Genomic DNA, 56713 nt, shown 5'->3' on the forward strand with positions numbered 1-56713 from the left:
CGGCATATCGAAACGCCGTTCGAGCTAAGTGCTGAAGAATGGTCGGAAATTGGGGACGCGCTTGCCTTTGTCAAAGACCGTTTAGACAAAAAATGTGCCAAAGGTTATGCCATCGGCTCGAATGTTGGGGCGGTTGCGGGTCAAGATGTGTTTCACGCTCATTTGCATGTGATAGGTCGTTTCAAAGGAGAAAGATCTGAGGGCTTGGGTATCCACACGTTGTTTAGATCAACAAGTTGACGAACGGCAGCATTGTCCCACACAGTGTGAGTTCGCTATGGTTGGAGAATTGCAGTTGCAGCGAATGTCTCCTCTGACGGGCCGCACCGCAGCGGTGTAAGGCCATGGCCAATGTCCGCAAAGGGCCAATACCAGACATTCGCTTCGACGTCCCAACGGCTAGCGAGGCGTAGACCGTGGGCACGGCAATTGTGGGCCTTGCTTCTAGGTGCGCATGTGGCTCAGGCCGCTGTGTCGGCTTTTCCCATGCGCAGGCGCACACGGGCTTCCGGCCCCCGTGGGTCCAGGACGTAAAGCTCTGGGCGCGCCGCCAGATAGGCTCGCCAGGTGCGTTCCGGAAAGGTGCTAATGCGCGTGCCATGCCGTGCATGCATCATCGGGCCAAGTGCCGCAATCCGCATACCTTCGCTCAGGCAACCTTGCTCGGTCATCAACGCCCGGATTTTTTTGTCCAATACGCCGTGGGGATCTGAGGCAGGCAGCTTTGGAACCGAAGCAAGATGCGGCGCCCCGATCTCCACGAAATCCGCGCAAGCTGCGCGGAAGGTCTGCGGTGTCTTGCCCTCACCCACGCCTGTGACCAAAGCCCCGTATTCCCGCAACCGAAGCGCCAGATGCGAAAAATCGCCATCAGAGCTCGCAATCACGAATTGATCTACCTCGTCGCGCAGCGCGAGTTCAACCGCGTCGAGCGCCAGCAGCAAATCCGAGGCATTTTTTCCCATCCCCGCGTGCATCAGGCGAAAGCCATGCACTGCGTGCCAATCGCTGGGACGTTGCGCATCGACATAGGCCCGTAACACTGTCGGTCGACCAAGCGCCGCCGCGACCTGCATAATTCGCGCCGCATGCTTGCCAGACAGATTGTCCCCGTCGATCAATACCGCAATAGCCCTCATCGCGCCCTCGTCTCTTAGATTTGCGCTAACCTGAGAGCGAAATGCGCCGAAAATCGGGCGAATCCGCGCCAGAGGTTGGGAAAGGGCATATCGTTGCCTTCTGAAGCAACGGGGAGCGGACTGTGCGGCTTCGGCACCACATTTACCGACTACCGACCTTGGCCGCCGGCATATGCTGCACCAAGACATGGACGACTGCTTCGGGGTATCGTCCCAACCAAGGTATGTTCGGGGCAGGAAGCCTTAACGGCGGGCGGTTATGACGTAGCGGTGCTCGCTTCGACGCATCAGCGATTTCCGCCAGCCGAACTGGCGCGCCTGAGCGCGGTGGATCGCGGTCAGGCGGGAGTCGATCCGCACCTCGGTGAATCCCGCTCGTCGCAGCAGATCAGCCACCGCTTCGGCGCGTGCGCCATTTGCGAAATGGACTTGGGACAGGATATCTTCGTGCCAGTTCCGCGCATGGGGATGGTGCGTTGAGGATGAACCAAACAGCTTTGTCAGCGCGCGGCTTAGCAGGCTTTTTTTCACGAAATCCCCGTCAACGATCAGCAGCATCCCGTCGGGCGCCAGAATGCGGCGCCATTCCTGGAACGCGGCCAGTGGATCGACCAGCGTCCAGACTAGATGGCGGGTGACGATCACATCCTGCGACCCCGAGGGGGCAGGGATTATCTCGGCATCGGCCTCGAGAAACGTGATGTCTGCGCCTGCGGTTTTTGCCTTGGCCCTTGCGCGGGCCAGCATAGGTTCGGCCCAATCCAGCCCTGTGACGCGGAATCCCATGTCGTGGCACAGCATCGCGATCTCGCCTGTGCCCGAGGCGAGGTCAAGCAAACGCCGCCCACGCGCGTCGCCCAAGTGCCTGAGAAATAGAGCAGTCCATGCTCGGCACTCATCCCCCTCCGCGATTTTATGACCCGGGTCATTGTCAAAGGTTTCCGCACGCGCCGACCAGTAGTCGCGGATTTCATCGCGGATATTGCGGTTACTGACCTGGTTCATAGCAAGCTCCAATTCTTGGTGGTGGCCCTAGTTGCAAATTTCTGACTAAAAAAGTCAAGAATAATTCTTGACTCTTTTTGTATGGTTTGATGAAAACACACGACATCAACCAACGAGGACAAAATGCAGACCTTCTTGAAACCGCTTTACCTTGGTGCAATGAGCTTGATCGCCCTGCCCGCCTTTGCCGAAACCGTCACCATCACCGACGTTGCAGGCCGCGAAGTGCAAATCGAAACGCCGGTCCAGCGTGTGATCCTTGGCGAGGGCCGCCAGTCCTTCTTTACCGCCGTTCTGGAACCGGAAAACCCGTTCCAGCGTGTCGTTGGCTGGCGCGACGATTTCGGCAAAGCGGATCCGGACAGCTTTGCCGCCTATACGGAAAAGTTTCCGCAAATCAATGAACTGCCCGCTTTTGGAGGATTTAAGGAAGGCACTTTCGACATCGAGCAGGCCGTGTCGCTGAACCCCGACGTGATGATCCTTAACCTTGAATCCAAAGCCGCCACCGACGAAGCCGGTTACGAGGAGAAACTTGCCGCCGTCGGCATTCCGATCGTTTACGTCGACTTCCGTGAAGATCCCTTTGCCCACACAACCCAGTCTATGGAAATCATCGGTGCACTATACGGCGAAGAAGACCGAGCGGCTGAGTTCAACGCCTTTTTCAACGAACAGGTCGCCAAGGTCACTGACGTGATCGCAGTTCAGCCAGATCTGGCTCGTCCGCTGGTTTTCGTCGAACGCGCTGGCGGTTATGCCGAGGATTGTTGCATGTCCTTTGGCGCCGCGAATTTTGGCGAGATGGTCGAGATCGCAGGTGGCACCAACATGGCGACTCCATTCATTCCCGGCACTTTCGGCACCGTGAACGCGGAACAGATCATCGCCTCGAACCCGGATATCGTCGTCGTGACCGGCGGCAACTGGGAAGCCTATGTTCCGGGCGGTGCATGGGTTGGCGTCGCGCCGGGTGCCGATATGGACGCGGCACGCGCCAAGCTGGCCGCGCTGACCGAACGCCCGGCCTTTACGGGTATCAAGGCCCTCGAAACGGGCAACGTCCACGCGATCTGGCACCAGTTCTATAACAATCCATACAGCTTTGTTGCGGTGCAGCAGCTGGCCAAGTGGATCCACCCCGAACTGTTCGCCGAATTAGACCCCGAAGCCACCCTTCGCGAATTGCACGATCGCTTCCTTCCGGTGCCATACCGCGAAGGCTACTGGGTTTCTCTGAACTAAAATGGTGCGGGGCGCTTTAGCGCCCTGCCTTGCCCAAGGGGGTGTCATGACCGATCTGACCGCAACACTGCCCGCCACGGGCTTTTCCTATCGCAAACTGGTGGCACGGCGGATTGTCGTTCTGTCTATGCTGTGCGCAGCGCTGCTCTTGTCTGTGGCAATCGACGTATCGCTTGGACCAGCGCGCTATCCGCTGGCTGACGTCATCCGAACGCTCCTGTTCCCGACAGAGGCCGAAATCCAGATCCGCGTCGTTGTCTGGGACATCCGTATGCCGATGGCCCTGCTCGCCGTCACAGTCGGTGCATGTTTGTCGCTGGCGGGCGCGCAGATGCAGACCATCCTGGCAAACCCCCTTGCCAGCCCATTCACATTGGGACTATCCGCCGCTGCCAGCTTTGGCGCAGCATTGGCAATGGTGCTGGGCGTAGCACTGGTTCCGGCGGCGCTCTCCATTATGGTTCCGATCAATGCCTTCGCGATGGCGATGCTCGCAGCGCTGTTGATCTTTGCCCTGTCCAGTATGCGCGGCGTGACGGTCGAAACCATCGTCCTTCTGGGGATCGCGCTGGTATTCACCTTCAATGCGGCGCTGGCATTATTGCAGTATTTCGCGTCCGAGCAGGCGCTGGCGGCCGTCGTGTTCTGGACCATGGGTAGCCTGACCAAAGCGACATGGAGCAAGGTCGCTGTCACCGCGATCATTCTGGTGGTCTGCGCCCCACTCTTCGCCCGACGCGCATGGTCGCTCACCGCGATCCGGCTGGGCGAAACACGCGCCGCCGCAATGGGCGTGCCTGTTCGCCGTATTCGGCTGGAAACACTCTTATTGGTGTCGCTGCTGGCCGCGGTCCCCGTGTCCTTTGTCGGCACGATCGGCTTTATCGGCATCGTCGGCCCGCATATCGCGCGGCTATTGCTGGGCGAGGATCAACGGTTCTTTCTGCCGGGTTCCATTCTCTCGGGCGCCCTGATGCTGTCGGCCACATCGGTGCTGTCCAAAGCCCTCCTTCCCGGAGCCGTGCTGCCCATCGGCATCATAACCGCATTGGTCGGCGTGCCGTTCTTTGCAACACTCATCCTCACCCGCGGTCGCAAATCATGATAACGCTTGCCCTTCAAAACGTCGAAGCCCGCTACGGGTCCAAAGTGATCTATGCGCAGGCCAATATGCCCTTGATTGAGGGCGGGGTTCTTACGGCCCTTGTCGGACCAAATGCTGCAGGGAAATCGACCCTGTTTCGCCGGATTGCGGGCCAATTACGCGGCAAAGGCACCGTCCGGATCACCGGTGCCGAACAGCAGGACCTGCGATATATGCCGCAAGACACCGGAATGGACGCCGCGCTCACAGTTTATGAAAGTGTCATCCTCGCGCTGAAACAGGGCTCGGGAGGTTGGAGCCTGTCCCCGATCGAATTACGAGCCGTCGACGATGTGTTAACCCGTTTGCGGATTGCCGATCTGGCCTGCGTAAACCTGACCGAACTGTCTGGCGGGCAAAGACAACTGGTGTCGATCGCGCAAACGCTAGTGACACAGCCAAAGGTGCTCTTGATGGATGAACCGACCTCGGCTCTCGATCTGTTCCGCCAGCACGAAGTTCTCGCCATTTTGCGTGATTACGTGTCCGAGACAGGCGCTGTTGCGATACTAGCGCTGCACGATCTGAACCAGGTAATGCGCCGCTGCACGCAGACCGTCGCGGTGGCAGGCGGTAAAATCATTGCGACAGGGCAAACGCTCGAGGTGTTGACACCAGACCTGATCCGCCGACTTTACGGCGTGACCGCACGGGTCGAATCCTGTTCTCGTGGCTGCCCCATGATGATCGTGGACGGAACTGCTATTGGCCACTAACCAACCATTGGCAGTCCTAGGAAGCTCCAACTTGGCGAAGCCGCGCTTCGACACGGTTTGACTTATTAACGCGGTTTGTGGCGGCCCAGAACGGTCTATGGCCGAGGCACTCCATAAATGAACGCTCTTGAAAAGGGCTGCACAGTTTTCAACTCTGCAGCCCGTTTCAAATCAGTTCACTTTTGCCGCTAGCCAATTTTTCATAAGTTCAATTTCGCCGACCTGTGCTTTCATGATTTCCTCGGCAAGTTTGATCATTTCGGGGTCATCGCCATGGTCGAGCAGAACCTGCGCCATGTCGATGGCACCTTGATGATGCGCAAGCATGCCGCAAGCGAATGCGACATCTGGATCTTCATTCATCATACCTTGCTCCATGGCAGGCATGGTGATCATCATCTTTCGCATATTCTCCTGAACATGTTCAGGAGAGTTGCTGAGGTCTGCGCTGTCAGGCGCCAACATTTCATCACTATGGCCCATGGCTGAATGGTCCAATTCACCCATCGTGGAAGACGTGATGCACTGTTCGGGAAGCTGGAATTCAGTATCTTGAGCGAAAGCCGGCAGCGAGAATGCTGCCGCTGCGAGCGCTGATGCGACGGATAATTTCACAAAATTCATTTTGCGTTTTTCCTTGGAGATTGAGCGCTGAGGGTGCTTGAGCACACCCAACCAAGTCATAGATAATCCTTCCAGCAACCGGAGGGTCAAATACTAATGGATCACAGCCTCGAGAGCATCCAGACCGCCAGACTAATTACCTACGCTAGCCATTCATCACATCATTCAGTATTTGTTTTCCCAAATCTCCGCGTCGCGAACAACTGACGCAAGCGGCCGCATTTTAGAGCATTTAGGGCGGAAAGTGGACATTCGCGGCGTGGCACGCGAAGGTCAGCTTTCGTCTATCACTACCGAAGCAATTCCAATCCCGAACCCCAAGACGATTTAGCATGCCACCGAGGTCCAAGCGCGTTTCGGTGCGCTCTCGGAGTGAAAGCATTTCATTCCTTTTCATGGGTCCTGCTGGCTTGGAAAGCTCTTGCATCTTTGGACCATGAGGATCGGATATAGGCCAGTATCTCTAAAATCTGCCTTTCGGTCAGGACTTTTACGAATGCAGGCATGCCGCTATTGAAGTCAGGAATGCCGCGTGCGGCCAAGGCGCCCCGGCCGCCTAGGCGGGTGTATTCTACAAGAAGACCGGTGTCATGATGCCAAGTGTGACCACTTTCGTTATGTGGTGGCGCTGGCAGGATGCCGTCAGGGCCTGCACTCTTCCAATGCGGCTGCCCTTCCAGCGAAAGACCGTGACAGGCAGCGCAATTGTCCGCGTACAACTGCTTTCCAGCATCAAGGTCGGCATCTGCAAATTCGTGGTCAGCGAAAGCAGGGCCTGCCAAGGTGGCCCCGCAAATTCCGGCAATGAACACTAGTCGACCTGCACCCATGTTTTCATGCCTCCGACAGAATGGCTGAGCATATGACAATGGAGCATCCATCGCCCCCGGTTATCAAAAACGCAGAGGATGTCGCGCTTGGCGCCTGCTTGAACCAGCGTTGTGTCCCGCAAGTCGCCTAAGGAATCATCCTCGGCCAACTCGTAGAAATGGTGCCCGTGCAGATGGATGCCGTGGGCAAAGGCGGTGTCATTCACCAACGTGATCCTGACAGTTTCTCCGCGAGAAAGGGTGCCGAACGGAGCAGACTGCAAATCCGAGTTGTCGTTAAATGCCCAGATGTTATCGCCGCCGTGCCCGCGGGCCATCGCGCCGCCTTGCATTTTCAAGGTCAGATGTTGGCTGACCTTGTCCGGAACAGCAAACATGTTCGGTGGAAGAGGCGCAACAGGTGACGAGCGTTTTGGCACCTGGCCATCAATCATTAACGCGCCTAGAGCGAAGGTGTCTGAGTTAGACACCAGCAGAATCTCGACGGTGTCGCTGACATCTGCAATCACATCCGCCCGTTGCGCGGGGGCAAGGACCAATCCTGTCATGTCTCGCGGTGTGGCGAGAGGCATGCCGTCCAGAGCGACCACTTTGCCATCAATGCCCCGCAGTTCAAGCGGCATCACACGATCGACCGAGGCATTGATCAGCCGCAGCCTGATGCGCTGACCTTTTTGCAAAGCAACGTCCGGCAGGAATGCCTTGGCATAATTCCCAAGTCGCCCCGCGTGGGCAACGTCGTGCATATTGCCATAGTCATCGGCCAAAGCTCCTGTCTGATCGAACCGCCAGTCTGCAAGCATCGCAACGATGTCGTGATCGACATCCGGCTTTTCGTTTTCTTCGACGATGAACGGTCCCATCAATCCGCGCGCGACCTGTTCGTGTGACAGGTAATGCGAATGATACCAAAAGGTTCCCGCATCCGGAGCGCTGAACCGGTAGTCGAACGTCGCACCCGGATCGACGATGTCTTGCGTCAGCATCGGAACACCATCCATGTCGTTGCGCAGCCGGACACCATGCCAATGGACAGCAGTTCCTTCTGTAAGGTCGTTGCGCAGCCGGATGGAAAAGGTCTCGGCTTGCTTGACCCCGAGTGTGGGCCCGGGAACCGATCCGTTAAAACCAAGCAATTCGCTGGGCGGATAAGAACCCTCGGGTAGGATCTGCGTCGTTACAGTCTGGGCGACCAGATCGGGTGTGCCAGTCGCGAGCGAAACGCGCGGCGCCAATGTTGCCGCGATCGTGGACCAAAGGAAATCACGTCTTTTCATGTACTTTCTCACTCTGGCAGGGTGACAACACTGGTCAGCGTTGCAGTTGCCGCAAGCGTTGCAAGGATAAGCAGCGCTTCGATCCGGATGGATTTCGCAAGATGGCCTGCGGCTTGCGCGTTGCCAGCCATCATCGCAGGTACAAAGCGCAATTTGTTCGCTGCGGCGAGCAAAAGTACCAGCCCGACCAAGCCGATTTTGACCAGAATCGTCCGACCGTAAGCGCTCTGGAGTAGCGTTCCGAAGTCGCCGACCAACAGCCACGCCAAAATCCCGCCAGCGACAAGAAGCAGGGGGACAATCACGCTCGCCGCCACGCCGAACCGGTCCCCGAGGCGGGCAGCATCGGCAAGGCGTCCGTTTGATGTCGCTAAGTCATGCAGGGGCAGCAGGACACCGATCCAGAATGCGACGCCAAGTAAGTGAAGCAAGTGCAGCGTGCGTACCCATGTTTGATCCAGCGTCTGAACATGACCGATCTGGGCAAAGGACCAGAGCGCGACAATGCCGGCGCACAGGGAAACCCAATGGCCGATCATGGGAATTGCCAATCCTAGCAACATGATGGCTGCGGCCGAGCTTCGATAGTCCAGTACATCCGCGACAGGTGTTTGCCAAAGCAATCCCAGCATTTCAGGATCGACCATGCCGTCGACGCCACCGGTCAGCGCAGCGGCACGCAACAGATAACTGAACGCGGACGCAACAATCAGAAGTAGCGAAGAAATGGCAATCCCCCACCGCAACCGGTTGCGCACCGAGGTAACCTCTTGGGGGTAACAGACGCTGACCATTATCAGGCCTGTCCCGCATAGCACCCCGCCATAAAGCGCCAGTTTTGTGATGATCGCCGCAAATTCCCAAACGTCGATCATGGTCATTCTACAGTAAACGAAAACGAGCCCTGCAATGCATGACCGTCTTTGCCCAAAGCACGCCATTCGATCAGATATTCACCTGATCCGGCTTCTGGAAGCGGGAGGATAAAGTCACTACGGAATGTCTTTTGATCGCCTAGATCCAGCTTCACCGTGGTGCCGCCGTCATGGGTCATGTTGACCCGTGTCATTCTGATCTCTGACGCGAAATCGAACGTGATCTGAGCGGGTGCAGCGGCCAGAACTTCTTGGTTGGCCGGAGTGGTGCTGTCGACACTCGAATGAGCGGACGCGATGGTTGCCATAGTGGCGAATGCAAATGGAGCGATGATCTTTTTCATGATGTCCTCCTAGTTGATGCGGTTCGCGCGTTGGATCTGGCGGATGTATTCGACGACCATGGCGACATCGCCGCGGCTCAGACCCTGGACTGCGGGCATATTGCCGAACTGCCAGTGGTGCGAATTGACCCCCATCGTGACAGCGCGGTGGAAGCTCTCGTCGCCGTGGTGATTGGGTTCGTAGATCTTGTGGATCAACGGCGGTCCGGCCTCGGCATTCCCGACGCCGTTCTGGCCGTGACACTTGGCGCAAGCATTCTCGAAGATCGTACGTCCGATAGGCCCGTTGCCCGAAAGCTCTGGCATCTGGATTTCGACAAGGCCGCTCGGGTTGCCTGCTGCGGCAACCTGCGCCTCGGGCGTTTTGTTCGACTGGGTAAGCATAGGGATCGCAACGCCGATAGCGACAACGGCCCCGATCAGGAGATAGGTGTATTTCATTGTTTTACCTGACAAATCAAATCTGTCCGCATCATGCGCGGATTTTGAACCAGAGGTCTCCCTCTGGGCCGACGATTTGATCAGGCGCTGGGTGGTCGGTCGATCATGTCAGGCCGGTCAAGATCATGCCGGTGTTCGACAAACCCAACAAAAGCAAATGCGGTGACGTTCGCCAGAACAGCCGTATCCAGCTTTGGAAGAGCGAATGCATGACAACTGATCTGATCGCAGCAGGACGCGTCACCTGCAACGTCTCCATGGGCATTAATGTCAGGATTGCCTGCGTCATCAGCGACCACCTCGTGGCAATGCCCGTCGTGACAATCGGCGGTCATCGCAAATGCTTCGCTTCCCGTAACGATCGTCGTCCAAAGCATGATGGCCGAAACGGCCATGGCTATGAGGCGGTGCATAGTCACGCGGAAAACGTATGTCAGAACATGGCAATTGGCAACGCAGGCGGGATTGCGGGACTGCAACGCCTTATTGTTCATCACAAAAACCGGCTGCGTAAATGTGAACCGCATACGCCTTTCGGCCTATTGCGCGTTACGCTGCTGTCGAAATAGCGTCGCGACATGTCACTGATGATTCGCTGGATTTTCTGCATCGTTTTGTCGACCGCGACTATGTTCGGCGGTCAGGCGGCGCATGCAATGATGTCCGGTGCCCAGACTGCCGATGTGCATGTCGATACGCACGCGGATCATGCACATGATGCCAGTGACAAAACCCATCACAGTGGCTCTGCCGATGGTAGTAGTTGCTGTAATTCTGTTGCCTGCGGCGCATCATTTATCAGTGTCGAATGTGCTCTGGTCCAGATCGATACGGTCAGCGACACGCACTACTTTCTGATGGCGAATACCGTTCCCGAAGGTTTGGATGTAATCGCTCCCGAACGGCCACCCCGCGCCTGATTGCCGTTTCGCAGGGCCCGCCGATGGGCGGGTTGTGATCTAGCAATCTTTGGGATTATCCATGTCTTTTAAACTACTGGCGGCTTTGCCGTTGGTTCTTGCCGGTTGTGCGGAACCAATGCCATTGGCCGCGCCGGCCTCGATGGGACTCGAGGCGGCGAACCTGTATGGCCCAAGCGGTCAATCATCTGCTGTCGCGCTCTTTTCCGGCTACGAGTCGCGTAGTGTCGTCACCCCTGGCACATGGGGGGATGCAGAATGAAGCGTCCGCTCCTTACCTTGACTGTCAGTGCGTTCGCGCTGGCCGGATGCGCCGATGCATCCTTTATCGCCGATCTATCGAACCGCGAAAGCGGGATGGGGCAGATCAATGCTACCACGCGCGTTGCCACGGGGGCCGAAACCGTGTTCTTGCAGGATGCGGCAACCATTGCGGCCACGCAGGCCCGTGTCAGCCAGATGATACAGGGCAAGACCATCCACGCGGACACCGCCGTGCAGGTCGCGCTTCTGAACAATCGCGGGCTTCAGGCGCATTATGCGGATCTGGGACTGACGACCGCCGAAATCTGGCAGGGCACATTGGACACCAATCCGTCCGCCACCGTGGAATTCACGGGGATCGGTGTGAACGGCCTTGCGGTCAATGCGATCGAAGGGCTGATTGTTGGCAATCTGCTATCACTCGCCACCCGTGGCCAGCGTGACGCGATTGCGGAAAAACGGCTACAGCAGGCACGGTTGGAGGCGGCATCCGAAACGCTAGCCGTCGCTGCCGAAGCACGCGCCGCGTGGGTCGATGCTGTCGCCGCGTTCGAGGCTGCTGCGGTCCTGCGCCAAGCCGAAGGGACGGCAGAAGCGCAAGCCGATCTGGCCGTCGAACTGGGTCAGACCGGTTATCTGAATGCTGCCGCTCAAGCGCAGGATCAGGCGCTACATGCGGAGCTGGCGGGTGAACGGGCACGGGCAAAGCTGGACGCTCAGATCGCGAAAGAGCATCTGACGCAGGTTCTGGGGCTTTGGGGAACGAACACGCAGTACTACGTCCCCGATGCCTTGCCTGCTTTGCCCGAGCGCCCCGCGCGTGTCGCTGACCCCGAGACACAAGCCCTGACTGGCCGTGTCGATCTGGCGATTGCGCGGCTCGAACTTGAAGCGGTCGCGGCGGAACACAACCTGACCAGCGCCACCCGCTATGTTAGCGATCTGGACCTTGCTGCTGGCCTCAAGACCAGTTTCGATGGCAGTAGCGGGTCGGTGACCTCCGAGACCGTACCGCGCCTGAATGCAGAGATTGCGATTCCGATCTTTGACAGCGGGCAGGCGCGCCATCGCGCCGGTGAAATGGCCTATCTACGCGCCGCGCATGAACTAGCGGCGACAGCCGTCCAGATCAGGTCCGAAGCGCGTGCTGCCGACGCGGAACTGGCCGGAACGCACCAACTGGCGCGTCATTACCGCGATACCCTCGTTCCCCTGCGCCAGCAGTACGAGGCGCAAACCCTGCGCGCTTACAACGGCATGATCGAGTCGCCTGCCGAATTGCTGGACGCCATCCGCGAACGTCTGGACGCCCAATTGGCCGAAGCAGAGGCACGGGCCGACTACTGGCGCGCGGACGCCAACATGAAAGCCGTCCTTTATGGCGGCGTGCCATCGGCCCGATAGGAGAAAACCATGAACAGAAGACAGCTATTAGGCGCTGGTGCCCTGCTGGTGGGGTCCTCCGCACTGGCGCAGACGTCGAACGTCAATATCCCCGAGGCGCCTGTGGCGGGCGATGGAAGCACCCAAGTGCCGCCACGCCCGTCAAACGGTCGCGACTATAATCCCGTTGTCACCCTGAACGGATGGTCGCTGCCTTGGCGCATGAACGGGAACGTCAAAGAGTTCCATCTTGTTGCCGAACCGGTCGAACGCGAACTGGCCGAGGGCACGGTCGCGCGGCTATGGGGCTATAACGGCAGCTCGATCGGGCCGACCATCGAAGCGGTCGAAGGCGACCGTGTGCGCATCTTTGTCACCAACCGCTTGCCGGAACACACGACGGTGCATTGGCACGGGTTGATCCTGCCCTCGGGCATGGACGGGGTTGGTGGGCTAAGCCATGCGGGTATTCCGCCGGGCAAGACGTTTATGTACGAGTTCGACCTCATCAAGTCCGGCACCTTTATGTACCACCCGCATGCGGACGAAATGGTGCAGATGGCCATGGGCATGATGGGCCTCTTCATCGTACATCCGCGTGATCCGTCCTTCATGCCGGTAGACCGCGATTTCGCCTTCTTGCTGAATGCGTTCGACATCACACCGGGATCGTCGGTGCCGCGCATCATGACGATGACGGACTTCAATCTGTGGTGCTGGAACAGCAAGATGTTCCCCGATATCGATCCGCTGGTGGTCCGTCAGAACGACCGCGTGCGCGTCCGCGTGGGCAACCTGACGATGACCAACCATCCGGTCCACATGCACGGTTATGACTTTGAAGTCACCTGCACCGACGGCGGCTGGGTCCGCCCCGAGGCGCGCTGGCCCGAAGTGACCGTAGATATTCCCGTCGGCGGGATGCGCGCCTACGAATTCGACGCGATCCATGCCGGAGACTGGGCGATCCACTGTCACAAGTCGCACCACACGATGAACGCCATGGGCCACGATGTGCCGACGATGATCGGCGCGAACCAGACGCGCTCGGTCGAGATCATCCGCCAGCACCAGCCGTCCTATATGGCGATGGGGTCCGAAGGCATGGCCGAGATGGGCGAGATGGAGATGCCCTTGCCCGCCAACACCGTCCCGATGATGACCGGCTGGGGACCGCATGGCCCGATCGAGATGGGCGGCATGTTCTCGGTCGTCAAAGTCCGTCCGGACATCGCGGCCGATGATTACAGCGATCCGGGTTGGTACGAAAATCCCCCCGGAACCGAGGCGCAGGAATGGACCGGCGACCTGCCGGAACCGACCCGCAATGACAGCCCTCGCACGACATTCACCAAATAACGACCAAACGGAAAACCAATGAAAACTCTCGCTTTGACTGCTGCACTGCTTGTCACCGCTTCGGCCGCTATGGCCGACGGCGGTCATGCCCATGCCGACGACTGGGAAATCGGTCGGCCCGGTAATCCCGCCGATGTCACTCGCACGATCGAGGTCGACATGTTCGAACCCGAAAGCGGTGGCATGGCGTTTTCCATGTCACAAATCGATGTGACGACCGGTGAAACCATCCGCTTTGTCGTAACCAACAAGGGCTATCTGGACCACGAGATGGTCATCGACACCATGGACGGCAACGCTGAACACGCGCAGGTGATGATGATGAAACCCGACATGGTGCATCACGATCCGAACGCGGTCCGCCTTGCTCCCGGTGAAACCGGCGAGATTGTCTGGACCTTCAGCCAGACCGGCAATTTCGAATTCGCCTGTCTGATCCCCGGACATATGGAGTCCGGCATGCATGGTCCCCTGAACGTTAACTGAAAGCAGTAAAACATGAACAAAATCGTCAAACTCGCCTTGATCCCGCTTCTGTCGCTGGCAGCACTTCCCGCGCTTGCGCAGGAGATGATCCATGGCGTTATCGAAGAAATCACGCTTGAACCCCTGCGGATCACGATTGCCCATGACGCTATCCCGAACCTTGAAATGGAGGCCATGACGATGGTGTTCCGGCTGGCCGATGCGGCCATGATCGAAGGTCTTGGCGTTGGCGATGCCATCACATTTGAGGCCGACCGCATCAACGGTCGACTGACGGTTACGTCGCTCGTCGCCGAATGATCCCAATAGCGTCGGGGCGTGCCCATGCCCTGACGCATCCTTGCAGCTTCAACGACCATAAGTCAGGCAGGCCAGGAAAGGCCGAGACCTGCAAAGCTGTCGCGAAAGAAGTATGGAAGCAATGTCAGCAAGAGGGCCGTCTATTACGACGGCCCAGGCCTTTAGATTTCCACTGCCTCCGCGATGGTCAGTGCATCTTCGAGCTCAACGCCGAGATAGCGCACCGTGCTATCCATTTTTGTATGGCCGAGCAAAAGCTGAACCGCGCGTAGGTTGCCGGTCTTGCGGTATATCTGTGCCACCTTGGTCCGGCGCATGGAGTGGGTGCCATAAGCGCTCGGTTCTAGGCCGATTGAGGTCACCCATTCACGCACCAAACGAGCGTATTGCCTTGTGGAAATATGAAGGCGCTCGTGGAAACGGCCCGGCCACAAATGTTCCGATCCGATCATTAAAGGCTCTTCAAGCCATGCCGCGACGGCCTTCCGCGTCCCCTCGGTGATCTCGAAGCTGACAGGCTTACGGGTTTTGCTCTGGACGATCGAAGCGCGATACTTGACCTGTCCGGCCGCGTAGACATCAGCGACCTTAAGTTTCACCAAGTCGCAGCCCCGCAATTTGCTGTCGATGGCGAGATTGAAAAGCGCCAGCTCTCGGATTTTCTGTGCGATCTCGAGGCGGACTCGGATCGCCCATACGTGTTTCGGTGCAAGGGGGCGCTTCTGGCCCACGATGCGCCCTTTGTTCCATGCAGGGCGGCAAGCACGAATGGCAGGCAGGTTTGTAGTTGGCATAATGGTTCCTCCTATCCACCACGCCCACCACACCATCGGCAGTCTGCCGATACCCGATCATACCACACTCGCCGCCCACAAAGGCGAACAAGTCGGACAAAACACTCCGCAGTGCCGCATGACCGCTCCGAGCCCAAGATGACCTTTTTCCGCTATGCAGCGAATGGCTGATTGCTAAAGGTCCGAAAGAATATCGAAGAACGCCTTATTGTCGGATACCACTCGCAACAAGGTCAGCAATTGTTTCAACTCTGAGCAGAGGAAGTTCATGCCCGACGCCATCCAGTATGATCAACTTTGACCCTGAGATACCAGCAGCCAGGGCTTCTCCGTTTTCAACCGGTAAGATTGGGTCATCCGCACCGTGGAGGATCAGAACCGGAACGGCAATGTCGCGAAAGCGGCCGGTCCAGTCCTCTCTTGTGCCAAGCGTCGCATGATTGAACATGCTGGCAGGACTGGAAGTGCGCGCAAGAATCTGTCCGATCCGTCTGCGCATGTAGGTTTCGTCAAAGTCCTGACCAGAACCTGCGCTCAGTCGCTCGCTGGTCCGCACTGCCGACCTTCATCTTCATAAAATGCAGCGCGATGGATGAATGGCCGGTCTGGTGAAGTTGCACCGCGGCGGTCGGCCAGGGACTGAACGGCAGGTTAGGGCCGAAAACGCCTCAAACTCCTAGGACAAACGCGCACCATCCATTAGTGACCCAGCTTTCCATCCTTGGACCGAGATACACACGAACGCAGCCGCTACGTTCTCTCAACAGCCTTCGCGGGCACAGACAACAAGATTTCAGGCGCCGTATCGAGCGCAGTCGCGAGCTTCCAGAGATTGTCGATCGAGATGTTCTGCTCGCTGCGTTCAACGGCGCTGAGATAGGTCCTATTCAATCCGGCTTCATGGGCCAGTCTTTCTTGTGACCAACCCAGCTCGGCCCGTTTGAGCCGAAGGTTCGTTGCCAGCCTTTCACGAAGGGGAGATTTGGGAACGCGCTTCATAGTGGCACCTTGCGCGTTGTCGGTTTTAACTCTACCTGTTTTAAGAGACATTCAGCGCAGAACCTGCGAGACTTCATTCAAAGCGAGCTTTATGATGCGAAACCAAAGAAGCCCTCAGCCATCCCCATTCGTGCGCGATCGCGTGGCGATCGTCGGCGACATTCACATCGATCACGACCACGGGCTTGGCAGCACTCTGTTTGACGAAATCGACGTCTCGGAGATCGACCTTTTGATTGTCGCAGGTGATTTGACAGATGGTCGGTTTGTGCCGATCTGCAAAGCACTCGCGCTCTTGCAAGAGTACGTCGAACTTTCAAAGGTCCATGTCATCCCCGGCGACAAGGATTACTGGAATGGAATTCTTTCCGACAATTATCTGTCCATCCCTGTGATCGAAGCCGGTGCGAAGTTTGCCCAAAAATCTGTGATCTACCACAGGGGCAAGCGCTATCTTTGCTGCACATTGTGGACGGATTTCGAGCCGCCGGGGATCACGCTCGACGAGTCACTCTACGCCGCGCGGCTCCTCTATCCCGAGTTAAAGACGATGATAACCGTCGGCGACGGCCCAGAGCGTTGGACCATGCCGGAAGACCTTGTTGCCCTTCACCTGAACCATCTCAGATGGCTGAAGTCTGAACTGGCCAAGCCTTTCAAGGGCGAGACGATTGTGGTCACGCATCACGCCCCAACCCTTCGGGCGCTCCCACGTTATGCGCCGCTCCCGTTTCTTGATACCAGCGATCTGAATGAATTTGCGCGACAGTTTGCCCCCTTCAAATGGGTCTATGCGCATACGGGTGTCAGACAGGAATTCACTCAGGATGGAGTAGGTTATCGCAACGTTTCATGGCAGACCGAGGACGACAAAGACAAAGAGTTCGAATAGCGATTTGGAGAGCCCATTTTCGTGCGCTGCTTGGCGTGCCGCTTCGCGCAACAGCGACCCGCCGAAATCACGAGTGGCGGAGCGGCATTGAGCCCCACCCTAATTATTCCCTGCTTGGAGGTCTCTCGAGGCGGGGAGGAAGACCTCGGACCTGCGGAGTTGGGGGGCTGGGCCGTAGCGGTGGTCGAAGAGAGGGCTCATAAATCCAAGGGGGCCTGAGGGGTTGAGGCTCTCCTTGCTCAATGCACTCGCGTCCTCCGTTTCCAGCATAGCCGCGAGGATGACCCGCACCGCTTCCATGGCATCCTCGGGCGTGAGACCCGCCAAATCGGCTGTAATCCCCGCAAGATATCGATTGAGGTCTCTGGCCCGTTTCGCGTGGAGGCCCATGCGCCTTTCGAACTCCGGCACCAGAGGGCTGCCCAAGCACTCAGCCAAGCGTTTCTGGTCTGCGGGGTCCTTGGACTTTGGGTCATAGTCGCGGATGCGGACAATCGGTTCATAAAAGAAAGACCCGCCCAAAAGCCCGACGCTTAGGCCGCATTTCACATTGCGCTTTGGTTTGCGGGGCGGCGGGGCCGTTTCGGGTTCGGGGTCCCCTCCCCCTTCGCTTTCGGCCTCTTCTTCGTCCTCCAGGACCTCTCCCTCGCAATCCTCCTTTGTGTCCTCAACGGGGACCTCCTTCTCCTCAGTCTTCTGAACCAGCAAGGCCATCGGTCCACCCTGCATCCTGACCAGCATCGGCACCGAGGATGTGCCGACCTCGCTCGCCCGCCATGTTCGGAACGCTCCGCAGGGGCGCTGCAGCTTGCAGGTCTCGATCAGGGCGGCACAGTGCGGGATGACAGAGTGCTCACATTCGGAGAGCGCAAGCATATCGCCCGAGCGAAAGACGAGGCCTTCGATCTCGGCCAATGTCGGCGCCTCGATCAGGGTCAGATCACGGCCGAGCTTCTGGGTCATCGCCGTGCCGAGGGCGGCGGCATCGACGGCACCATTCCGCTTCACGATCAGATGCGAACGGAGGGCAAAGGCCTGCCCGCTCTCCTCCGGCAGCACTTCAAGCCCGACAAAAACAACCTCGGCTGCAGAAGAGGTCAGAGACGTGATGCGGCGGCGCAGATTTTCAAGCGCATCGGTCAGACGGTCGACATCTTCCTTGAAGCTGGCAAGCGTGACCCTTTGCCCGTCCCCATCGTGCCAGACGTCAAAGACGGCATCCCCCGCGCAACCAAAGCGTTTGAACGCGGCGAGCGACGCAAACATCTTCTGCTGCTCAGCAAAGCGGTCCGAGGGATAGACCCTCTTTCGCAGCCTCATCGACCGATTTTGTCGTAGGATCCGGCTGATCATGCCGACCCAAACCGAAGGATCGGGATCCCCCGTCCGCATCAGAGGCACCCCCGCCGCACGCAGCGCAGCAAAGACCACCTCATCTCGCAGCGCACGATGCCCCGCCGCGAGATCATCGATCACCTTTTGCGCGGGATCGACAAAGACCGCAGACAGCAGGGCGATGGCCTCGGCTCGAGGGATCGGGGCTTCGAGATCAAGGAGCGCGGTGGCAAGGGCCTCGTTTGTGGCCTGCCAAGTGGTGATGATAGCCGCGGCAATGGGCGCTTTGCTCACGCGCTCATGTAGGTCCTCGATGACCTCAAGGACCTCTTCGGGTTCCGGTTCAATCCACTCGTCCGTTGGCCTGAAATCGCCTTTAACCCGAAGGCGGGCACGATAGGTTTCGCCCGCACTGCTGTATTCACTTATGTTCATCTCTCCTCCCTTTTGATCGAGCTCGATCAGGAGGTGGGTCGAGACCTTTGCGAATGTGTTAAAGCTTTCTCGACGGGCAATTGGTCGATCGCGGAAAGTTCAAATCCTTGCGGCTTTATCTTCAGAGAGCTGAAAAGCATCTGCGCAGGTCCGCTCATGAAGATGCAAAAGCTGACTTGAAACGAGGATTTTGGGGGCGACCTCAACGTTACTTCTACATTTTTGGTGCGATCCCATCAGGGCAATCCGGGCGGCTCGTTGGGGCGAAACTCATGGGAGGCAGGCCCCCTTGCCCACTGGCTTCGCTGGGTAGGAAGCCAAACGACTTTAGCGTAACCGGCACGCACGCCAAAAGCTCCTGTGAAGGGCCTCAATGAAAGAAACCTAAATTTGACAGGGACGCCGCAAGCACCCCGCCCCACATACGGTCACTTGCAAGAAAAAACGCATCTCACCTCCACACCCGAACGGAGGACATGATGAGCACGACTTTCCCGCCGCAAACACGGACACCCGAAACAGAAGCGGACTATCGCAAACGCATCGCGCAGATGGTGGAAAAGGTCCGCAAGCGCCATGGTCTCGGGCCCGGGACCCGACCTACCGAGCGGCAGATGAGCGACCACTTCACCGCCCTGAAACCGACCGTGAAAAAGGCCACATGGCGTCAGTATGAAGCCGCCATTATCTATTGGATCGAAACCACGGGCGAGTGGCAGGACGAGGTCCTTTACGATCTCCTCTCGGACCGCGCAAAGGCCAAGCTTCAAGCCGCAAGCGCCCTGCCCCGCGGGACCAACCGCACCTCTGCAGCCAAGGAGAAAAAGATCAGCAAGGAGGACTTCGACGCGCTCCTGGGGGCGCTGCGCCGCCCCTCGAATGTGGCCAACAGGGGCGTCCTCGCCAACCTCATGATCGCACAGATCAGCCTCGGGCTACGCCCGATCGAATGGTTCGGGGTCACTTTCCCGAAAGGTGAACATTCGCCCCTTCTTCAGGTCCGAAGCGCCAAAACCACAAACGGACGCGGCAACGGCGAAACGCGCGATATCCACCTTGATCATTTGAGTGCAGAGGCCAACTCCGCAATCCTTGAGACTGCAAAATGGGCAAACACCTTTGCGACGAAAGAGGCCTTCCAGAAGGCGATCAAGTCCCTGAGCAAACTTCTGACCGACACCTGCAAACGTGTCTTTGAAGGCCGAAACTTCAAAATCTGCTTCTACACGCTCCGCCACCAATTCATCGCAAACGCCAAGAAAACACTCGCCGAAGACGAAGGCAGCACCGCCCTCCAAACCCTCGCCGCCCTTTGCGGCCACGCGACAACACGCACAGCAGCAAAGCACTACGCCAAAGCACAAGGCGCATGGGCGCACCGAGACAGAACTCGGACGGCAAACCCAGCCCCACACCAAGTCGCAACGGTCAGGATCACACCAAACGAAGAGCGAAACTTGGTGCGACTTGCCCGCTGGCGGGTCTAGACACGACCGCCCGTCAGGCCAACTCCGCAGTCGCAGCGATGCGTTAAAGTTCCCAATGTAGGAAAGGACACCTCACCATCAGGTCACTATTCTGCGGGATTGGGGAGTGCGCCCGATCGAGAGCGACGCGACAGAAGAGCAACAACGATCGTAAGCGCCCAACCCGAACACAAGGCAACCAGCCAAGGCGTCGATCCTGATGGGGCAATGACGGCGATCAACCCTGCAAATCCGATCGGAAGCCTTGTCGACCAACCGAGCGGCCTTCCTGCCCATCCCCCAAAGGCCACGGCCCAAAGCGCTGTCGAGACCAGCAGAGACAATGCGCTGAACATGATCCGAGCAAGGGAGCCTTGCGCAAGCACCCCTGTGTCGAACACGAAAGCGAAGGGGACGAAGAAGGCGACCAGCGAGAGGCCAAAAGCAGAGAGTGAGGTCCTGACTGTTGAGGCTTGGCCCACAGCAGCTGCTGCAAAGGAGGCAAGAGCCACCGGCGGCGTCACCATCGACAGAACACAGTAATAAAAGATGAAGAAATGGGCGGCCAAAGGCTCGATCCCGAGATCCTGGATGGCGGGAACAAAGAGAACGGCACCGATGATATACGCGGCAACCGTCGGCAGCCCCATACCCATGATGATACAGCCGACCATGGCAAGCATAAGCGACAAATAGATCGAGCCTTCGGAAAGTGTCAAAAGCGATCCCGCGAATTTGAGGGCGAGGTTCGACTGCACCGCCACGGCGATAATGATCCCGATGGCCGCAATCGGAACGGCCACTTCTGCCGCTTGACGCGGAGCCTCTCGCAGCGCCTCGACGATCTCTTTGCGACCAATCCATGTGGAGCGGCGCAAAAAGGGAACAACGAGGCAAGACAAGGACGCAAGCACCGCAGAATAGGACGCCGAATAGCCGCTCACCAACAAACCGATCAGCAAAAGCGGCGGGACGATCAGATGCAAGCGCGGCAGAAGTGCGGGAATATCGGCGATTTCAGCGGCGCTCATGGCGCGCACTCCATCACGGCGAGCCGTCAGATCGACAACCAACAGAAGCGCAAGATAGAAGGCAACCGCAGGGATGAGACCGGCAAGAGCAATTTGTGCATAGGGCATCCCCAAGAGTTCGGCCATGATAAAGGCCGCCACGCCCATAATCGGGGGCATCAACTGCCCACCCGTCGAGGCAATGGCTTCGATCCCTGCAGCGCGATGATCGGGCACTCCTGTTTTCTTCATCAACGGGATTGTAAAAACACCCGTAGAAACCACGTTGGCCACTGCGGACCCCGAAATCGACCCCATAAGGGAAGAGCCGATGATCGCGGCCTTTGCCGTGCCGCCTGTCGCACGGCCCGCCGCGCGGATCGCCAGATCGATGAAGAGCTGACCACCCCCGACAGCCGCATAGAATGCGCCGAAAAGGATGAAGTAGAAGATAAAGCTGACCGAAGTCGACGTGGTGATGCCAAGCACACCCGCCGTTGTCATCGTTGTGATCTCGGTTGCCGCTTCGATGCCGAAACCCCTGAATTGCAGCCAACCGGGAAGAATATCGCCCCAGAAAGCATAGGCGATAAAGACGAGCAGCACCCAAACAAGGATCATACCCACAGCGCGGCGAGACCCTTCCAGAAGCAAAAGGACCATAAGGCCGCCGAAAACCATATCCGTGACAAAGATCGGAGAGACGTTCTCCATCCGTGTCGTCAGTCTTTCGAAGCCCGTGATGTAGTATCCCAAGACCGCAATAGCACACAGGATCAGCGCGCCGTCGATGACAGCGCAGAACCAGCGCGGAAATGCTTCGATCTTCAATGGCTTATAAAGAAACAAAAGGATCAATGCCGCCGTCAGGTGAACCGGACGTTCCAGCAAAGGTTGCTGGGCATCAAACAAAAGCCAAACCTGAAAGGCGATAAACGCAGCGCCAATCACAAAAGCAAGGGCGTGAGCGGGATTGCGGGACAGAACGGCGCGCATGGTCTCCTCCATTTCGCAGGTCGCATCGGGAAGGCTTGGCCACACGAAAGCGGCCAAGCCAGAGGATCACATCAGACCGGCTTCGCGGTAATAACGAACGGCACCAGGATGCAATTCGATCCCGACGTTCTCGGGAAGCATCGCGGTGGTCGGATCAAACTGCGACCATGCACCATGCGAAGACTTGAGCGCCTCTGCATTCTCGATGATCGACTTGGTGATCTGATACGCCGTCTCTTCATCAAGCGACGCGTTTGCAATCAGCACCGTTCCAAGGTTGGCGCCCGTTGTTGCAGCTGTCTGACCTTTATACCACTCGGGACCATAGCTTCCGGGGGTAAGGCCGTTTTCTTCGAGAAGGGACATCGCCTTTTCTGGGATATCGAGGAAAACAACATCGGTGGTGAGCGCCACTTCGGTGATCGTCGGATGCCCTTTGATCATCGTATCGATATAGATATCGGCGTTTCCGTTGCGCATCTGGTCAGCGATCTGGCCCGTATCGACCTGAATGATGTCGCCCCCGTTTGCCTTGATTTGATCCATAGAAGAGCCGAGCCCTTCAAAGATCATCTCGGCAACTGGCACTGCAGAGGACCCGACCGGTTTCATGAGCACATTGACGGGCTTACCCGAAGCGAGGATTTCGCCCAGATCGTTCGTTCCCATCTCGTCGACAAAGCTCTTGGTCGCCATCACACCGACGTAAACATTGTTCAAACCGCCGACGAGCGCGCGAATATCAGGGGCGCTCATCCCCTCATAAACGTCATCCCCGTTCACAGCCCAGACTGCAGAGGCCACGTTCGAAAGTGCGATTTCAGCCTTGCCGCCTTGCACGACCATCGGGTTGGCGACACCGCCACCACGCGCGATCACTTCGACCGAGTTGTCGCCAAGGATCGGCTCGATGATCTGTTCGAGCGTCGCGGCAAAGACATACCATGACGACCCCTCCCTCATCGCACCGATCCGAACATCCTGAGCCGTCGCAGCGGTTGCACAAAAAGCGCCAGCAATCGTCGCGATTGCCGACAGACGCAGTCCGTTCAAATTCAAATTAAGCATGTTTTCCTCCCTATGTTTCAATCTGCCCCCGCCCAACGGGCGGAGGCAAATGATTTTGGTTTTTTATTCGGCGGCGACAGCAAGATCGACGCGGCCGATCCCTGCTGCGTCAAAGGCTGCCTCGATTTCGCGCTCTGCAGCTTCTCCCAAATCCTTGAGCGGCTCACGAATGGTCGCGTGATCAAGAAGCCCGCGATACCGCAGACCGATCTTGAGAGCGACGGTGCCCTCCATATGCGAACCACGGTGATACACAGCGCGGGTCACCGGCAGAAGCTGTTCGAAAATGGCGCGCGCAGCCGGATAATCCTGAGCCTTGCCTGCTGCGATCAACTGGATAAGGAGTTCGGGCGCGATATTGCCGTAACCGACCAAGAGACCGTCCACATCGAACATCGTCGAAAGAAGCCATTCGTCATGGCACGACAGCACCTGAAGGTCAGGTTGCGCTTTCTTCAACTCGGGGATTTCGACATACCAGCGCTTCATGTTGCGCACACCGTTCTTGGTGGCGACGCAGCCGGGCTGGGCGGCAATTTCAAGCTGGGTGTCGAGATCATACGACGCCTTGGTGGCATCGGGATATTGGAACAGAATGGTCTGAAGGCCGCCCTCTTCGTAGATCGCCTTGTAACGATCCTGCGGCGCGCCCTTCTGGAAGCCGAAACGCAGCCAGCCATGGTTCGGATAAACAAGGGCGCCCGTCGCACCCGCATCATAAGAGCGCTTTGCTTCCTCCGCGGCGACTTTCGTGCCCTCGCCCGTGATCCCTGCAATGATGGGAATATCCACAGCATCTTTGTAAGCGCGGATCAGCTCGAGACGCTCGTCAGTGGTGAGAAATGTGCCTTCGCCGGCATGACCGAGAATAACCAGAGATTTCACTTCTTCAAAGCTGGCGAGCCATTTCGCAATGCGCACATTGGCTTCGATATCGAGCGATCCATCGCGGTTAAAGGCGGTAACGGGTGCCGGGTTCAGGCCGCGCAGGTCCATAGGTTGCATGTCGGGGACTCCTCCAAATGCGTTTTGTTCATATCTTCGATCCTCCGCACGACCCCGTTACAAAGATTTGGGAACGATTGCGGGAACGTTCCCAAAAGTGCATTGCCAGCGACCGCTGTCAAGTGTAATAATAAAACAATAACGCGAGATGCATCGCGGGAGGGGCCATGGATAGCGACGAAAATACAATGAAATCAAAGTCTCGCGTGACTTTGCACGATGTCGCACGAGAAGCTGGCGTCTCTAAGTCTACGGTTTCAAGAATGCTGGACGAGCGGTTGCCGAACTCCGACTCACCCAAAGCGCGTCACGTAAGACAGGTCGCTCTTAGGCTTGGATATGTGCGTGATCTCTCCGCAGCGAACCTACGCCGTGGATCGACGGGAACCATCGGCGTGATTGTGCCCCGCCTGACCGATACAGTCATGGCCATGTTCTACGAAGCAGTGAGTGCAGCTGCCGCCCAACAAGGACGCTTTGCAATCGTCGCCACCACAGACGACAATCCCGAAGCAAGCCGCAAAGCCGCAGAAGCCTTGATCAGACGCGGCGTGGACGGCCTGATCCTGACGACCGCACGCGAAGGTGACAACTTCGGCGAAGAATTGCGCGCACGCGGGGTCCCCTTCGTGTATGCGCTTCGCCATAACGGAGAGAGTGCGGCCTCTGTCGGCGACGATCAGCTTGGCGGTTATCTGGCCACGCGCCACCTGATCGATCTCGGCCACCGCAGGATCGGTATCATCGCCGGACCAGATTATGCGACAAGCTCGCGCGGCCGCCTCGCGGGCTATCATCTCGCGCTCAGTGAAGCCGAGATCGCACCTGCTCCCGAACTGATCGTGCCGTCGACCTTCAGCATTGAATCGGGTGAAACCGCAGCCAATACGCTTTTGTCCTTGGCAAAGCCGCCGACTGCAATCTTTGCGATCAATGACAACACGGCCATAGGCAGCATGTCCGCAATTGCGCGCGCAGGACTGTCCGTGCCCAACGATATTTCACTTGTCGGCTATAATGACATTCCGATCGTGAGCCGTTTGCCCGTGCCACTGACAACTGTGCGCGTGCCCTTTGATCGTGTTGCAGAGGTCGCATTGGCGCTCCTCTTCGACGACTCGTCAGAGCGCGGCGTGCGGAAAATCACGCCGAGCCTGATCCCGAGAAAATCGACAAGCCCGTTAAACTAATCTTTGCGACTGTCATCGAACTCTTGAAAAAAGGACCGACGTTTTGCGTCGGTCCTTTCTTTATTTACGCAGACTCGAGTGTGTCCTCTGGAACCGCCGCGCCCGTCATATAGGCCACGGCATCCGACATCGTGTGGTTCTTCGGACTGATCTCGCACAGACGCGAACCGAGGCGGTGCACGTGGATACGGTCAGCCACTTCAAAGACATGCGGCATGTTGTGACTGATCAGGATGATCGGAATACCGCGCGAACGAACATCAAGGATCAACTCCAACACACGGCGGCTTTCCTTGACACCCAAAGCGGCTGTCGGCTCGTCAAGGATGATCACCTTGGACCCAAAGGCCGCAGCACGCGCAACAGCCACACCCTGACGCTGACCACCCGAGAGGGTTTCGACCGCCTGATTGATGTTCTGGATCGTCATGAGCCCAAGCTCGGAGAGCTTTTCCCGGGCGAAGTCCTGCATCCGTTTGTGGTCCATCTTGCGGAACAGCGTTCCCGCGATCCCCGGCTTGCGCCACTCGCGACCCAGAAACATATTTTCGGCAATCGAGAGCGCAGGCGAGAGCGCAAGGTTCTGGTAAACCGTCTCGATGCCTGCATTGCGGGCTTCTTGGGGGCGGCGGAAATCGACCTTTTTACCTTCAAGGTAAATCTCGCCGTGATCCGGCACCACAGCACCCGAGAGTGCTTTGATCAGGGTCGATTTGCCTGCACCGTTATCACCGATAACGGCAGTGATCTCACCTGGATAAAGGTCGAAGTCTGCGCCATTCATCGCAACGACCTGACCATAGCGCTTCATCAAGCCACGAGCGGAAAGAACGGGTTGAACTTTGGTCATTTCGTGGCCCTCCGCAGCCATTGGTCAAGAGCAACAGCGGTCACAACAAGGCACCCTGCCGCAAATTGTTGCCAGTAATCGTCCACACCTGCGAGGCTGAGGCCGGTGGTGAACACCCCAACGATGATGGCGCCCAGAACCGAACCCACGACCGACCCGCGACCACCGAAGAGAGAGGTGCCGCCGATCACAACGGCGGTGATGGACTGAAGGTTGACGTCGTCAAACCCGATAGGAGAGATCGAACCGACACGTCCCGCGGCAACCCAGCCGCCGAAGGCGCAGATCACACCGGCAAAGGCATAGACTTGAATAAGGGTGCGGTTGATGCGGATACCAGACAGCATCGCAGCATCAGGGTCATCGCCGATCGCATGCACATGGCGGCCCCAAGCGGTATGGTTCAGGATATACCAGACCAGAAGCGCCAGAAGCAAAAGAGCCACAACACCATAGGTGATCTGGAAGCCGCCGAAACGGATCGAGTTTCCGAACCAGAGGATCGACGGAGCTACTTCGCGGATATCGGACCCACGGATCGACTGGGACGCGGAATACCACAGCTTGAGCGCGGTAAAGATCGACAAGGTTCCGAGCGTCACAATGAAAGGCGGCAGCTTGACATAGGTAACGAGTATACCGTTGAACCACCCCATCAAACCGCCGAAGAAGAGGCCGATGGACACCGCCATAAAGGGCGGGAGGCCGACACCGACGGCCAGTTTACCCATGATGATCGACGACAGCACAAGGATTGCACCGACCGAAAGGTCGATCCCCGCCGTCAAGATGATCAGCGTCTGCGCAACCGCGACGATCCCTGTCACAGTCACCTGTTTGAGAACGAGCGAAAGCGTTCCGGGAGTCATGAAATTGGTTGCGATCGCTCCAAAGAACAAAACGCTGAGCAACAACACCAACGCAGGAATGGATGTCGGATAGTTGCGAAGAAATTTGCGAAGCACATGTGTAAACGAACGGTCGTCTTGGGCAAATGCGGCTACGGCTTTATCCGCTTTTTCCAATCCGGCTTCAAATTCATTGATTGGTTTTTTGGGTGTCGACTGATCACTCATGATGTCCTGTTCCCTCGGAAGTTTTGCAAAGGTCGCCTGAGGTGGACCCTTTATGGACAAGGGGCAGCACAAAGCCACCCCTTGCCGAAGTTCAAGCTATGAGCGAGGTCTTAGCCCCAGCAGAGCTCGAGGCCTTTTGCGCTGTCGATCGACTCTACGCCGTCAACAGGAGCATCGGTGACAAGGTTCACACCGGTGTTGAAGAACGTCAGACCTTCGGAAGCCGAGGGCTTGGAGCCGTCCTTGATGTAGGCAGCAACGGCTTCAACGCCTTTGGATGCCATCAGGAGCGGATACTGCTGCGACGTCGCACCGATCACGCCTGCTTTGACGTTTTCAACGCCAGGGCAGCCGCCATCGACGGAGACGATAAGAACGCCTTCGGTCTTGCCAGCGTTCTGGAGCGCTTGATACGCGCCTTCGGCGGCGGGCTCGTTGATGGTGTATACAACGTTGATGTCAGGGTCTTTTGCGAGGAGGTTTTCCATCGCGGTGACGCCGCCTTCAACAGAAGCGTTCGAGGTTTCGTGACCGATCACGCGCGGATCGGTTTCGGAACCCATAACCGAGAGATCCGGAACTTCGATACCGAAGCCGACAAGGAAGCCGGTGTCGCGAGCAACGTCGACCGAGATGTTGTCCTTGTTGATGTCGAGCATTGCGATCTTGGCGTTCGCAGCTTCGTCACCAAGGGTAGCAGCAGCCCACTTACCGATCAGAAGACCTGCTTCGAAGTTGTCGGTCGCAAAGGTCATGTCCTGAGCTTCAGGATCAGCAAGCGGCGTATCGAGTGCAATAACAAGAACGCCTGCATTGCGTGCATCGATCAGAGCCGGGGTCACCGAGTCGTTCGAGGCGGTGATCAGGATACCCTTGGCACCAGCGGCAACACAGTTCTCGATTGCGGTGATCTGGGGTGCAGCGTCGCCATCGGTCACACCGGCAAACGCCTTGAGTTCCATGCCAAGCTCGTTCGCACGTGCTTCAGCGCCTTCGCGCATTTTGACGAAGAACGGGTTGGTGTTGTTTTTGGTGATGAGGCAAAGCGAACCTGCCGAATGGCTTTCTGCAGCAGCAGCACCGGCAAAAGCGATCAGAGCCAGAGCGGACCCAGCGAGTAGTTTTTTCATGTGTTCCTCCCAAGAACATTAAGCACAGCCACCCTCTTGGCTGCGCAGGTCCCGCACCGATTCGAAGCGGGAATGACCAGATCAAACGCGATTCGGAACGTTCCGTCAATAAATAAGTAAGATTGATTTATTTATTGACGGAACCCTCTTCTACGCTCCAGTGTTGCGCGATGTGAGGAATGAAAACACTGACCATTCCAAACAAAACAAATCAAATCCTGGCTTTCAGAGGACAACGAAACCGGTAGATCAGCGCAGAAACAGCGACAGAGAACTGCGGAAAAATCATTTCAAGACAGCAGGTTAAGTTAAGCGATGCTCGAAGCGAATCCAGAAACAAAAGTCACCGACTCCGCGGTCTTCCGCGGATCGAACCAGTCTGGCTTGCGCGATCATAACGAGCGCCTTGTCCTTTCGCTGATTCAACGGTTCGGCCCGAAACCTGGGGTGGAAATCGCTCGCCTCATTGGTCTTTCATCGCAAACCGTGTCGGTCATCCTTCGAGATCTTGAGACCGAGGGCCTGATCAAACGGGGCACGCCCCAGCGCGGTCGCGTCGGTAAACCGTCCGTCCCGATGATGCTCGACCCTTCGGGCGCCTTTTCCATCGGTTTGAAAATCGGACGCCGTTCTGCCGACCTCGTTTTGATCGACCTTGTGGGTGAGACCCGTCTCCATCACACAGTCACCTATCGCTTTCCAAAACCCGACCCGCTTCTGGCCTTCGTCAATGAGGGGATCGAACGTTGCGCACACTTACTTCCCGCGGGCAGCTTTAAACGGATTGCGGGCATCGGAGTGGCGAAGCCGTTCGAAATCTGGAATTGGCACGAAACCATCGGCGCGCCGATGGCGGATATGGAGGCCTGGCGCGCATTCGATTTCGAAGGAACAATTTCCCGCGCGACGGGGCTTCCCGTCTATATCGAAAACGATGCAACTGCCGCCTGTCGGGCCGAGAACACCTCGGGGCGTGGGCGGGAATTTCGTGATTTCGCGTATTTCTTCATCGGCGCCTTTGTCGGCGGCGGCGTGGTGCTCAACCATTCGATTTTCGAGGGTTTTCACGGTAACGCAGGGGCTTTCGGGTCCCTACCCTCGATCGACAACCAATCGGGCGCAGAGCAATTGATCGACGCGGCATCGCTCTATCTTTTGGAAAGCCGATTGGCCGAGAGCGGGCTGGATGCGACCCGCATGTGGGAACCCCCACATGATTGGAGCGAATTCGAAACCCACGTCGATCTCTGGATCGAACAGGCGGCCGAGCACCTTGCAAGGGCTGCAATGACGGCCTGTTCGGTCATCGACTTCCAAGCGGTTCTCATCGACGGCGCCTTTCCCGAAGCCGTTCGCAAGCGACTTGTCGAACGTGTGCGCGCGTTGATCGCTAACCTCGATACGCGCGGCCTTGTCGTTCCGCGCATCGAAGAAGGCCTCGTGGGGCGCAATGCCCGCGCCCTTGGCGCGGCCTCAGCCCCGATCTTTGCGCAATATCTGATCAATACGAATGGCCGATTGGCTTCTGTCTAGAAGGCGCGGTTATGGCCGATCTGGAAAGAGCATTACGGCAACGATAGAACCGTCGGGAGCACGGTCTTATGGCTCGGGCGCATAAGCGCACCTTGCTTGGCCTCCACAAGATAACGGCCCGCCGCAAAACCGATCTGTCGTCTTGGCGTAATGGTCGTCGCAATCCGCACCGGAAGGGTGCGGGTCATTTCAAGCCCGTTGAAACCCGCAAGGATAAGCGCGTCACCCACCGCGATGCCTTGGGCAAGACAGGAAAACACACCTCCCAAAGCCACATCATCATTGGAATAATAAACACAGTCGAGATCGGGATGCGCCTGCAAAATCTCGGCGGTAAGCCGTCGCCCCGCTTCGGTGCTTGAATGTTCGGGATCATGCCGCATCGCGACAAGCGCAAGGCCCGCCGCCTCGAGAGCCGCTTTGAACCCCTCCAAACGGCGACCTGCACGAAGATCATGCGCCAGACCGCAACCGACATAGCCGAAACGGCGTCGACCTTGGGCAATCAAAGCCTGTGCCATCTCGCGGCCCGCTTCGAAATGTGAAAACCCGATTGCGGCACCCAACGCGTCCCCATCCGTATCCATGATCTGGACCACGGGAACAGCGGAAGCGGCCAATAGTTCCCGCGTCTTGTCGGATTGATCAAGCCCCGTCACGATAAGCCCTGCGGGGTTCCACGACAAAAGGCTCTTGATAAGCTCGAACTCTTTGGCGGGGTCATAGTCCGTCACACCGAACATCGGCTTGAGACCACTTCCCTCGATCCCCTGTGCGATCCCCGACATGACCTCGGCAAAGACGATATTATTCAGGCTCGGAACCACAACGCCGATCAGGTTCGATTTGCTGTTCGAAAAGGCGGTGGCCAAGGGATTGCCGACGTATCCCGTTTCCCGCGCCGCTCTTTCGACCTTGTCGATATTTTCGCGCGACACATCAGGCGCCCCGCGGAGCGCACGCGACGCAGTCATCTTGCTCACACCTGCGACAGCGGCAACATCCGCCAAAGTGATCCGATGTTTGATTTGCAAGACCGACTTACCCCGAGTGGAAATGACATTGACGACTGGTATCGATACCGTTACCGATACCAGTATACGGTAACGCGATCAAGCAACATCAAAGAGTGTCCAGAATGTCTCAGAAAACAAAAGTGGCGGTGATAGGTCTAGGCTCGATGGGCTTTGGCATGGCCAATTGCTGCCTCGGAGCGGGCCTTGAAACATTCGGCTATGACGTGAACAAGGACGCCGAAGCGCGGTTCAAAGCCTTGGGCGGGGCCGGCGCGCCGCTCTCCGATGCCATTCAGGCAATCGACGCCGCCCTGATTGTGGTTCTGAACGCCGCTCAAACCGAAGCGGTCCTCTTTGGCGATGACGGAATTGTATCGCGGATGGCCAAGGGGGCCGTCGTGATCTCGAGCGCAACAGTTTCCCCCGATTTTGCCCGCGACATGGAACGCAGATGCGCCGCTTTCGGCGTGCACTATCTCGACGCGCCGATTTCGGGTGGCTCGCTCAAAGCGGCTTCGGGCGATCTCACCATCATGGCCTCTGGCTCGAAAGAGGCATTTGCCAAAGCAGCGCCCGTCCTCGACGCCATTTCGGCCAAAATCTTCGACCTTGGCGAAAGCGCAGGACCGGGTTCGGCTATGAAAGCCACGAACCAGCTTCTCGCGGGTGTCCATATCGTTTCGATGGCCGAAGCGCTGACCTTCGGCATGACCCAAGGCATCAGCCCCGAAACCTTTCTCGAAGTCATTTCCCAAAGCGCAGGCACGAGCTGGATGCTCGAGAACCGCGCGCCCCATATCGTCGATGGCGATTATACCCCCCGTAGCACTGTGAACATCTGGCCCAAAGACCTTGGGATCGTGCTCGACATCGCCAAGGACGCCAAATTCAGCGCCCCGATCACGGCAGCCGCGATGCAACAATATCTTGCCGCCGCAGGCATGGGGCTCGGCCTCGAGGATGACGCCGCAGTGACCAAAGTCTATGCGCGCAATGCGGGTCTAACCCTGCCTGAAAAGGACAAATAATGACGACCGTCCTAGGCTGTATCGCTGATGATTTTACCGGCGCGACCGACCTTGCGGGGTTGTTGGCACGCAGTGGGGTCAAGGTCTCGCTCAGGATTGGAGTGCCAACCGAAGCGCCGACCGACACCGCACCTTTTGAAGTCATCGCGCTCAAGATCCGCACCGAACCCGTCTCCGAGGCGAATGCCCAAGCCCTCAAAGCGCTCGACTGGCTAAAGCAGGCGGGGGCAGAGCGCTTCTTCTGGAAATACTGCTCGACCTTTGACTCGACCTCCGAGGGTAATATCGGCACGGTCGCGGAAACCTTGATGGCAAGCCTCGGCGCGGATCAAACCATCTATTGCCCCGCTTTCCCCGAGAACGGCCGTTCCATTTTCATGGGGAACCTTTTTGTCGGACGGTTGCCGCTTGCCGAAAGCCCGATGAAAGATCACCCGCTGACCCCGATGCGGGACAGCAATCTCATGCGACTTCTGGCGCCTCAAGTCACGGGCAAAGTCGGTCTCATCGACCGCCTGACCGTCGCCAAAGGACCTTCAGAGATCAAACAGGCGCTCGCATCGCTGCGGAGCGAAGGTATCGCCCATGTGGTCGCCGATGCGGTTGCGGACCAGGATTTGGCCCTCATCGCCGAAGCTTGCCGCGACCTCAAGCTGATGACGGGCGGCTCTGCCATCGCGATGCCCCTCCCCGCACTCTATATCGCGGACGGAACCCTCTCCGCCGATGCGCCGCGCGCGTCCATCCCGACATTAGAGCGAACCCGCGTTATCCTCTCGGGAAGCTGCTCGGCGATGACCAATGCGCAAGTGGCCCATTACATCGCCCAAGGTCGCCCCGCATTCCGGCTCGATCCTCTGGAACTTGCCGAAAACGGGTCAAAAGCCGCGCTGGACTGGCTCTCAGAGCAGGATCTGACCAAGGCTCCGCTTGTCTATGCCACCGCAGCCCCCGAAAGCGTGCGAGCGGCCCAAGAGCGGCTTGGTGTGGCAAAGGCAGGTGCGATCGTCGAGACCGCGCTGGCCGATTGTGCCAGCCAGGCCCGAGACCAAGGTGCGCGCCAGATCGTCGTCGCAGGCGGCGAAACATCGGGCGCCGTGACCCAAGCGCTCGGGGTCTCCCGACTGGAGATCGGCCCTGAAATCGCACCTGGCGTGCCGTGGTGTTTCTGCCGCTCGAACGGAACCGAGATTGCCCTCACGCTCAAATCCGGCAACTTCGGGACCGAGACATTCTTTTCCGATGCATTCACCAAGCTAGAGGTCCACTGATGTCAGAGTCCAAACTGCGCGAAGAAATATGCCTCCTCGCCAAGTCGATGTTTGACCGTGGCTTGACGGGCGGGTCTACGGGAAACATTTCGGCCCGCACCGAAGACGGCGGCCTGTTGGTCTCTCCGACGGGCACTTCTTTCGGTCGACTTGATCCCGCGCGCCTGTCGCGTTTCGACGCCAAAGGCGTGTTGGTCGGCGGCGATTCCCCGACCAAGGAAATGCCGCTCCACTCGGCATTCTATGAAACGCGTTCAACTGCGGGCGCGGTCGTGCATCTCCATTCCTGCCATTCGGTGGCATGGTCGATGATGCCCGGCGTGGACGAAGATAATTTCCTGCCGCCTCTCACCCCCTATTCGATCATGAAGCTCGGCAAGGTAAAGCTCCTTCCCTTCTTCATGCCCGGCGATCCTGCAATGGGTGAAGCCGTGCGTGGACTGGCGGGCAAACGATCTGCCGTGATGCTGGCCAACCATGGCCCCGTTGTCGCGGGCAAAGACATCGAGACCGCCTGCAACGCGATTGAAGAGCTCGAGGATACCGCACGGCTCGCCATCTTGATGCGCGGATATGACGCCAGAATGCTCAGCCCCGAACAGGTGCAAACCGTCGTGACCAAATTCAATGTGGAGTGGGACTGATGCAATTTTCCGCAAATCTCGGCTTTCTCTGGACCGACCGCCCCTTGCCTGACGCCATTCGGGCGGCAAAAGCTGCAGGCTTTGACGCGGTTGAGTGCCACTGGCCTTATGATACGCCTGCCGAGGAAGTCCTTGCCGCGCTCAATGAAACGGGGCTGAGAATGCTTGGCCTTAACGGGCGGCGCGGCAATGTAGTGGGAGGCGAAAACGGCCTGACCGCGCTCGTCGGCCGCGAGGAGGAAGCGCGTGCCGCCATCGACGAAGCTCTTGCCTATGCAAACCATCTGGGAACCCCCAACGTGCACATCATGGCGGGCTTTGCGAAGGGTGACGCGGCGCGCAGAACCTATGTCGAAAACCTCCGCTATGCGTCGAGCGAAGCCGCCCCGCTCGGGATCACGATCCTGATCGAGCCGCTGAACAAATACGACGCGCCGGGTTATTTCCTCTCGACCACGGGTCAGGCGCTCGCAATCATTGAAGAGATTGGCGCACCCAACCTCAAGCTCATGTTCGACTGCTACCATGTGCAACTCATGGAAGGCGACCTAAGCCACAAACTCGCGGACCTCCTCCCCCATATCGGGCATATCCAGTTCGCTTCTGTTCCCGATCGCGGCGCGCCTGATCATGGTGAAGTCAACTACGCCCATATCTTCAAGCGGATCGGTGAACTCGGCTGGCAAACGCCGCTTGGTGCTGAATACAAACCGATGGGCGACACCGACGCGACACTCGGCTGGCTCGAGACCCTGCGCTAGGCCCTGCGGCAATCTATTGCTGGTTCCAATCGTGCTGATCCGTTAGGGAGCAGCACGTAATTCGATCGAACCAACGGGTGCCGCCATGACCATCGCCGCAACACACCGCTCCGAACTCCTCATGCCCGCAGGCTCGCTTGAGCGCTTGAAAGTTGCGGTGCTCTACGGGGCTGATGCGGTTTATCTCGGCACGCCCGACATGTCGCTGCGCACCAAATCCAAATTCTCGCTCGAAGAGATCAAGGAAGGCGTCGAATTCGCCCACGCGCGCGGCGTGCGCATTTATCTGACCCTCAATCTCTTTACCCACAACAAGGACATCGAAAAGCTTCCTGCCTTTGTCGAAACGATCAAGGACATCGGCCCCGACGGTGTGATCATCGCCGATCCGGGCGTCTTCAATTTCGTCCGCAAACACGCACCCGATCTCAAGCTCCATGTCTCGACCCAAGCGAACGTGTGCTCGTGGTTGACCGTGGACTACTGGAAAGACATGGGCGCAGATCTGGTCGTTCTCGCCCGCGAGGTCACCTTTGCCGAAACCGCCGAAATCAAGGAAAAATGCCCCGACATCCGGATCGAAAGCTTTGTCCACGGCGCGATGTGTATGACCTATTCGGGGCGCTGCCTCCTGTCGAACTTCATGGCAGAGCGCGGCGCGAACCAAGGCAACTGTGCCAACTCTTGCCGCTGGCACTACAAGGTCCACATGAAGCTAAAGGACGGCACGATCAAAGAGCTGCCCCTGACCGAAGAGAACCTCGAACTCTTCGAGTTTGTCCTCGAAGAAGGTGGCCGTCCGGGGGAATTCATGCCCATCGAAGAGGATTGGCGCGGCTCCTATATCCTGAACTCCAAGGATATGTGCCTGATGCCCAAGCTCGACGATCTTCTTCGCATCGGTGTCGACAGCCTCAAAGTCGAAGGGCGCAACAAAAGCCCCTATTATGTCGCCACCGTGGCCCGCGCCTATCGCCGTGCCATCGACGCCTATTACGCCGATCCCGAGAACTGGAAACCAGAGCCTTTCATGGCCGAACTCGAAGGCTCGACCAACCGCGGCTTTACGATCGCCTTCCACGAAGGGCGGCTCCAGAACTATGCCCATAACTACGATCACACAAAGGCTATGGCGCCTTGGGAATATGCGGGCATGATTACCGAGACGCGGCAAGACGGTCTTATCCTGAGCGTCAAGAACCGCATCGACGCGGGCGACGTGATGGAATTCCTTCCGCCCGATCCGACCGCCGAACCCGTGCTTCTTCGCCTCTATGACTTTGCACTGGACGGAAAAACCGACGAGCCCGTCGATTACGTTGTCGGAAGCAGAAACGACAAAGTCTTCATCCCCTATTCCGCTTTTGATCGCGAAGATCCCCAGTCGGTCAAAGACCGCTTCCCGCCCTTTACCATCGTGCGCAAGGAATCGATGCTGGCCGAGGACGAATGGCGGCGCATCAAGCTCGACAAAACCGCACAGCAAATCGAACTTGGCGCCCCCAACCGCGAAGGCATCTATAAAAAGCAGGTCGCCAAGCTTCAGGACGCCATCGGCACCGAGAACATGGAAAAGCGCGCCCGCACATCGCGCAAGGGCGTCGAGGGGTGCTGCGGACGCGGCTGTAACGGCTGTCTGATGTTCTGGAACGATCCCGAGTACGCCAAGGCACGAGAGCTGCTCAAGGCGCGGAAATCAGGCGAAATTCAGATGCTTGACCGCGATATGCGAGAGAAAAGCGCCTAAATCGAAACAGGCATCGGCAAGTGACGAACCCTAGAGCGCAACCAATGCGCCGCGCTTGCCGATCACCTTGGCCGACACGTTGCACCCCGCCTTGACCGCCGCTTCCAATGAGTGACCCTCATAGAGCGCAGCCAGAAATCCCGCATTGAAACTGTCGCCTGCCGCAGTCGTATCCACCACATCCGCAACGGTCTGCGGCTGAATTTCGGTCTGTCCTTCGGGCGCCGACACAAGAACAGATGCAGGACCGTCTTTGACGATCACCGTCGCGCAGCCCGCCTCGTGATAGCGTGCCGCAGTGGCCGCTTTGTCCGCATCCCCGAAAATTTCCGCTTCATCCTCGAACGAGGGAAGAACGATATCAGCAACACCTGCCCCCTCCATCGTGCCAGCGCGCATCGCATCATGGGACGCCCAAAGCCGTGGCCGTAGATTGGTATCGAGCACCACGCGCACGCCTTGGCTTCTCGCCTCCGAAATCACCCCAAGCAGCCTTGTGCGAGCCGCAGGTGCAAGGATCGCAAGCGTGATCCCCGAAAAATAGAGCGTATCACCGCGCGAAACGGGCAAAGTCACAAGATCGTCCGCAAGCGTTTTCGCGGCAGAGGTATCGCGCCAATAGGAAAAGCTCCGCTCCCCGTTCTTGAGCGAAATCATATAGAGTCCGATATGCCCACCCTTACGCTCGATCAACTCGGGCGTAATGCCGCTCTGGCGCATGAAGCCCGCCATCTCTCGCGAAGGCGCGTCATCGCCGATTGCCGAGAAATAGGCGACCTCTACGGCCTCGGGCGCAAGTTTGCGAAGATACCACGCGGTATTGAACGTATCCCCCGCGAACCCCGTTGCCAAAAGCCCCTCTCCGGCAGGTGAAAGCTCGAGCATGCATTCACCGATCGCCAGAAACCTTTGGGTCATTCGAGATCCTCGAAATACTGAGCGTGTTCGACACGGATACGCGGAAGGACTGTCAGAATGCGGCTGACGTGGCTACGCAGCATCTTTTCGGCAAGCTCGGTATCCCGCGACCTGATCGCATCAAAAAGCCGGACATGTTCGTCTTTGGCAAGCTGGCTGTCCGACGACAGGGTCAAGAACCGCACACGGTCCATCTGGGCCTTTTTCTCGCGAATAAGGGTCCACACATGCCCGTGTCCCGCAATTTCGCAAATCGTCTTGTGAAAGGTCTCGTCCAGATCGTGGAATTTCTCGCGATCCCGAGTATCGACCGCGCGTTGCTGATCTTCGATAAGCTGCTCCAACTCGGTAAGATCGGCCGAGGTCGCACGCTTGGTCGCTTCGATCACGCAAGCGGCCTCGAGAGCTTCACGGACGAAATGCGCGTCCCGCACGCCCTTTTCGGAAATCTTGGTGATCAGGGTCGCCCGCTGCGGGCGGATCAACAAGAACCCTTTTTCCGACAAACGGAAAAACGCGTCCCGCACGGGCTGTCGCGAAACACCGAGCTGTTTGGAAATATCGGCCTCGGACACTTTGGTCCCGGGAGGCAGATCAAGCTTGATGATGGCACGATACATGGCGTCGAAAACCTGATCGGTTGTCGACATGACGGGCGCGGGAATGAGTGATCTGAGCTGGTCGTTCATTGTGCCCTTGTCTTACGTGCAATTCATCCTCTGCGTAAAGTGTAATTGGATTTTGCTTTTGACGCAACTTCCAGACTAACATATTAGATAGAGGTGAACAGCCCGCCCGAAACGGGCAAGGCACCGTGCAAGACCTTCTGCGAGGACATATGACGCTCAAGACCCAAACCCGCTACGCAATCGATCCCGCAACGGCCAAGGCCCTCGACACAGAAGGACTGCGCAACCACTTCCATGTCGGCGGTCTTTTCAAGGAAGGCGAGATCAATCTCGTCTATAGCCATTATGACCGTTTGATCCTCGGGTCCGTTGTGCCGAACGGCGGCGCACTCGTCCTCGACCATGTGCCCGAAACAGGGACCAAGACGATCCTTGAACGCCGCGAAATGGGCATTCTCAACATCGGCGAACGAGGCACGATCGACGTCGGCGGGACCTCCTATTCAATCGCGCATGGCGACGTGCTCTACGTCGGGCGCGGCTCCGGCCCGATCACTTTCGGCGGCAAGGGGCGGTATTACGTGCTGAGCGCCCCTGCGCATCACTCCTACCCCACTCGCCTCGTTACGGTCTCTGAAGCACGCCGCGTGGAACTGGGCAGCAAGGAAACCGCAAACGAACGCGTCATCATTCAGGTCCTCCACCCCGAAGTTATCCAGACCTGTCAGCTCGTCATGGGCTATACCCAGTTTGCCGAAGGCTCGGTCTGGAACACCATGCCCGCCCATACCCACGATCGCCGGATGGAGGCCTATCTCTATTTCGATCTTTCCCTTGACCAACGCGTGTTCCACTTTATGGGCGAGCCGCAAGAAACCCGCCACATGGTCATCGCAAACGAGGAAGCCATCATTTCTCCGCCTTGGTCGATCCACTCGGGGGTCGGAACAGGGTCCTACACTTTCTGCTGGGCCATGGCAGGCGACAACGTCGACTTTACCGATATGGACATGATCGCGATGGGGGATCTGCGATGAACGACCCATTCCGCATCGACGGACAACGCGCCCTTGTCACGGGCGCGAACACAGGGATCGGCCAAGCGGTGGCACTCGGGCTTGCGGAACGCGGCGCACATGTGATTGCAGCGGGACGGTCGTCCTGCGAAGAAACCATCGCGATGATCACAGGAGCAGGCGGTTCTGCAGAAGCTTTCACACTCGATCTCAGTGACCCCAAACACGCGGCAGAGCACCTCTGCGATGCGGGTCAACTCGATATACTTGTGAACAACGCAGGCATCATCCGCCGCGCCGATGCCATAGATTACAGCGAAAGCGATTGGGACGACGTCGTAGACACCAACCTCAAAGCGGCCTTTCTCTTGTCCCAAGCCTTTGCCCGCGCCGCCATCGTTCGTGGTCACGGCGGCCGCATCGTCAACATCGCATCCCTTCTGTCGTTTCAGGGCGGCATCCGTGTGCCCGCCTATACCGCGTCGAAGCACGGCATTGCGGGACTCACCAAAGCCCTTGCCAACGAATGGGCCGCAAAGGGGATCACCGTTAACGCCGTTGCGCCGGGATACATCGCCACCAACAATACAACGGCACTCCGCGAGGACCCGAAACGCGCCGCCGAAATCCTTGGCCGCATCCCTGCGGGTCGTTGGGGCGAACCCTCGGACATCGCAGGAGCCGTTGCCTTTCTCTGCACCCCCGCCGCGGCCTATATCACAGGCGCAGTGCTCAACGTCGATGGAGGCTGGCTTGCCCGCTGAACGTCTTGCCCGCGCCGACGCGGCTCCGAAACCCGGTATTGTCCATCTTGGGCCAGGTGCCTTTTTCCGCGCGTTCAATGCCGTCTATACCGCCGATGCGATCGAGCGCGACGGGGGCGATTGGGGCATCGTAGCGGTCAGCCTCCAAAGCCCCACGGCACGCGATCAACTCGCCCCCCAAGACAACCTTTATACCTCTGTGACCCTTGGGCCGAACGGCGCGGACTATCGAGTCATCCCTTCGCTCGCAAAGGTTCTCGTCGCCCCAGAAGACCCCGCTGCAGTGGTGGAAATCATGGCAGCGCAAACGACACGGATCGTATCGCTGACCGTAACAGAAAAAGGCTATTGCCACGAACCCGCAACGGGACGGCTCAACCTTTCCCATCCTGATATCGCGCATGATCTGACAAGCGATCTTCCCAAATCCGCGGTCGGCTTCATCGTTGCCGCGCTTTCGAAACGGCGTCAAAGCGGGACAGCCCCTTTTACTGTGATGACCTGCGATAACCTGCCGTCGAATGGCCACTTGTTGCGCAAACTCGTTCTTGAATTCGCAACCGCCAAAGACCCTGCGCTTGCCGCTTGGATCGAAACAGAGGTCGCCTTTCCCTCGACCATGGTGGATCGCATCACGCCCGCGACCACCCCTGCGGATGTTGAGGCTCTGCAAAAGACCAAAGGCTATTTCGATCCCGCTTGCGTCCAGCATGAACCCTTTCGCCAATGGGTGATCGAAGACAATTTTCCAAACGGTCGCCCGTCATGGGACAAAGTCGGCGCCCAAATGGTCACTTCGGTCGAAGCGCATGAACACATGAAGCTGCGCTGTCTCAACGGCACCCACTCGACCCTCGCCTATCTCGGCTATCTCGGCGGATACGAGACAATAGCGGAAACGGTTTCAGACCCGAATTATGCCAAACTCTGCCAAATCCTCTGGCAGGCCGAGATCATCCCAACCCTCGATCCACCCGAGGGAGAGGACCTTCCCGCCTATGCAGAGGCTTTGCTGGAACGCTATCGCAACCCCTCCATCCGTCACCGCACATGGCAGATCGCGATGGATGGCTCACAAAAACTCCCCCAGCGTATCCTCGGCACGATCCTTGACGCACGCGTGGCGGGGCGCAACACACCCGGTCTGATCCTCGCCGTTGCGGGATGGATGCGGTATGTCGGCGGGATCGATGAAAACGGCGCTCCGATCGAGGTCAAGGACCCGCTCGCCGCCGACCTGCGCGCGGCCGCTGATGGCGCTGCGACCACTCAGGCCAAGGTCGAAGCGCTCCTCGCCATACGCAAGGTCTTTGACGAAACGCTGGCGAACGACGCGGATTTCAAAGCCGCTCTGATCACCGCCTATCAAGGCCTTGTGGACCATGGCGCAAAGGAAATGGTCAAGCGCTTCATCGCATAAAGAAACCCCGCCTTCGCAATGAAGAAGGCGGGGTCTTTTCGGCACACGGGGGAAGGGAGGAAGCCGAATTAGCCCATACGCTCGGAAGCGTAGGATCCCGGAGAAGCAGGGAAGACCACCGTCTTTTCGCCATTGAGGAACACGCGGCGGTGGATATGTGCGTGGATGGCACGCGCAAGCACTTGGCTTTCCACGTCACGCCCGAGCGACACATAATCGTCTGCACTCTGAGCGTGGGTGACGCGGATGATGTCCTGCTCGATGATCGGACCCTCGTCGAGGTCGGCAGTCACATAGTGCGACGTCGCCCCGATGAGTTTGACCCCGCGCTCATAGGCCTGCTTATAGGGGTTCGCACCCTTGAACGACGGCAGGAACGAGTGGTGGATGTTGATGATACGGCCAGACATCTTCTTGCACATTTCATCCGAAAGGATCTGCATATAGCGCGCAAGCACGATCAGATCTGCATTGGTGTCCTCGACCACCGCCATGATGCGGGCTTCGGCATCGGGCTTGTTCTCTTTCGTCACGCGGATGTGGTGGAACGGAATGTCATGGTTCACAACAACCTTTTGATAGTCGAGGTGGTTTGAAATGACGGCAACGATATCGATGGGAAGCGCACCGATGCGCCAACGATACAGAAGATCGTTGAGACAATGCCCGAAGCGCGACACCATGATAACAACCTTGAGACGCTCGTTTTCGTCGTGAAAAGCCGCGTCCATATCGAATTTGGCAGCGGTGTCCGCGAACTTGGCATTAAGCGCATCGAGCGTTTCACCCGTTTCCGCACGAAACGAAACACGCATAAAGAATTTGCCCGTCAGCGCATCGTCATACTGCGACGCATCAGTGATGTTGCACCCGTGATCGGCCAAGAAATTGGCGATAGCGGCCACAATGCCGCGTGTCGATTTGCAGGTAACGGTAAGTGCGAACTGGGTCATCTGAAGTCCTTTAACCAGATGGACCGCTCCAAATCGAAGCGGCCCGTTGATCAAAGCCTATACCGACCAAGGCACCGGCCATTCGAGCGTTTTCGCCCCTAAATAGGACGAAATCGCCATCGACGCGTTCTCTATCGGAAATACGAATTTCCAAGAGGAACGCTTTGTTTCCGCACGGAACAGAACTTTCCTCTTGGGCCCCTATTCCTAAAAATGGGACCCCGCGGTCCGAAGTGCGGCAAGATCGATTCCCGATTGTTCGCGAAGCGCATAGCCTTCGCCTGCCCAAAGCAAGCCGCGCGTGAGCATTTCAAGTGCGGGGCCCGAGCTGATCACGTTTTCCTTGTGCCCGAGGGCATTGTAATAAACGCGCCCACGTCCCCATTTGCGGGTCCATGCGACAGGCATCACTGCCTCCCCATTCGGCGAATGATACCAAGGCACCGTCGGGAACGTGGTCGTTGCGAGCACATGGTTGGCCGGATCGACATGTAGGTAATACTGCTCGGTCGCGACCTCGAAATCGGCAATGCCCTTGGTGGTCGGATGGTCGTGGTCGACGATATTGACCGAATATTTCACCCCGTCACCACCCGGATGCGCGACCCAGTTTGCCCCTGTCATAAACTGCCAGACGACCTGTTCGCGAAAGGCGTCGCACATACCGCCGTGACATCCGGCAAGCCCCGTGCCTTGGGCCACGGCCTCGGACACATTGACCGCTTGCTCTTTGGTGATCTTGCTCATCGTCCAAACGGGAACGATCAGATCAAGCGACTTCAACGCTTCGGCGTCGTCGAAGCAATCAAGGCTGTCATAAACTTCGACCTCATAGCCGTTCCGGCTCAGAACACCCTCGAAAAGGCGCGCAACCTTGTCGGGTTCGTGACCCTCCCAGCCACCCCATGTGATCAATGCTTTTTTCATCTCATCTCCTCCTCGACGAAAAGCCTTTGCGGGGGACAATGGCCCAACAGTCGGGGAATACAACGAAAATTCACGTAAATTTTTACCACCCGCTTCCGCTTTCGAAAAACGCTCGGTATCGTTCGATAAGAGGAGACCAAAATGTCGGAAAAATCACTGCGTCCCAAATCGGACACCCAATGGCTTGTGCATGGCCAGCGGTCGGAACTTGTCGTTCTGGATGTCACCGATCCTATGACGGCCAAGGCCATCTATGACAGCTACGCGCTCTTCGAGGCCCCGAACTGGACGCTCGACGGCAAGTGGCTCATCATCAACGGTGACGGGCGGTTGTGGCGCATTTCGACGGACGGCACGATCGGCCCCGAACGGATCAACACCGCTCCGATCGAAAACCTGAACAACGATCACGTTCTTGATCCGAACGGAACGCATATCTTTGTCTCTTCGAACGACGGGCATCTTTATCGCGTCGCGCTTGGGGGCGGCACGCCCGAGCGGATCACCCATCAAACCGATCAGCGCCACTATCTGCACGGCATTTCGCCCGATGGACAAGAGCTGGCCTATGTGGCGCTCCACCGCGAAGGCGAAAGGGTCGTAACGCGGATCGCGACGATTTCCGTAAACGGTGGTGAAAGCACCTATCTCACCGATGGCACCTGCCCCGTGGACGGTCCCGAATATTCGCCAGACGGCGAATGGATCTATTTCAATTCCGAAGCCGCAGCGACCCAAGCTGGACATGCGCAGATTTTCCGCATTCGCCGCGACGGCACGGGCCTTGAACAACTGACTTTTGATGAAAGGGTGAACTGGTTCCCGCATCTGTCGCCCGATGGCAAACATATGGTTTACATCAGCTACCCGAGCGGAACTCTGGGTCATCCACCGAACAAAGAGGTCGAACTTCGCCTGATGGACCCGAACGGCGGTCCTTGGACGACACTCGACGCGTTCCATGGCGGACAAGGGACGATCAACGTCACCTCATGGAGCCCCGATAGCCGCAAGATCGCTTACATGCGCTTCCCGCTCTCTTGAGCGAGGTTGGATGGGAAAAATCCCCGCTTGAACCAAATCGGCGCGGTCCTCATTGGTGAAAACAAGAGGAGTTCTCCTCTGTCTGGTATCCAAATGTGTCAAGAGTATTCGGCCCAGCTTTTCAGCTGGGCCTGTTTCTTAGAACGTTCCGTAACCGCGCTCGTCCTCATCGATCGAGGAAGAATTTGATGACACTGCCCTTGGCTTGACGATGGGCGATGCATCATTCGCGACAGAGGCCGGCTCAAAGCTCGTTTGCTTCAAAGGTGCGCTGCGCAATGCGGGCTTGGACACCGTTTCGGCCACAGTGTTTTCGGACCGCTCGGTTTTGATAGCGGACGAGCGATACTTGCCGACCTGCTCCTTGAGATAACGGCTCGCAGACGTCAGCTGTTCGGCGGTCTCCGCAATCCCGTCGGCTTCGATGCTCGTCGAGCGGGCGATCTTGGACAAGTCGTTGATCGCGTCGTTGACAAGCTCGACACCGCGCGCCTGCTCTTCCGAGGCGACACTGATATTCTCGACAAGCTCCGCGATACGGACAAAGTCATCGTTGATCTGGTCAAAGGACTTCGACGCTTCTTGTGTCAAAGCAACCCCAAGATCCACACGGCGCGCGGACTTGTCGATAAGATCCGAGGTTTCGCGCGCGGCCTTTGCCGAGCGACCCGCAAGGTTACGCACCTCGGCAGCCACGACCGCAAATCCGCGACCATGCTGGCCCGCACGTGCAGCCTCGACGGCAGCGTTGAGCGCAAGCAAGTTGGTCTGGAACGCGATTTCGTCGATGACCTTGATGATATTCGCAATCTCGCTGGACGAGGTGTTGATCTCTTTGATCGCCTCGACCATCTGGTCGAGCTTCTCGCGGCCACGGCTGACCGTCGCGGTCGTGTTCTGGGCAACATCGTTCGCCGCTTTGGAGGCCAAGGCATTGGACCGCACCTGATGCGAGGTTTGTTCGATCGTCGTAGAAAGCTCCTCGATGGCCGTCGACTGGCTCTCGGCATTGGCCGCAAGCGTATGTGACGCCTGTTCCAACCGCGCCGCCTCTCCACCGAGCATCACACTGCGTTCGTGGAATTCACCGATTGTCCCGTCCACAAGCTCGAGGATTTCGTTCATCGCACGCGAGGATCGGCCGATCTCGTCTTCACTCTCAACATCGAGCCGCGCCGACATGTCCCGATTACGGATAACCTCCTGCAAGCTCAGGCTCATCCTGGCCGACGGCCGCGAGATCGAACGCGCGACGAGGATTGCACCTGCGCCTGTCGTGAGGAAAGCAAGAATTCCTGCCAAGCCCAAGATCCGATACAGCACACCGAGTAGAGCAAGAACCTGATCCTCATCGGCCTCGATGGCAATTCCGTAGGTGCCCCCAAGCAAATCGAACGTGCGGTAGCCGACCATCGCACGTTCTCCGGAAGAAAGTTCGACCGTTTCCACACCCGATTGACCCATGGTGCTGATGCGCGAGATGATTTCCTGACTATCAAGATGGTCAGATGCGAGGTCGGCGCCGTCAACGCGGTGAACAAAGCTGGCAACGGTTTCCTTGTTCTTATCGAAAAGCGAAACATGGGTGTCGAACGTAAAGCCCAGATCACCTTTCAGCAGGTCGAAAAACGCAAGCGGCAACGCGCCGACAAACACCCCGACCGGATCACCATATTGGTCAAACACGGGGGCGGCAAAGAAACTTAATGATGCATTGCCACGAAGAGCATAGGGTTCGAAGTCAGCGAAAACAACGCGCGCGAGCTCACCGTTGCGCGCGATCTCGATGGCCTCCAAAGCGACACGCCCAAGGCTCGTTGCGGCAAGATCGCCTTCCGTCACATTAAGACCAAGCTCGCCATGATCGCCCGCCGTGAACACAACATCCCCTTTGAGGTTCAAAATATACAAATCATCAAGCTCGACGAAATCAGCCTGTGCTTTGCCCCAGCTTGCCCAGCGGTCATATTGGTAGAGATAGGAAGTGAGATTGAATCCGGATTGCCGTGCGTCCGGAATGCGGTTTGCCTGCAGTTCGCTGCGCAGAAACTCGATGGCCCACGGGTCTTCTTGAGCCACCACCGTAAGGCCCGAGGAGAGCGACTGAAGCGCGGTGCTCATCGAATAGTCGTTCGAAAGTTGGATCATCCTGTTGGACACCAACTCGACCTTAGTCTGGAGCGCTTCGATCTTTTGATCGCGGTGCGCTTCAAGCTGGCGATAAGCGCTATCTCTGATCGTGTCGGTAATCACCGAAATGGCAAAAGGCGTCGGTATCACCGAAGAAGCAACGGTGAGCACAAAGTAGGCCAGCGGGATCTTCCAGAAGAGCGACAGGTTTTTAAACATTTGAATCTTTCACGGTTCGGCCGAAGTCGATTTGTCTTGTTGCCTCAAACGGGCAAAAAACTCATAACTTTAGCGGAATGCGAAAGAATTGTGGTGATCAAAGGAGATAATTGGAAATGGCGCTGGGTTACAAAGACTTGCTTGCGCGCGCGGATGCCGCCGTTACCTCGCTCACCGGCGACGAAGCCGCAGCGCTCCTGAACGATCCCTCCTACGTCTTCGTCGACATCCGCGACCCCCGCGAACTCGACCGCGAGGGGGTCATAACGGGGGCACACCACGCTCCGCGCGGTATGCTCGAATTCTGGATCGACCCCGAAAGCCCCTATCACAAGCCCTATTTCGCAGAGGACAAAACCTTTGTCTTCTACTGTGCTTCGGGATGGCGGTCCTTGCTCGCAACCGAAGTCGCCCAGCAAATGGGCCTCAAATGCGCAAGCCTGCGGGGCGGATTCAGCGACTGGAAGAAAAACGGTTATCCTGTCTCCGAACGCGGCTAGTCCCGCGCAAAAACATACCGCGTGATGCTCTCATAAGGCTTGTTCGGCCCGATGATACAGTCGGGATACCCCTCTCGATTGATCGCATCGGGCCAGACCTGCGTTTCAAGAGCAAGCCCCGCATGGGTCCGATAAATCCGCCCGCCAAGCCCTCGCGTCCCTTCTTCGGTGAGGTGCAGCGCGTTGTAAATCTGGAGACCGGCCTCGGTCGTCTCGACCGTCAGTGAAATACCCGACTTCGCCCCTTCGACCCGCGCCACCTCGCGCAATGCAACACGCTCGGCGGACACGCACAGATTATTGTCGTAATGCACATCTCCAAGTGGCCGCATAACCCGAAAATCAAGCTTGGTCCCCTCGACGCTCACGGGATCACCCGTGGGGATCAGCTCATCATCAAGCGGCACAAAGGTCTCGGCATCGACCCGAAGCCGATGGCCGTCGACATTCCCTTCGCCATCAAGATTAAAATAGCTGTGATGGGCAAGGTTGCAGGGCGTTTCACTGTCCGATGTGGCGGTCATGACGACCTCAAGCGCGCGCCCGTTCAGCCGATAGGTAACCTGCATCGCGATTTCGCCGCCGAACCCGCCGTGCCCGCTCTCCTCGGACAGCGACAGTGTGACAAAATCGGACCCCATATCGGCAATCGACCAAACCTGACCGCCGACGCCAGAGTCACCCCCATGGAGCGTGTGCTTGCCGACAAAGTTCTTCTCAAGCTCGAACCGCTGACCACCCAAATGGTATTCGGCGTTCTTGATACGGTTCGCCACGCGGCCCACGGTCGAGCCGAAATAGCGCAGTGGTCCGATAAGATCCTCGAGCGTCTCGGCACCCAAAGCAAGCGAAGGCTCGAACCCGTCAAGATAAAGCGACCGTAGCGCAGCGCCATAAGTCACAACCTCTGCCCGAAGATCGCCGCCCTCGAGCGTAATCATCTGCACCGTCTCCCCCGACGGCGTTGTGCCGAAATTCGTAATCATGCTCACTCCCTAAGCCTCCGATACGGCCGCCTCGAGCAGCCCCTCAAGATAGACAAAGCCGAACGCAGGGAGCGTGACACCCTCACCCTCGACCGTCGCAAGACGCGGCCCGATGGCTTTGCCCGCAGACGAAAGCGAAAGCGCGACAGTTGCATCCGAAAGATTGAAGAACGCGGTCACACCCTGACCATCAAGCGCGCGCTGGATGCCCAAAACAGGTTCGGGCAGATCGAGGAATTGGGTCGCTCCGAACCTCAACGCGGGCTGTGCCTTGCGGAACCCTAGGGTCTCGCGATAGGCGTTCAGAACGCTTTCACCGTTGTTTTCCTGCAAAGACCGCGCGCGCGCAGCCTGTGGCGCTTTGATCGGAAGCCACGGTTTGGCATCCGAAAACCCCGCATAGGGCTCTGAACTGTCCCACACCATCGGAGTGCGGCACCCGTCGCGGCCCTTGTATTCGGGCCAGAAATCGATGTTCGCCGTATCCATCAGCTCGTGGAACTCGATATCGGTTTCGGTCTGCCCGAGCTCCTCCCCCTGATAGATGTTCAGAGTTCCGGGAAAGCTCGCCAACATTGCAATCGACTGCTTGGCAACCGCGTCGCTGTCGCCGCCCTTCGGCGTCCAGCGCGCGGCGTGGCGCTGCACGTCATGGTTCGAGAACGACCAGCACGGCCAACCGTCGGGCGCCTTGTCCAGAAACTTGGCAATACGGCTACGGAAATGCTCGGCCGAGTGCAGATGGCTCAGGAACTCGAAGGAATACGCCATATGGAGTTTGTCGCCGCCCGAGGTATATTCGGCCATAATGTCGATCTGGCGACCCATTTCGCCAACTTCGCCGACCATCATCCGGTCTTCATAGGCGTCGGTCAGCGCACGCATGCGGCGCAGAACGTCGATGTTCTCGGGACGCGACTTGGAAAAGATCTGATCCTGCGCCTCGTAGGGATTGTTCGGAAAATGCTCCCACCCCGAAGGCGGATTGTCCCGAAGCTCCTTGTCATGCACGTAGAAATTCACCGTATCGAGCCTGAACCCGTCCACGCCCCGATCAAGCCAGAACCGCATTGTCTCGAGCAAAGCGTCCACAACCTCGGGATTGTGGAAATTCAGATCGGGCTGCTCGGTGAGGAAGTTGTGAAGATAATATTGCTTGCGCCGCGTATCGAACTGCCACGCGGAGCCGCCGAACACAGAAAGCCAATTGTTCGGCGCGGTCCCGTCTGCCTTGGGGTCCGCCCAGACATACCAATCAGCCTTGGGGTTCGTGCGGTTTGAACGGCTTTCAACAAACCACGGATGCTCGTTCGAACTGTGCGAGAGCACTTGGTCGATGATCACCCGAAGCCCCAAAGCATGCGCCCGATCGATCAGCGCATCGAAATCATCAAGCGTGCCAAACAGCGGGTTCACGCCGGTATAATCCGACACATCATAGCCCATATCGAGATCGGGCGAGGTAAAGAACGGCGAAAGCCAGATCGCATCGACCCCGAGAGAGGCGACATACTCCAGTCGATCCGTAATCCCCTTCAAATCCCCGATCCCATCGCCGTTCGTGTCCTGAAACGAACGGGGATAGATTTGATAGATCACGGCATCGCGCCACCATTCCTGAGCCATTTAGTGTCCTTGGGCAAAAAAGAATCTTGTTGCTAACGCTAACATCGCCATTGCGCCGAGACCATGCGCAGAAATCACTGATTGAGCCGTTCGCGATAGTCTTTGGGCGAAAGACCGACTTTTCGCCTGAAAACGCGCGAAAAATAAGCGGGATCATCATAACCGAGATCATAGCCGATCTGCGCGATCCCCTTCTTGGTATAGGCAAGCTGGCGGCAGGCTTCCTGAACCGACTGATCCTCTACATAGGCCAAGGCCGAAAGCCCCGTCGCCGCGCGGCAGACGCGGTGCAAATGGGTGCGTGAAATCGCAAGCGACTCTGCATAGCGGGCGATCTGCCAGCGGTCCGCATAATGGTCGCGCACCAACTCCCGAAACGCATCGAAAAGCCGGTCTTTGCGGCTCTCGACCGTCCCCCGCTCGGGCTCGAGCCGTGCGATACGACAGAATATCTGGAGAGCAAGCGCGGCAAGCATCACCCCCCGCGCAGCCGCAGTGCCCTCGAATTCGGTATGAATCGCATGGAACAAATCAACAAGTCCGTCATCGGGCCGTGCGATCAACGCGCGATCAAGGGCGAGCCGTCCCTCCTCGTATATCTCGGGCAACGCGTGGGTCGGCACCGTAAGAACCCAACCTTTGGTCGCAGGCGAGAACTGGAAGTCATGGATGACACCCCGCGGGATGTTCAATACAAACGGTCCGCCAAGGTCAAAATACTGTCCATCAAGGCTCAGTTTTGCATGACCTTCCTCAATGAAAAACACCTGATGAAGCTGGCTGTGCCGATGCGGCGCAATCACCCAAGCATAGTCGGGCGCCCTGTCCGAAATCGTCTCGACATGGAGAACATCGGGAAACGCCAGCTTCTCGCCGTAGAGCGCATAGCTTGGAACATATGGGTTTGGCTGCACATCCGTCATGTTACAAAAATACAAGGATTGGGAAGGCCCGTCTATTCAAAACTCCCCCTCGTCCAAGGCAAAAGGAATGCGCGACAGGAGGAACACATGCGGACACAGGTTTGTATCATCGGCGGCGGCCCCAGCGGTCTCTTGCTTGGACAATTGCTTCATAACAAAGGGATCGATACCGTCGTTCTCGAGCGGAAAACCCGCGACTATGTGCTCTCGCGCATTCGGGCGGGCGTTCTCGAAAAAGGCATGGTCGACCTCATGCACGAGGCGGGTCTCGGGGCACGTATGGATGCCGAAGGATATATCCACGACGGCACGGTGCTCTCCTATGACGACCGCCAGATCCGCATCGACTTCAAGGAGCTGACGGGCACTTCCGTCGTGGTCTATGGCCAGACAGAGCTCACCCGCGATCTTTACAACGGTCGCGAGAAAGTCGGCGCGAAGACAGAGTTCGAAGCCGAGGACGTCCAGATCCACGACGCCGACACCGATCATCCCTATGTCACCTTTACCCAGCACGGCGCGCAAAAGCGCATCGACTGCGACTATATTGCGGGCTGTGACGGGTTCCACGGCGTAAGCCGCCAGACGATCCCGACTTCGGTGCGCCGCGACTTTGAAAAGGTCTATCCCTTTGGCTGGCTTGGCATTCTTTCTGAAACGCCGCCCGTTCATCATGAACTGATCTACGCCAACTCTTCACGCGGTTTTGCGCTCTGCTCGATGCGGAACGAGAACCTTTCGCGCTACTACATCCAATGCCCGTTGACCGACAAACCCGAGAATTGGAGCGACGACGCCTTCTGGGCCGAACTCAAACGCCGCATTCCACAGGAATACGCCGAAACGCTGGTCACAGGCCCGTCGATCGAAAAGTCCATCGCCCCGCTGCGCAGTTTCGTGAGCGAGCCGATGCGCTGGGGCCGCTTGTTCCTCTGCGGCGATGCCGCCCACATCGTGCCGCCCACAGGCGCAAAGGGGCTCAACACCGCAGCCTCGGATGTGCAGTATCTCTATACCGCGCTGGTTCAGGTCTATGAGGAAAAGGACAGCGAAGGCATCGACCGCTATTCCGAAAAGGCCCTCTCGCGGATCTGGAAGGCCGAGCGCTTCAGTTGGTGGATGACGAACCTTCTCCACCGCTTCCCCGATCAGTCGGACTTCGACATCCGCATGCAGATCACCGACTTCGAATTCCTCGCCTCGAACCGCAACGCCCAAGCGGTCTTGGCCGAGAACTACATCGGGCTTCCCTACTAAAGCAAAAGGGCCGAGGAAATCCTCGGCCCTTCTCTTTTATTCTGCGGGAACCGGCTCGGGCAGCCTGCGCGTATTGCGCAAGGCCTTCTTCTCTCCCAGCATCAGCATCGCAGGCGTCACCACCAACGTGAGGAAGGTGGCAATCACAAGGCCCCCCGCAATCGCTGCCGAAAGCTCGGTCCACCATTGCGTCGAAGGCGCACCATAGACGATCTCGCGGGTGAAGAAGTTGATATTGAGCCCGATCACCATCGGCATCAGACCAAGCGCAGTCGTCATCGAGGTGAGCATCACGGGACGCAAACGCTGTGCACCCGTGCGCAGCGCAGCCTCGAGCGGCGACATCCCTTCGCGTTTGAGATCGTTATAGGTGTCGATCAGCACGATGTTGTTGTTCACGACGATCCCCGCAAGCGCGATCACGCCGATCCCGCCCATCACGATCCCGAACGGACGACCCGTGACCATAAGGCCGACCAGAACACCCGCCACCGAGAAGATGATCGCCGACATCACAACGAACGCCTGATAGAAGTTGTTGAACTGGATCAGCAGGATCACGAACATCAGCAAAATCGCAGTGATAAAGGCCCCGACGAGAAAGATCATCGACTCCTGTTGGTCCTCGGCTTCGCCGCCGAAAACCACGCCCATGCCTTCGGGCATTTCAATCTCGTCGATAGCAGCTTTAAGCGCCAGAACTTGATCGTTCACAAGAACGCCGGGGGCGACACCCGCTTCGATGCTTGTAATCCGCTTCTGATCGATACGCGTCACGGTGCCCGTGCGCGGGCTCGGCTCGAAGGTTACAAAGTTCGAAATCGGAACAAGCCCAGCACTCGTCGGCACGCGCAGCGATTGCAGCTCGCCAATGGTGCGGTCGCCCGAGGGGAAGCGGACACGAATATCCACCGATCCATCAGCGTCATCAGGACGATAGTCGGCGACCGTGATCCCTTGGGTCAAAAGCTGGACCGCCTGACCAAGTGTCGAGATGTCCGCGCCGAAACGCGCGGCCTCCGAACGGTTGACCGAAATCCGCCATTCCACACCCGGAAGAGGACGCGAGTCGACCACATCGGTAAAGCCGCCGATGGTTTCCATCGCCTCGACGATCTTTTGGACGACCTCGTTCTGCACTTCGGTCGGTCCACCCTGAACGCGGAGCGAAATCGGCTTACCGCTCGAAGGGCCGCTGGCCGCATTCTGGACCTGCACTTCGATGCCGGGAATATCGGCCATCTCCTGACGGATCTGCTCGTTGATGATGTCCGCCTTGCGACGCGTATCCCAATCAGTGAATTCGAGCTGGATCGTGCCGATAAGGTCGGGACCTGCATCTCGGCTTCCACCCGAACGGGCATAAACCGATGCGATCTCGTCATAATTGAAGAGACGCTCCTCCACCTGACGGATCAAGGCGTCCTTCTCATAGATCGAGAAGTTATCACGGGCGCGCACCTGAACCTGAGCGAAATCGGGCTCCACAGAGGGGAAGAAGCTCACACCGTTGCCGAAAGTGCCATAAAGATTAAACGCCGAGAAAAGCATGAACACTGTGGCGATCAAGGTCGTCACGGGGCGCAGAATGGCCCAGTGCAGCACGCGCACATAGAGCCCTGTCCAGCCCTTCATCGCGCGCGGATCACCTTTTTCAGCGGCATAGAGCGCGAATTTGTCTTTCTTGGACTGCGGCGGACGCTTGCCGATCACCCCGCCGACAACGGGGATAAAGATCAGCGCCATGAACAAGGATGCCGTCAGCGTCAGGATCACTGTGATCGGCAAATATTTCATGAATTCGCCCACAACCCCGTTCCAGAACAGGAGCGGAAAGAACACGCTGAGCGTTGTGGCAGCCGAAGCGATGATCGGCCAAGCCATGCGCTTGGCGGCGGCGGAATAGGCTTCCTTGGGCGTGAACCCGTCCTGAAGTTTGCGATCGGCGTATTCGGTCGTCACGATCGCGCCGTCAACAAGCATACCGACCACAAGGATCAGAGCGAAAAGCACCACGATGTTCATCGTGTATCCCATGATCCAGATCGCGGCGACGCCCGCAAGGAACGCCCCCGGAATCGAGAGACCGACAAGGATCGCAGAGCGGATACCAAGCGACCAAACCACCACGATCATCACAAGAATGATTGCCGCAATCACGTTGGCCTCAAGATCGCTGAGCATGGATTTCACCTGCTCGCTTTCATCCTGCATATAGCGGACTGTCACACTCTCGGGCCATTCTTTCGAGGCTTCCTCGACCAGTGCGCGCACTTCTTGCACCGTTTCGATGATGTTCGAGCCAGAACGCTTTTTGACCTCGAGAGCAAGCGCGGGTTGGCCGTTGATACGGGCAAATCCGCTCGGGTCCTCAAACGTGCGGCGCACCGTGGCGACATCGGCAAAGGTCACGACCGTATCCCCGCGCACCTTCACGGGAAGCGCCATCACGTCGCTGATGTCCTCGATAAGTCCGGGCACCTTGAGCACGACGCGCCCTGCGCCGTTTTCGATCGCGCCGGCGGCAATAAGACTGTTGTTGCGGCTGATCTGACCGATCAACTCTTCAAAGGAAATGCCATAGGTCTCGAATGCGGTCGGTTCGATGAGCACTTCAAGAAGCTCGACGCGCTCGCCGCCGATATCCACCTCGAGAACGCCCTCGAGCGCTTCGAATTTATCCTTGAGGTCGTTCGCGATCTTGTTGAGCGTCCGTTCGGGGACAGGGCCCGACAGAATGGCGGTCAGGATCGGGAAAAGCGCCGTGTTGATCTCGGTCACGGTCGGGTCGGTCGCATCCTGCGGAAGATCGTTCTTGGCCCGATCGACTGCGTCGCGCACGTTCTTGAGGGCCTCTTCGGAATCAAAGCCTGCTTCAAACTCGAGCTGGACGCTGGCATGGCCCTCGCTCCCCGTGCCGGTGATCTTTTTCAGACCCGAAATAGAGCTGAGTTCCGTCTCCAACGGCTCCACAAGCAAACGCTCGCTGTCTTCGGGCGAAATCCCGTCGATCGACGTCGAAACATAGATAATCGGGATCGGCACTTCGGGAGCCGATTCCTTGGGGATGGACACGTAAGACAAAGCGCCAACGGCCAGAATCGCGATCAGCGTCAGAAAGACAACGCGGGTTCGGCTAAATGCAGCGTCAATCAGTCCGTTCATTACGCGCCCTCTCCTTCAGCGACGATCGGTTTGACCGTTTCGCCATCATTTACAAAGGCTTGACCAATGGTAATGAGGTTGATGCTCTCGGGAAGACCCGAAACCCAGATGCCGTCGGTCTGCGCCTGAACGATGCTCACCTCGTGGAATTCGACCTTGTTGTCGGCGTCGACCGCCTTCACCCCGAGCGTTCCTTCGGTATCGAGCGACAGGATCGCGGGCGACACGAAATGCGCCATCAATTCGCCTGTCGAGATTTTGACCTGAGCCGATACGCCTGCGGGGATAAGACCGTCTTCGTTGGCAATCTCGATCTCGGCGGCAAAGGTGCGCGTCGAAGCATCGGCGCTGCTGCCGATAAAGTTCACACGGCCTTCGACTTCCTCACCCGTGATGAGGCTCACAGTGGCAAGCTGGCCGACCTTGATCTTGGAACGCGATTGCTGCGGGATCTGGATCGTGACGGTCAAGGGCATGTTGTCGACGATGCGCGCAACTTGCGAGCCTGCGGACACAAACTCGCCCTCGTTGATGTCAAGCTCTTCAAGACGGCCGGCAAAAGGCGCTTTGACCTCGGCATTGGACACCGCATCCTCGGCAGAGACCAGATTCGCTTCCGCCGAAGCAAGACCAGCCTTGGCGGCCGTCACGCGATCCGCCGTGGCGATGCCGCGTTGCTGAAGCTCGAGCGCATTGTCGTATTCGCGCTGTGCCTGCACAAGGCTCTCTTGCGCACGAACAAGATTCGCCTGCGCCGTGGCGGTATCAAAGCGGGCGATGACCTGATCGCGCTCCACCATATCCCCCTTGGAGACCAGAAGTTCGGCGATATCTCCCGACAAGCCGACCCGCAGGATGGTGTCACGATCGGGCACGGCCTGACCTTCTGCGGTAAAGACCTCGGGCACGAGCGAAGCGGTAGAGCTCTCGACCGCCACACTCACAAGGCTGACATCGACGGGCGCCTTGTCGGGCTCGGCCTGCGTTGCAGGGGCGATAAAGCCGCTGCCCATCCAGCCGACGATGGCAAGGGTCAAACCACTGGCCAACCATTTGGAGCGTGACGCCCCTTTGTCGGTTTCAAAGTTGAGCACCTGAGGCTGGTCTTCCGTCTTAGTCATTTTTCAATTCTCCCCGCTCGAAGCGTTCGGCCTCGGCATCATTCTTCGCTTTGCATGCGCAAATCGTCACAAGAGCGCGGTCCACACTCTCTATCAGTCCTATGTAAAAATCTTTAAAGCCGCTGAGCCGATCCCGAATATCCGGTCGTGCGGTCGGCACGAGATCGAGGGTCTCACCGATTTCTCGCTGGGCCAACTCGGCGCGCGTTTTGACGCCCCGCAGCATGTTGGCATGTGCGTCCTCGGCGACGATGAAAAAATCGCCGCGTTTGCCGTGAACGCCCATACGGCGGATGAGCCCCCGCTCTTCAAGAAGACGCACCGAGGCACTCACACTTCCGCGGCTCACATCAAGATAGGTCGCAAGATCGCCAAAGCTGATCGGACGGGCGTCGAAAATCAACACACCAAGAACCCGCCCGGCAATCCGAGGAAGGTTTTCCCGCTGTGCAATCATTCCCATTTTTTCGATAAAGTCCTCGCGCGCGGCGCGGACATCATCCTCTACCGATACCAT

At 57.9% G+C, this 56713-nt stretch carries 55 protein-coding genes (1 of these 55 cut by a window edge); 24 read left to right on the plus strand and 31 right to left on the minus strand.

Features of this window, described 5'->3' with window-relative positions; genetic code table 11:
- Positions 1 to 240, plus strand: partial view of an HIT family protein gene (locus QQG91_RS15240; RefSeq protein ID WP_285772406.1) — the 3' portion only. Its footprint begins 69 nt before the window's first position; the window shows 240 of its 309 coding nt (coding positions 70–309); the start codon falls outside the window, past its left edge; the stop codon is at positions 238 to 240.
- Positions 241 to 461: 221 nt separating this feature from the next.
- On the opposite strand, the gene QQG91_RS15245 is transcribed toward QQG91_RS15240, so the two are convergent.
- Complete coding sequence (locus QQG91_RS15245) at positions 462 to 1139, minus strand: NYN domain-containing protein (protein WP_285772407.1); 678 nt, start codon at positions 1137 to 1139, stop codon at positions 462 to 464.
- 243 nt (positions 1140 to 1382) lie between these two features.
- The gene (locus QQG91_RS15250; RefSeq protein ID WP_285772408.1) at positions 1383 to 2144 is read right to left on the minus strand and encodes a class I SAM-dependent methyltransferase; all 762 of its coding nucleotides are present in this window, start codon (positions 2142 to 2144) and stop codon (positions 1383 to 1385) included.
- 123 nt (positions 2145 to 2267) lie between these two features.
- Here QQG91_RS15250 and QQG91_RS15255 point away from each other — a divergent pair, with 123 nt between their 5' ends.
- Genes QQG91_RS15255 through QQG91_RS15265 form a run of 3 tightly spaced genes read left to right on the plus strand, consistent with a single transcriptional unit; the run spans position 2268 to position 5249 of the window.
- Positions 2268 to 3389, plus strand: a complete 1122-nt coding sequence (locus tag QQG91_RS15255) for an ABC transporter substrate-binding protein (RefSeq protein ID WP_285772409.1) — start codon at positions 2268 to 2270, stop codon at positions 3387 to 3389.
- Between the two features lie 46 nt (positions 3390 to 3435).
- The gene (locus tag QQG91_RS15260; RefSeq protein ID WP_285772410.1) at positions 3436 to 4494 is read left to right on the plus strand and encodes a FecCD family ABC transporter permease; all 1059 of its coding nucleotides are present in this window, start codon (positions 3436 to 3438) and stop codon (positions 4492 to 4494) included.
- The gene (locus tag QQG91_RS15265; RefSeq protein WP_285772411.1) at positions 4491 to 5249 is read left to right on the plus strand and encodes an ABC transporter ATP-binding protein; all 759 of its coding nucleotides are present in this window, start codon (positions 4491 to 4493) and stop codon (positions 5247 to 5249) included. Before QQG91_RS15260 ends, QQG91_RS15265 begins: the two co-directional genes overlap by 4 nt.
- A 171-nt stretch (positions 5250 to 5420) precedes the next feature.
- Here the strand turns inward: QQG91_RS15265 and copM are convergent, their stop codons facing one another.
- From copM to QQG91_RS15300, 7 genes are all read right to left on the minus strand, one after another.
- A complete protein-coding gene (copM, locus tag QQG91_RS15270; RefSeq protein ID WP_285772412.1) occupies positions 5421 to 5933 on the minus strand; it encodes a CopM family metallochaperone in 513 nt (170 codons plus the stop codon).
- Positions 5934 to 6256: 323 nt separating this feature from the next.
- The gene (locus tag QQG91_RS15275; protein ID WP_285772413.1) at positions 6257 to 6685 is read right to left on the minus strand and encodes a c-type cytochrome; all 429 of its coding nucleotides are present in this window, start codon (positions 6683 to 6685) and stop codon (positions 6257 to 6259) included.
- Positions 6685 to 7980 (minus strand): multicopper oxidase family protein, encoded by a 1296-nt coding sequence (locus tag QQG91_RS15280; RefSeq protein WP_285772414.1) that lies wholly within the window; start codon positions 7978 to 7980, stop codon positions 6685 to 6687. The genes QQG91_RS15275 and QQG91_RS15280 overlap by 1 nt, the downstream gene beginning before the upstream one ends.
- 8 nt (positions 7981 to 7988) lie before the next feature.
- The gene (locus QQG91_RS15285; protein WP_285772415.1) at positions 7989 to 8855 is read right to left on the minus strand and encodes a CopD family protein; all 867 of its coding nucleotides are present in this window, start codon (positions 8853 to 8855) and stop codon (positions 7989 to 7991) included.
- A gap of 2 nt (positions 8856 to 8857) precedes the next feature.
- Entirely contained in the window at positions 8858 to 9199 is a 342-nt protein-coding gene (locus QQG91_RS15290; protein ID WP_285772416.1) for a copper resistance CopC family protein, read from the minus strand.
- Positions 9200 to 9208: 9 nt separating this feature from the next.
- Complete coding sequence (locus QQG91_RS15295; RefSeq protein WP_285772417.1) at positions 9209 to 9640, minus strand: c-type cytochrome; 432 nt, start codon at positions 9638 to 9640, stop codon at positions 9209 to 9211.
- A gap of 80 nt (positions 9641 to 9720) precedes the next feature.
- A complete protein-coding gene (locus QQG91_RS15300; RefSeq protein WP_285772418.1) occupies positions 9721 to 10167 on the minus strand; it encodes a hypothetical protein in 447 nt (148 codons plus the stop codon).
- A gap of 51 nt (positions 10168 to 10218) precedes the next feature.
- Between QQG91_RS15300 and QQG91_RS15305 the strand changes: the two genes are divergently transcribed.
- From QQG91_RS15305 to QQG91_RS15325, 5 genes are all read left to right on the plus strand, one after another.
- On the plus strand, positions 10219 to 10560 hold the full coding sequence (locus QQG91_RS15305; RefSeq protein WP_285772419.1) for a hypothetical protein: 342 nt from the start codon (positions 10219 to 10221) through the stop codon (positions 10558 to 10560).
- Positions 10561 to 10818: 258 nt separating this feature from the next.
- Positions 10819 to 12228, plus strand: a complete 1410-nt coding sequence (locus QQG91_RS15310; protein ID WP_285772420.1) for a TolC family protein — start codon at positions 10819 to 10821, stop codon at positions 12226 to 12228.
- Between the two features lie 9 nt (positions 12229 to 12237).
- Positions 12238 to 13566: a multicopper oxidase family protein gene (locus tag QQG91_RS15315; protein WP_285772421.1), complete on the plus strand. Its 1329-nt coding sequence runs from the start codon at positions 12238 to 12240 to the stop codon at positions 13564 to 13566.
- Between the two features lie 18 nt (positions 13567 to 13584).
- Positions 13585 to 14052: a cupredoxin domain-containing protein gene (locus QQG91_RS15320; protein ID WP_285772422.1), complete on the plus strand. Its 468-nt coding sequence runs from the start codon at positions 13585 to 13587 to the stop codon at positions 14050 to 14052.
- Between the two features lie 12 nt (positions 14053 to 14064).
- Positions 14065 to 14352, plus strand: a complete 288-nt coding sequence (locus QQG91_RS15325; RefSeq protein WP_285772423.1) for a copper-binding protein — start codon at positions 14065 to 14067, stop codon at positions 14350 to 14352.
- A 161-nt stretch (positions 14353 to 14513) separates the two neighbouring features.
- On the opposite strand, the gene QQG91_RS15330 is transcribed toward QQG91_RS15325, so the two are convergent.
- The 3 genes from QQG91_RS15330 to QQG91_RS15340 all read right to left on the minus strand — a co-directional run bounded on the left by QQG91_RS15330 (position 14514) and on the right by QQG91_RS15340 (position 16145).
- The gene (locus QQG91_RS15330; RefSeq protein ID WP_285772424.1) at positions 14514 to 15146 is read right to left on the minus strand and encodes a tyrosine-type recombinase/integrase; all 633 of its coding nucleotides are present in this window, start codon (positions 15144 to 15146) and stop codon (positions 14514 to 14516) included.
- Positions 15147 to 15351: 205 nt separating this feature from the next.
- Positions 15352 to 15645 (minus strand): alpha/beta fold hydrolase, encoded by a 294-nt coding sequence (locus QQG91_RS15335; protein ID WP_285772425.1) that lies wholly within the window; start codon positions 15643 to 15645, stop codon positions 15352 to 15354.
- Positions 15646 to 15896: 251 nt separating this feature from the next.
- Positions 15897 to 16145 (minus strand): helix-turn-helix domain-containing protein, encoded by a 249-nt coding sequence (locus tag QQG91_RS15340; protein ID WP_285772426.1) that lies wholly within the window; start codon positions 16143 to 16145, stop codon positions 15897 to 15899.
- A 16-nt stretch (positions 16146 to 16161) separates the two neighbouring features.
- Between QQG91_RS15340 and QQG91_RS15345 the strand changes: the two genes are divergently transcribed.
- On the plus strand, positions 16162 to 17037 hold the full coding sequence (locus tag QQG91_RS15345; RefSeq protein WP_285772427.1) for a metallophosphoesterase family protein: 876 nt from the start codon (positions 16162 to 16164) through the stop codon (positions 17035 to 17037).
- Between the two features lie 99 nt (positions 17038 to 17136).
- On the opposite strand, the gene QQG91_RS15350 is transcribed toward QQG91_RS15345, so the two are convergent.
- Entirely contained in the window at positions 17137 to 18807 is a 1671-nt protein-coding gene (locus QQG91_RS15350) for a hypothetical protein (protein ID WP_285772428.1), read from the minus strand.
- 479 nt (positions 18808 to 19286) lie between these two features.
- Between QQG91_RS15350 and QQG91_RS15355 the strand changes: the two genes are divergently transcribed.
- Positions 19287 to 20294, plus strand: coding sequence for a site-specific integrase (locus QQG91_RS15355; RefSeq protein WP_285772429.1), 1008 nt, complete (start codon positions 19287 to 19289; stop codon positions 20292 to 20294).
- Between the two features lie 86 nt (positions 20295 to 20380).
- On the opposite strand, the gene QQG91_RS15360 is transcribed toward QQG91_RS15355, so the two are convergent.
- The 3 genes from QQG91_RS15360 to QQG91_RS15370 form a co-directional block, all read right to left on the minus strand.
- Positions 20381 to 22336, minus strand: coding sequence for a TRAP transporter permease (locus tag QQG91_RS15360; RefSeq protein ID WP_285772430.1), 1956 nt, complete (start codon positions 22334 to 22336; stop codon positions 20381 to 20383).
- A gap of 9 nt (positions 22337 to 22345) precedes the next feature.
- Positions 22346 to 23347, minus strand: a complete 1002-nt coding sequence (locus QQG91_RS15365) for a TAXI family TRAP transporter solute-binding subunit (protein ID WP_285772431.1) — start codon at positions 23345 to 23347, stop codon at positions 22346 to 22348.
- A 63-nt stretch (positions 23348 to 23410) separates the two neighbouring features.
- On the minus strand, positions 23411 to 24352 hold the full coding sequence (locus QQG91_RS15370) for a dihydrodipicolinate synthase family protein (RefSeq protein ID WP_285772432.1): 942 nt from the start codon (positions 24350 to 24352) through the stop codon (positions 23411 to 23413).
- A 167-nt stretch (positions 24353 to 24519) separates the two neighbouring features.
- Here QQG91_RS15370 and QQG91_RS15375 point away from each other — a divergent pair, with 167 nt between their 5' ends.
- Positions 24520 to 25542 (plus strand): LacI family DNA-binding transcriptional regulator, encoded by a 1023-nt coding sequence (locus QQG91_RS15375; RefSeq protein ID WP_285772433.1) that lies wholly within the window; start codon positions 24520 to 24522, stop codon positions 25540 to 25542.
- A gap of 64 nt (positions 25543 to 25606) precedes the next feature.
- Here QQG91_RS15375 and QQG91_RS15380 read toward each other — a convergent pair whose 3' ends face one another.
- The 3 genes from QQG91_RS15380 to QQG91_RS15390 form a co-directional block, all read right to left on the minus strand.
- On the minus strand, positions 25607 to 26392 hold the full coding sequence (locus QQG91_RS15380) for an ATP-binding cassette domain-containing protein (RefSeq protein WP_285772434.1): 786 nt from the start codon (positions 26390 to 26392) through the stop codon (positions 25607 to 25609).
- Entirely contained in the window at positions 26389 to 27468 is a 1080-nt protein-coding gene (locus tag QQG91_RS15385; protein WP_285772435.1) for an ABC transporter permease, read from the minus strand. Before QQG91_RS15385 ends, QQG91_RS15380 begins: the two co-directional genes overlap by 4 nt.
- A gap of 110 nt (positions 27469 to 27578) precedes the next feature.
- The gene (locus QQG91_RS15390) at positions 27579 to 28598 is read right to left on the minus strand and encodes a substrate-binding domain-containing protein (RefSeq protein WP_285772436.1); all 1020 of its coding nucleotides are present in this window, start codon (positions 28596 to 28598) and stop codon (positions 27579 to 27581) included.
- A 315-nt stretch (positions 28599 to 28913) separates the two neighbouring features.
- Here QQG91_RS15390 and QQG91_RS15395 point away from each other — a divergent pair, with 315 nt between their 5' ends.
- Positions 28914 to 30131, plus strand: a complete 1218-nt coding sequence (locus QQG91_RS15395; protein WP_285772437.1) for an ROK family transcriptional regulator — start codon at positions 28914 to 28916, stop codon at positions 30129 to 30131.
- A gap of 32 nt (positions 30132 to 30163) precedes the next feature.
- Here the strand turns inward: QQG91_RS15395 and QQG91_RS15400 are convergent, their stop codons facing one another.
- Positions 30164 to 31165 carry a LacI family DNA-binding transcriptional regulator gene (locus QQG91_RS15400; protein ID WP_285772438.1) on the minus strand — a complete coding sequence of 334 codons (1002 nt, stop codon included), beginning with the start codon at positions 31163 to 31165 and terminating at the stop codon, positions 30164 to 30166.
- Between the two features lie 77 nt (positions 31166 to 31242).
- Between QQG91_RS15400 and ltnD the strand changes: the two genes are divergently transcribed.
- The 5 genes from ltnD (at position 31243) to QQG91_RS15425 (ending at position 36598) form a co-directional block, all read left to right on the plus strand.
- Positions 31243 to 32175 (plus strand): L-threonate dehydrogenase, encoded by a 933-nt coding sequence (ltnD, locus tag QQG91_RS15405; RefSeq protein ID WP_285772564.1) that lies wholly within the window; start codon positions 31243 to 31245, stop codon positions 32173 to 32175.
- On the plus strand, positions 32175 to 33446 hold the full coding sequence (otnK, locus tag QQG91_RS15410; protein ID WP_285772439.1) for a 3-oxo-tetronate kinase: 1272 nt from the start codon (positions 32175 to 32177) through the stop codon (positions 33444 to 33446). The genes ltnD and otnK overlap by 1 nt, the downstream gene beginning before the upstream one ends.
- Entirely contained in the window at positions 33446 to 34090 is a 645-nt protein-coding gene (otnC, locus tag QQG91_RS15415; RefSeq protein WP_502881606.1) for a 3-oxo-tetronate 4-phosphate decarboxylase, read from the plus strand. Before otnK ends, otnC begins: the two co-directional genes overlap by 1 nt.
- Complete coding sequence (locus QQG91_RS15420) at positions 34090 to 34851, plus strand: hydroxypyruvate isomerase family protein (protein ID WP_285772440.1); 762 nt, start codon at positions 34090 to 34092, stop codon at positions 34849 to 34851. Before otnC ends, QQG91_RS15420 begins: the two co-directional genes overlap by 1 nt.
- 85 nt (positions 34852 to 34936) lie before the next feature.
- Entirely contained in the window at positions 34937 to 36598 is a 1662-nt protein-coding gene (locus tag QQG91_RS15425; RefSeq protein WP_285772441.1) for a U32 family peptidase, read from the plus strand.
- 30 nt (positions 36599 to 36628) lie between these two features.
- Here the strand turns inward: QQG91_RS15425 and QQG91_RS15430 are convergent, their stop codons facing one another.
- Positions 36629 to 37516 (minus strand): sugar kinase, encoded by an 888-nt coding sequence (locus tag QQG91_RS15430; RefSeq protein ID WP_285772442.1) that lies wholly within the window; start codon positions 37514 to 37516, stop codon positions 36629 to 36631.
- Entirely contained in the window at positions 37513 to 38205 is a 693-nt protein-coding gene (locus QQG91_RS15435) for a GntR family transcriptional regulator (protein WP_285772443.1), read from the minus strand. Before QQG91_RS15435 ends, QQG91_RS15430 begins: the two co-directional genes overlap by 4 nt.
- Before the next feature lie 149 nt (positions 38206 to 38354).
- On the opposite strand from QQG91_RS15435, the gene kduI reads away from it, so the two are divergent.
- From kduI to QQG91_RS15450, 3 genes are read left to right on the plus strand one after another with little or no spacing between them, the layout of a single operon-like run.
- The gene (kduI, locus tag QQG91_RS15440) at positions 38355 to 39182 is read left to right on the plus strand and encodes a 5-dehydro-4-deoxy-D-glucuronate isomerase (protein ID WP_285772444.1); all 828 of its coding nucleotides are present in this window, start codon (positions 38355 to 38357) and stop codon (positions 39180 to 39182) included.
- Positions 39179 to 39925, plus strand: a complete 747-nt coding sequence (gene kduD / locus QQG91_RS15445; protein ID WP_285772445.1) for a 2-dehydro-3-deoxy-D-gluconate 5-dehydrogenase KduD — start codon at positions 39179 to 39181, stop codon at positions 39923 to 39925. Before kduI ends, kduD begins: the two co-directional genes overlap by 4 nt.
- A complete protein-coding gene (locus QQG91_RS15450) occupies positions 39903 to 41345 on the plus strand; it encodes a mannitol dehydrogenase family protein (protein WP_285772446.1) in 1443 nt (480 codons plus the stop codon). Before kduD ends, QQG91_RS15450 begins: the two co-directional genes overlap by 23 nt.
- Positions 41346 to 41413: 68 nt before the next feature.
- Here the strand turns inward: QQG91_RS15450 and purU are convergent, their stop codons facing one another.
- Both purU and QQG91_RS15460 read right to left on the minus strand, forming a co-directional pair.
- On the minus strand, positions 41414 to 42298 hold the full coding sequence (gene purU, locus QQG91_RS15455) for a formyltetrahydrofolate deformylase (protein WP_285772447.1): 885 nt from the start codon (positions 42296 to 42298) through the stop codon (positions 41414 to 41416).
- A gap of 207 nt (positions 42299 to 42505) precedes the next feature.
- Positions 42506 to 43225: a ThuA domain-containing protein gene (locus tag QQG91_RS15460; protein ID WP_285772448.1), complete on the minus strand. Its 720-nt coding sequence runs from the start codon at positions 43223 to 43225 to the stop codon at positions 42506 to 42508.
- 141 nt (positions 43226 to 43366) lie between these two features.
- Between QQG91_RS15460 and QQG91_RS15465 the strand changes: the two genes are divergently transcribed.
- On the plus strand, positions 43367 to 44269 hold the full coding sequence (locus tag QQG91_RS15465) for a TolB family protein (RefSeq protein ID WP_285772449.1): 903 nt from the start codon (positions 43367 to 43369) through the stop codon (positions 44267 to 44269).
- A 138-nt stretch (positions 44270 to 44407) separates the two neighbouring features.
- Here QQG91_RS15465 and QQG91_RS15470 read toward each other — a convergent pair whose 3' ends face one another.
- The gene (locus QQG91_RS15470; protein ID WP_285772450.1) at positions 44408 to 46618 is read right to left on the minus strand and encodes a methyl-accepting chemotaxis protein; all 2211 of its coding nucleotides are present in this window, start codon (positions 46616 to 46618) and stop codon (positions 44408 to 44410) included.
- 116 nt (positions 46619 to 46734) lie between these two features.
- Here QQG91_RS15470 and QQG91_RS15475 point away from each other — a divergent pair, with 116 nt between their 5' ends.
- Complete coding sequence (locus tag QQG91_RS15475; RefSeq protein WP_285772451.1) at positions 46735 to 47118, plus strand: rhodanese-like domain-containing protein; 384 nt, start codon at positions 46735 to 46737, stop codon at positions 47116 to 47118.
- Here QQG91_RS15475 and QQG91_RS15480 read toward each other — a convergent pair.
- The 3 genes from QQG91_RS15480 to QQG91_RS15490 form a co-directional block, all read right to left on the minus strand.
- A complete protein-coding gene (locus QQG91_RS15480; protein WP_285772452.1) occupies positions 47115 to 48104 on the minus strand; it encodes an aldose epimerase family protein in 990 nt (329 codons plus the stop codon). The genes QQG91_RS15475 and QQG91_RS15480 overlap by 4 nt on opposite strands.
- 9 nt (positions 48105 to 48113) lie before the next feature.
- Positions 48114 to 49730: an alpha-amylase family glycosyl hydrolase gene (locus QQG91_RS15485; protein WP_285772453.1), complete on the minus strand. Its 1617-nt coding sequence runs from the start codon at positions 49728 to 49730 to the stop codon at positions 48114 to 48116.
- A 74-nt stretch (positions 49731 to 49804) separates the two neighbouring features.
- Positions 49805 to 50644, minus strand: coding sequence for a helix-turn-helix domain-containing protein (locus QQG91_RS15490; RefSeq protein WP_285772454.1), 840 nt, complete (start codon positions 50642 to 50644; stop codon positions 49805 to 49807).
- A gap of 96 nt (positions 50645 to 50740) precedes the next feature.
- On the opposite strand from QQG91_RS15490, the gene pobA reads away from it, so the two are divergent.
- Positions 50741 to 51910: a 4-hydroxybenzoate 3-monooxygenase gene (pobA, locus tag QQG91_RS15495; RefSeq protein WP_285772455.1), complete on the plus strand. Its 1170-nt coding sequence runs from the start codon at positions 50741 to 50743 to the stop codon at positions 51908 to 51910.
- A gap of 36 nt (positions 51911 to 51946) precedes the next feature.
- Here the strand turns inward: pobA and QQG91_RS15500 are convergent, their stop codons facing one another.
- Genes QQG91_RS15500 through QQG91_RS15510 form a run of 3 tightly spaced genes read right to left on the minus strand, consistent with a single transcriptional unit; the run spans position 51947 to position 56713 of the window.
- Positions 51947 to 55075 (minus strand): efflux RND transporter permease subunit, encoded by a 3129-nt coding sequence (locus QQG91_RS15500; protein ID WP_285772456.1) that lies wholly within the window; start codon positions 55073 to 55075, stop codon positions 51947 to 51949.
- Positions 55075 to 56196, minus strand: a complete 1122-nt coding sequence (locus tag QQG91_RS15505; protein WP_285772457.1) for an efflux RND transporter periplasmic adaptor subunit — start codon at positions 56194 to 56196, stop codon at positions 55075 to 55077. The genes QQG91_RS15500 and QQG91_RS15505 overlap by 1 nt, the downstream gene beginning before the upstream one ends.
- Positions 56189 to 56713, minus strand: coding sequence for a GbsR/MarR family transcriptional regulator (locus tag QQG91_RS15510; protein ID WP_285772458.1), 525 nt, complete (start codon positions 56711 to 56713; stop codon positions 56189 to 56191). The genes QQG91_RS15505 and QQG91_RS15510 overlap by 8 nt, the downstream gene beginning before the upstream one ends.

Source organism: Marivivens sp. LCG002 (genome assembly GCF_030264275.1).
Taxonomy (GTDB): Bacteria; Pseudomonadota; Alphaproteobacteria; order Rhodobacterales; family Rhodobacteraceae; genus Marivivens.

Excerpts from the sequence above, each read along its gene's own strand:
- QQG91_RS15245 (WP_285772407.1), bottom strand. The coding sequence starts at position 1,139 with ATGAGGGCTATTGCGGTATTGATCGACGGGGACAATCTGTCTGGCAAG.
- QQG91_RS15250 (WP_285772408.1), bottom strand. The coding sequence starts at position 2,144 with ATGAACCAGGTCAGTAACCGCAATATCCGCGATGAAATCCGCGACTAC.
- QQG91_RS15255 (WP_285772409.1), top strand. The coding sequence starts at position 2,268 with ATGCAGACCTTCTTGAAACCGCTTTACCTTGGTGCAATGAGCTTGATC.
- QQG91_RS15260 (WP_285772410.1), top strand. The coding sequence starts at position 3,436 with ATGACCGATCTGACCGCAACACTGCCCGCCACGGGCTTTTCCTATCGC.
- QQG91_RS15265 (WP_285772411.1), top strand. The coding sequence starts at position 4,491 with ATGATAACGCTTGCCCTTCAAAACGTCGAAGCCCGCTACGGGTCCAAA.
- copM (WP_285772412.1), bottom strand. The coding sequence starts at position 5,933 with ATGACTTGGTTGGGTGTGCTCAAGCACCCTCAGCGCTCAATCTCCAAG.
- QQG91_RS15280 (WP_285772414.1), bottom strand. The coding sequence starts at position 7,980 with ATGAAAAGACGTGATTTCCTTTGGTCCACGATCGCGGCAACATTGGCG.
- QQG91_RS15285 (WP_285772415.1), bottom strand. The coding sequence starts at position 8,855 with ATGATCGACGTTTGGGAATTTGCGGCGATCATCACAAAACTGGCGCTT.
- QQG91_RS15290 (WP_285772416.1), bottom strand. The coding sequence starts at position 9,199 with ATGAAAAAGATCATCGCTCCATTTGCATTCGCCACTATGGCAACCATC.
- QQG91_RS15295 (WP_285772417.1), bottom strand. The coding sequence starts at position 9,640 with ATGAAATACACCTATCTCCTGATCGGGGCCGTTGTCGCTATCGGCGTT.
- QQG91_RS15300 (WP_285772418.1), bottom strand. The coding sequence starts at position 10,167 with ATGCGGTTCACATTTACGCAGCCGGTTTTTGTGATGAACAATAAGGCG.
- QQG91_RS15305 (WP_285772419.1), top strand. The coding sequence starts at position 10,219 with ATGTCACTGATGATTCGCTGGATTTTCTGCATCGTTTTGTCGACCGCG.
- QQG91_RS15310 (WP_285772420.1), top strand. The coding sequence starts at position 10,819 with ATGAAGCGTCCGCTCCTTACCTTGACTGTCAGTGCGTTCGCGCTGGCC.
- QQG91_RS15315 (WP_285772421.1), top strand. The coding sequence starts at position 12,238 with ATGAACAGAAGACAGCTATTAGGCGCTGGTGCCCTGCTGGTGGGGTCC.
- QQG91_RS15320 (WP_285772422.1), top strand. The coding sequence starts at position 13,585 with ATGAAAACTCTCGCTTTGACTGCTGCACTGCTTGTCACCGCTTCGGCC.
- QQG91_RS15325 (WP_285772423.1), top strand. The coding sequence starts at position 14,065 with ATGAACAAAATCGTCAAACTCGCCTTGATCCCGCTTCTGTCGCTGGCA.
- QQG91_RS15330 (WP_285772424.1), bottom strand. The coding sequence starts at position 15,146 with ATGCCAACTACAAACCTGCCTGCCATTCGTGCTTGCCGCCCTGCATGG.
- QQG91_RS15335 (WP_285772425.1), bottom strand. The coding sequence starts at position 15,645 with ATGCGCAGACGGATCGGACAGATTCTTGCGCGCACTTCCAGTCCTGCC.
- QQG91_RS15340 (WP_285772426.1), bottom strand. The coding sequence starts at position 16,145 with ATGAAGCGCGTTCCCAAATCTCCCCTTCGTGAAAGGCTGGCAACGAAC.
- QQG91_RS15350 (WP_285772428.1), bottom strand. The coding sequence starts at position 18,807 with ATGAACATAAGTGAATACAGCAGTGCGGGCGAAACCTATCGTGCCCGC.
- QQG91_RS15355 (WP_285772429.1), top strand. The coding sequence starts at position 19,287 with ATGAGCACGACTTTCCCGCCGCAAACACGGACACCCGAAACAGAAGCG.
- QQG91_RS15365 (WP_285772431.1), bottom strand. The coding sequence starts at position 23,347 with ATGCTTAATTTGAATTTGAACGGACTGCGTCTGTCGGCAATCGCGACG.
- QQG91_RS15370 (WP_285772432.1), bottom strand. The coding sequence starts at position 24,352 with ATGCAACCTATGGACCTGCGCGGCCTGAACCCGGCACCCGTTACCGCC.
- QQG91_RS15375 (WP_285772433.1), top strand. The coding sequence starts at position 24,520 with ATGGATAGCGACGAAAATACAATGAAATCAAAGTCTCGCGTGACTTTG.
- QQG91_RS15380 (WP_285772434.1), bottom strand. The coding sequence starts at position 26,392 with ATGACCAAAGTTCAACCCGTTCTTTCCGCTCGTGGCTTGATGAAGCGC.
- QQG91_RS15385 (WP_285772435.1), bottom strand. The coding sequence starts at position 27,468 with ATGAGTGATCAGTCGACACCCAAAAAACCAATCAATGAATTTGAAGCC.
- QQG91_RS15390 (WP_285772436.1), bottom strand. The coding sequence starts at position 28,598 with ATGAAAAAACTACTCGCTGGGTCCGCTCTGGCTCTGATCGCTTTTGCC.
- QQG91_RS15395 (WP_285772437.1), top strand. The coding sequence starts at position 28,914 with ATGCTCGAAGCGAATCCAGAAACAAAAGTCACCGACTCCGCGGTCTTC.
- otnK (WP_285772439.1), top strand. The coding sequence starts at position 32,175 with ATGACGACCGTCCTAGGCTGTATCGCTGATGATTTTACCGGCGCGACC.
- otnC (WP_502881606.1), top strand. The coding sequence starts at position 33,446 with ATGTCAGAGTCCAAACTGCGCGAAGAAATATGCCTCCTCGCCAAGTCG.
- QQG91_RS15420 (WP_285772440.1), top strand. The coding sequence starts at position 34,090 with ATGCAATTTTCCGCAAATCTCGGCTTTCTCTGGACCGACCGCCCCTTG.
- QQG91_RS15425 (WP_285772441.1), top strand. The coding sequence starts at position 34,937 with ATGACCATCGCCGCAACACACCGCTCCGAACTCCTCATGCCCGCAGGC.
- QQG91_RS15430 (WP_285772442.1), bottom strand. The coding sequence starts at position 37,516 with ATGACCCAAAGGTTTCTGGCGATCGGTGAATGCATGCTCGAGCTTTCA.
- QQG91_RS15435 (WP_285772443.1), bottom strand. The coding sequence starts at position 38,205 with ATGAACGACCAGCTCAGATCACTCATTCCCGCGCCCGTCATGTCGACA.
- kduI (WP_285772444.1), top strand. The coding sequence starts at position 38,355 with ATGACGCTCAAGACCCAAACCCGCTACGCAATCGATCCCGCAACGGCC.
- kduD (WP_285772445.1), top strand. The coding sequence starts at position 39,179 with ATGAACGACCCATTCCGCATCGACGGACAACGCGCCCTTGTCACGGGC.
- QQG91_RS15450 (WP_285772446.1), top strand. The coding sequence starts at position 39,903 with ATGGAGGCTGGCTTGCCCGCTGAACGTCTTGCCCGCGCCGACGCGGCT.
- purU (WP_285772447.1), bottom strand. The coding sequence starts at position 42,298 with ATGACCCAGTTCGCACTTACCGTTACCTGCAAATCGACACGCGGCATT.
- QQG91_RS15460 (WP_285772448.1), bottom strand. The coding sequence starts at position 43,225 with ATGAAAAAAGCATTGATCACATGGGGTGGCTGGGAGGGTCACGAACCC.
- QQG91_RS15465 (WP_285772449.1), top strand. The coding sequence starts at position 43,367 with ATGTCGGAAAAATCACTGCGTCCCAAATCGGACACCCAATGGCTTGTG.
- QQG91_RS15470 (WP_285772450.1), bottom strand. The coding sequence starts at position 46,618 with ATGTTTAAAAACCTGTCGCTCTTCTGGAAGATCCCGCTGGCCTACTTT.
- QQG91_RS15475 (WP_285772451.1), top strand. The coding sequence starts at position 46,735 with ATGGCGCTGGGTTACAAAGACTTGCTTGCGCGCGCGGATGCCGCCGTT.
- QQG91_RS15480 (WP_285772452.1), bottom strand. The coding sequence starts at position 48,104 with ATGATTACGAATTTCGGCACAACGCCGTCGGGGGAGACGGTGCAGATG.
- QQG91_RS15485 (WP_285772453.1), bottom strand. The coding sequence starts at position 49,730 with ATGGCTCAGGAATGGTGGCGCGATGCCGTGATCTATCAAATCTATCCC.
- pobA (WP_285772455.1), top strand. The coding sequence starts at position 50,741 with ATGCGGACACAGGTTTGTATCATCGGCGGCGGCCCCAGCGGTCTCTTG.
- QQG91_RS15500 (WP_285772456.1), bottom strand. The coding sequence starts at position 55,075 with ATGAACGGACTGATTGACGCTGCATTTAGCCGAACCCGCGTTGTCTTT.
- QQG91_RS15505 (WP_285772457.1), bottom strand. The coding sequence starts at position 56,196 with ATGACTAAGACGGAAGACCAGCCTCAGGTGCTCAACTTTGAAACCGAC.
- QQG91_RS15510 (WP_285772458.1), bottom strand. The coding sequence starts at position 56,713 with ATGGTATCGGTAGAGGATGATGTCCGCGCCGCGCGCGAGGACTTTATC.